The organism is Massilia horti (assembly GCF_004614195.1).
Taxonomy (GTDB): domain Bacteria; phylum Pseudomonadota; class Gammaproteobacteria; order Burkholderiales; family Burkholderiaceae_D; genus Telluria; species Telluria horti.
Genome location: NZ_SPUM01000148.1, coordinates 1 through 48,726, shown reverse-complemented (window position 1 = coordinate 48,726; position 48,726 = coordinate 1). Strand labels below are relative to the sequence as shown.

The following is a 48,726-nucleotide window of genomic DNA, read 5'->3' as shown; positions in this document are numbered from 1 at the left end:
CCGGCGCTCACGCCCGCGACAACGACCACCCCGGCGGCAGCGCCGGTGCCAGCTCCGGCCCCCACTCCGCTCCAGGCGCCAGCCCAGCCGCCCGCCCCGCAACCGCCCCCCGTCACCGCCAATCCGAATGCAGAATACTGAGCAGGGGTCGAATGTGCCCACCGTCCGGCGCCGAATCATCTCGATGGTCTACGAAGCGTTCCTGCTGCTGGCCGTCGACATGCTGGCCGTCGCGCTGTACCTGCTCGTGACCGGTAACCGGCAAGCGCCGGTGTACCAGCACGGTCTCAAGTTCGTGCTGTTCCTGGTCACTGCCGCCTACTTCGTGCATTTCTGGACCGACAGCGGACATACGCTGGCGATGAAGACCTGGCGTATGAAGCTCGTGATGGATGGGCAGCGACGGGTTCCGTTTGGTATTGCGGTCATCCGTTACCTGCTGGCGTGGGGATGGTTCCTGCCGGCGCTGGTGACGTGCTGGGCGTTCGGGATCAAGAGCAAGGGCGAAGTATGCGCGGCAATCGCCGTGGGCATCGTCGCCTGGGCGCTCACCGCCTTCCTCGACAAGGACCGGCAGTTCTTGCATGACAAGCTGGCCGGAACGCGGCTGGTGTCGGTGCCCAAAGCAAGCGCGAAGTAAGCGTAAACGCCCTACAACTTACTGGAGTGGAAGACTCGGCAAGGCCGCAAGGGTGCGCACCTGTGCGCACGCGTTACGGTTGAATGTCATTGGCTCTGGTGCGCATACGTACCGCGTGCGCACGGGTGCGCACCCTACGGTCCTGGCTGGGAACGCCGCTGCAGCCAGCGCCAGAACGGCCATTGGCTCGTATGATTTACGCTCTGTTTGAACGCGTGGGCGTTCGTAAAGTTGGCCACTGGCCAACTTTACCCCGCCCACCCTACTAAAAGCGTTCGAACGCCTGCAGGTAGCGCCACTGCCCTTGCGGCAGGCTCGCCATCGGCACGCGGCCGATGCGAATGCGCTTAATCGACGTCACTCCCAGACCCACTGCCCGGCACATGTGCTCGATCTGCCCGGGTCGGATCGCCTTGCCGGCAAAGCGCAACCGGTTTTCGCTCTGCCAGCTCGCCTTCAGCGGCGCCATCACCCGGCCTTGGAATGTGAGTCCCCGGTTGAGCAGCGCCAGCCCGCCTTCTGCGACCTGCCCCGACACCTCGACCACAAACTCCTGCTCGACGCTCGCACTGTCCTCGACCAGCCTGCGCACGACGCGAAAGTCCTGCGTGTAGACGACCAGCCCGCTGGCATTAGTCTCGAGTGGCGTAGCAAGCGTCAGGCGCGCCAGATGACGCTTCAGGAACTGCTGCTCCCCTGCGCCTGCGCGCACCAGCGTATCCGCGCGCACGCACGCGAGGGCGTCCTGCCCTTCAGCGCCACCGGCCTGAAAACCGGGCGGCTTGTGCAGCAAAATCGTCACCGGCGGCGGTTCGACCGCGGTTGCTCCCGGCAGCAGCGCGACTTCCTGCGCAGGCGTCACGCGGGTAGCCGGGTCTTCGACCACTTTGCCGTCAACGCTCACCCAGCCGCCGGCGATGTATCGTTCGGCCTCGGCACGCGAGCACGCCACCTGTGCCGCCACGCGCTTGGCTAGGCGGATTGCTTCATCGTCAGACATCAAGCGCGCCAGTCCTTGAAGAATGCCTTGAACGTCAGGATCGTGCGCTCGACGTCGGCGGCCGTAACGTTCAGGTGCGTCACCAGGCGCGTGTGCGGCCCGATCGAGGCGCGGATGCCCTCGCGCTCCAACGTCTGGCGCAGCGGCGCGCACGCCGCTTCGGGCATGTTCACGTAGAAGATGTTGGTCTGCGGCGTCGTCACTGCGAGCTGCTCGATTTCAGCGAGCCCGCGCGACAGTCTGGCCGCGTTCTCGTGGTCTTCGGCCAGGCGCTGCACGTTGTGTTCGAGCGCGTACAGCGCAGGCGCGGCGATGACGCCTGCCTGGCGCATGCCGCCGCCCAGCATTTTGCGCCAGCGCTTGCCCTGTTCGATGAACGCTTTCGGCCCGAGCAGGACCGAGCCGGCCGGCGCGCCCAGTCCTTTGGACAGGCACACCGACACGGTATCGAAGCCAGCCGCCGCGGCACGCAGGCTGATGCCCTGCTTGACCGCGGCATTGCAGATGCGCGCGCCGTCCAGGTGCGTGCGCAAGCCTTTTGCGTGCGCCAGCGCGGTAGCCGCCGCAACGTATTCCTGGCTCAGCACGCGGCCGCCGATCGTGTTTTCCAGCGCCAGCAGCCGGGTGCGCGCGAAGTGCATGTCGTCCGGTTTGATGTAGGCTTCGATGTCGGACAGCAGGATCGAACCGTCCGGCTGGTTGGCGATGGGCTGCGGCTGGATACTGCCCAGGACCGCGGCGCCGCCGCCTTCGTACTTGTAGGTGTGGGCTTCCTGCCCGACCAGGTATTCGTCTCCCCGGCCGCAATGGGTCATCAGCGCGATCAGGTTGGTCTGCGTGCCGGACGGCGCAAACAGGCCGGCTTCGAAGCCGAACAGGTCGGCCGCGTATTCCTGCAGGCGGTTGACGGTCGGGTCGTCGGAATAGACGTCGTCACCGACCGGGGCCGCGGCCATCGCCGCGCGCATGGCTTCGCACGGCTGGGTGACGGTGTCGCTGCGCAGGTCGATCCAGTGTTCGTTTTTGCTCATCTTGTTTCAATCGCTGGTGAAGTAGCTTCGGCCATTGCCGATTTGCCGGTGTAGAAACGCTGGGCCATCTCTTCCAGCCCCAGCGTCGACAGTACCTCGTGCAGGCGCTCGGCCGGGCGCCGGCGCGGCAGGTCCTTGTAGGTCGCGATGATCAACTCATTCTTCATCGAGTGCTCCCAGCCCACCAGCTCGGTCACGCTGACCTGGTAGCCATGCGCTTCCAGCTGCAGGCAGCGCAGCACGTTGGTGATCTGGCTGCCAAACTCGCGGGTGTGGATCGGGTGGCGCCAGATTTCGGTCAGCGCGCTGCGGCCGAGGTCCTTGCCCTTGTTCTTGCGCAGGACGGACGCGACTTCGGCCTGGCAGCACGGCACCAGCACGATGTGGCGCGCCTGCTTTTTGAGCGCGAAGTCGATCGCGTCGTCGGTCGCGGTGTTGCAGGCGTGCAGCGCGGTGACGATGTCGATCGTCGGCGGCAGCAGCATTGAAGTCGTCGATTCTGCAACCGACAGCGGCAGGAACGACATGCCGGCAAAGCCCAGGCGCTGCGCCAGCCCGGTCGATTTCTGGACGAGCTCCTCGCGCGTTTCGATGCCGTAGATGTGCGAACCGTCGTTCAGCTCTTTGAAGAACAGGTCGTACAGGATGAAGCCGAGGTAGGACTTGCCAGCCCCGTGGTCGACCAGCGAGACGCCAGGGTGCGCCTGCAGGGTTTCCTTGAGCAGCGGCTCGATGAACTGGAACAGGTGGTAGACCTGCTTGAGCTTGCGGCGGCTGTCCTGGTTCAGTTTTCCGTCGCGCGTGAGGATGTGCAGTTCCTTGAGCAGCTCGATCGACTGGCCCGGACGGATCTCTGGCGCCAGCTCCTGCGGCGCCGGTTTTGTCTTCTCAACGCGCTTCATCGATCCATGCCTGTTGAATCGCTTCCAGCACCTTTTCGCCGCCACGCGTACGGTCATCGTCGAAGCCGGGCAGGCCCACCACCCAGTTGTGCAGGTCGACGAAACGCACCGTCGTCGGATCGACGTCGGGATACTTGTCGTACAGGGTTTCGGCGATCGCCGAAATGTCGGTCCACTTCATGGCAGCAGATTCCTTCTCAATGGTTCTTTTCGGCCGCGTGGTTGATCGTGTACTTGGGGATCTCGACCACCAGGTCCTCGGCGCCGACGATTGCCTGGCACGAGAGGCGCGAGACCGCTTCGAGACCCCAGGCCTTGTCGAGCATGTCTTCTTCCTTCTCTTCCGGTTCGTTCAGCGAATCGAAGCCTTCGCGCACCAGCACGTGGCAGGTGGTGCAGGCGCACACGCGGTCGCAGGCGTGTTCGATTTCGATGTCGTTCTCGAGCATGACATCGCAGATCGACTTGCCGCTAGGTGCTTCGACCACGGCGCCCTCGGGGCAGAACACGGGATGGGGCAGGAATACGAGTTGTGGCACTTCTATACCTCTTTTAAGTGTTACCACCAACACGTCGTTCCCGCGCAGGCGGGAACCTATACTGAGCTGGCTAATTCGCCTCAGCATGGGTTCCCGCCTGCGCGGGCACGACGGGCCGGCAGCGTGTTATACCTGATCGAGCGATTTTCCGGCCAGCGCCTTGCGCACGCTCTTGTCCATGCGGCGCGCCGCGAACTCCTCGGTGCCCCTGGCCAGCGCCTGCACGGCATTATGCAGCACATCCTGGCGCGCGCCGGTGTCCTGCGACTGGTCGTTCGAGCGCGCCACGGCTTCGCGCACGTCATCCATCAGTTTGGCGATCGCTCCCTGCTCCTCGCCCGACAGCAGATCCTTGTCCTCGCCGAGCGCGGACTGGGTCGCCAGCAGAATACGCTCGGCTTCGACCTGCTCCTCGCGCAGCGCGCGCATCTGCATGTCGCCCTGGGCCGAGGTGTACGACTCCTGCAGCATGCGCGCGATCTCGTCATCGCCCAGGCCATACGACGGCTTGACGGTGATCGAAGCCTCCACGCCCGAGCGCGCCTCGCGCGCCGAGACCGACAGCAGACCGTCCGCGTCCACCTGGTAGGTCACGCGGATGCGGGCGGCGCCGGCGGCCATCGGTGGAATGCCGCGCAGTTCAAAGCGCGCCAGCGAACGCGAATCGGAAACAAGCTCGCGCTCGCCCTGCACCACGTGGATCGCCATCGCGGTCTGGCCGTCCTTGAAGGTCGTGAATTCCTGGGCGCGGGCGACCGGAATCGTCGAATTGCGCGGGATGATCTTTTCGACCAGGCCGCCCATCGTCTCGATGCCCAGCGACAGCGGGGTCACGTCCAGCAGCAGCCAGTCGTCACCCGGCGCGCGGTTACCGGCCAGCAGATTGGCCTGGATCGCGGCGCCCAGCGCGACCACCCGGTCCGGGTCGATATTCGCGTGCGGGATGGTCTTGAAGAATTCGGAGACGGCGCGGCGCACTTGCGGCATGCGGGTCGCGCCGCCCACCATCACCACACCGTCGACGTCCTCGACCGACACGTTCGCATCGCGCATCGCCTTGCGGATCGCGTTCATGGTCTTGACGACCAGGTGTTTGGTAATCTCGGTGAAGGTCTCTGCGCTGACCGTGACCTGCACGATTTCGCCGGACTTCAGGATCGCTTCGACCGTGGTCTCGTCGTTAGTCGACAACAGCTCCTTGGCCTGGCGCGCCTTGACCATGAGGGTTGCGGTGTCCTCTTCCGACAGCGGCGCCAGCTTGGCCTGTTCGGTGATGTAGCAGAACAGGCGCTGGTCGAAATCGTCGCCGCCCAGGGCCGAGTCGCCGCCGGTCGAGAGCACCTCGAACACGCCCTTGGAGAGCTTGAGGATCGAGATGTCGAACGTGCCGCCGCCCAGGTCGTAGACCGCATACACGCCTTCCTTGGCGTGATCGAGCCCGTAGGCGATCGCGGCGGCGGTCGGCTCGGACAGCAGGCGCAGCACGTTCAGGCCCGCGAGCTGGGCCGCGTCCTTGGTGGCCTGGCGCTGGGCGTCATCGAAATAGGCAGGCACGGTGATCACGGCGCCGACCAGTTCGTCGCCGAGCGAATCCTCGGCGCGCTGGCGCAGGGTGGCCAGGATCTGGGCCGACACTTCGACCGGGCTCTTGACTCCGGCGACAGTCCGGATCTGCACCATGCCGTGACCGCCTTCGCGGCCACCGTCGACGAAGTCGTACGGCAGGTTCTCGACGTGGGCGATGTCCTTCAGGCCGCGTCCCATGAAGCGCTTGACCGAGACGATCGTGTTCTTCGGGTCGGTGGTGCGGTGCGCGTGCGCCTTGTAGCCGATGTTGGCATGGCCGTTTGGCAGGTACCGTACGATCGATGGCAGCAATGAGCGGCCGTTCTCGTCGCTGAGCACTTCGGGGCTGCCGCTGCGCACCGTGGCGACCAGCGAGTTGGTGGTGCCCAGGTCGATACCCACCGCCAGCCGGTGCTGGTGCGGCGCGGTCGACATGCCGGGTTCTGAAATCTGCAAAAGTGCCATGATGGTGTTACCTGGTTTTGTTCTTTTGTTTGCGCTGAGAATGGCGTAGGGTGCGCACCTGTGCGCACGCGGTCAACGTCTGCGATTCGCCAGCGTACCGCGTGCGCACTGGTGCGCACCCTACGGATCAGCTCTCCAACGCCTCGAAGGCGTACTGCACCTCGTCGCCGAATTTGTCGAGGAACATGAGCGCGCGCACGCCCTGCGCCGCCGTTTCATAATCGCCCGCGTCGAGCTGCCGGCCAACCTGCGCCAGCATCTGCTTGCGCTCGTTCCTGACCTGCGCGTCCAGTTCGTCCAGCGCCTCGGCGTCCTTGCCCGAGCGCGCATCGTCCAGCGCTTCGCGCCATTCCATCTGCTGCATCAGGAATTCCATCGGCATCGCCGTATTCGATTCCGTCTTCAGGTCGACGCCGTTGATCTCGCATAGATACTGCGCGCGCTTCATCGGGTTACGCAGCGTCTGGTAGGCCTCGTTGGCGCGCGTCGCCCACTGCATCGCGACCCGCTTTTCAACGTCGGTCGCATTCACGAAGCGGTCAGGATGTACGCGCGCCTGCACCTCGCGGTAGGCCGCGTCCAATGCACCCTGGTCGACGTCAAAGCGCGCCGGCAGCTGGAACAGTTCGAAGTGGTTCTGCATTGGTACCGGGGATCAGATCCGGAAGCTTTCGCCGCAACCGCATTCGTCTTTCACGTTCGGGTTGTTGAAGCGGAAGCCCTCGTTCAAGCCTTCGCGCGCGAAGTCCAGTTCGGTGCCGTCGATGTACGGCAGGCTTTTCGGGTCGACGAAGATCTTCACGCCGTTCGACTCGAACACGTTGTCCTCGGGCGCGCCCTCGTCGACGTATTCCAGCTTGTAGGCCAGGCCGGAGCAGCCGGTGGTACGCACACCGAAACGCAAGCCGACCCCCTTGCCCCGGCGCTCGAGGTAGCGGTTGATGTGTTTCGCGGCTTTTTCAGTCAGGGTGATTGCCATTGCTTTCTCCAGCTTGGGTTGCTACTGCTTAGCTTTACTCCGCTTTCGCGGCGTGCTTGGTCTTGTAATCGGCCACGGCAGCCTTGATCGCGTCTTCGGCCAGGATCGAGCAGTGGATCTTCACCGGCGGCAGCGCCAGCTCTTGCGCGATCTCGGTGTTCTTGATGGACAGCGCTTCGTCCAGGGTCTTGCCCTTGACCCATTCGGTCACCAGCGAGCTCGAGGCGATCGCCGAGCCGCAGCCGTAGGTCTTGAACTTCGCGTCTTCGATCAGGCCCTGGTCGTTGACCTTGATCTGCAGCTTCATCACGTCGCCGCAGGCCGGGGCGCCGACCATGCCGGTGCCGACCTGGTCATCGCCCTTGTCGAACGAGCCGACGTTGCGCGGGTTTTCGTAGTGGTCCAACACTTTGTCCGAGTATGCCATTTTGATGCTCCTGATTTTGGTTGATTAGTGGGCGGCCCATTGGATCGAGTTCAGGTCGATCCCGTCCTTGTACATTTCCCACAGCGGCGACAGTTCGCGCAGCTTGCCCACCTTCGACTTGAGCAGGTTGACCGCGAAGTCGATGTCTTCCTCGGTGGTGAAGCGGCCGATCGTGAAACGGATCGAGCTGTGCGCCAGTTCGTCGCTGCGGCCCAGCGCGCGCAGCACGTAGGACGGCTCCAGGCTGGCCGAGGTGCAGGCCGAACCGGACGAGACCGCGATGTCCTTGATCGCCATGATCAGCGATTCGCCTTCGACGAAGTTGAACGACACGTTCAGGTTGTGCGGCACGCGGTGCTCCATGTCGCCGTTGATGTAGACCTCCTCGATCGCCAAGAGGCCCTTGGCCAGGCGGTCGCGCAAGGCCTTGACGCGCACGATCTCGGCATCCATCTCTTCCTTGGCGATGCGGAAGGCTTCGCCCATGCCCACGATCTGGTGGGTCGGCAGTGTGCCCGAACGCAGGCCGCGCTCGTGGCCGCCGCCGTGCATCTGTGCTTCCAGGCGCACGCGCGGCTTACGGCGCACGTACAGTGCGCCCACGCCTTTCGGGCCGTAGGTCTTGTGCGCGGTGAAGGTCATCAGGTCGACCTTCAGGCTTTCCAGGTCGATGTGGACCTTGCCGGTGGCCTGGGCCGCATCGCAGTGGAAGATGACGCCCTTCTTGCGGCACAGCTCACCGATCTCGGCGATCGGCTGCACCACGCCGATCTCGTTATTGACTAGCATGACGGATACCAGGATGGTGTCCGGGCGGATCGCCGCTTCCAGCTGTTCGACCGAGATCAGGCCGTTGTCCTGCGGCTCAAGGTAGGTCGCCTCGAACCCCTGGCGCTCCAGTTCGCGCACGGTGTCGAGCACCGCCTTGTGTTCGGTCTTGACCGTGATGATGTGCTTGCCCTTGGTCTTGTAGAAGTGGGCCGCGCCCTTGATCGCCAGGTTGTTCGATTCGGTGGCGCCAGACGTCCAGATGATCTCGCGCGGATCGGCGCCGACCAGCGCGGCCACGTGCGCACGCGCCTCCTCGACCGCGGCTTCCGCGCTCCAGCCATAGGCGTGGCTGCGCGAGGCCGGGTTGCCGAACTGCTCGCGCAGGTACGGGATCATCTTGTCCGCGACACGCGGATCAATCGGCGTGGTCGCCGAGTAGTCCATGTAGATCGGGAAATGCGGCGCAGTCACGAAGCTCTGCTCGATTTTTTTGTCCAAGGGCGCGTTCATCAGTTCACTCCAGTTTGCTTTGCTTCAGTTTGTCCGGCGGCGGCGTGGTTGCGGTGCACGACCACGACACTCTGTTCCTTCTGCTTTTGCTGGTCGACCAGGTCTTGCAGGGAGACCGAATCGAGGTAGTCGACCATTTTTTCGTTCAGCGTGCTCCACAGTTCGTGGGTCATGCAGCGGGTGCCGGTGGTGCTGTCGGCGCCGTGGCAATTTTCTTTGCCGCCACACTGGGTCGCATCCAGCGGCTCGTCGACGGCGATGATGATGTCGGCCACGGTGACCTTGTGGGCCGGACGGGCCAGGCTGTAGCCGCCGCCCGGGCCACGGATCGATTCGACGATTTCGTGGCGCCGCAGCTTGCCGAACAACTGCTCGAGGTAGGACAGCGAAATGGCCTGGCGCTGGCTGATGCCAGACAGCGTGACAGGACCATTGCCCTGGCGCAGGGCGAGATCGATCATCGCGGTAACAGCAAAACGGCCTTTGGTGGTCAGACGCATCACAACCCCGGTTAATGTTAAAATGTTCCGTTTATACAATCACAACGGGTGTCGCTGGAAGGCTTGAGAAAACCCGAGTAGTTGATTGATTTAGTCAAGTATAGCAAATCCATCAGGGTTTGTCTTGCGCGCCTCCGGTCCGGGTCTTGCCGCTTGTCATTGCCGTACGGCGAAAACAGGGGCTATCCCTTGATGCTCATCAGTGCGCCATCAAGTTCGCCGAACTTCCCGCGCGCCTCCCCCTAAGCTTGAGCTCGTAGATCTCACTACCTCTGGTCGCCGATGCACCGCAGGGTGCCTGCGCGCCACCAGGGTTCCACCACCATACGAGCAATAGCGGGAGTCCTAGATGAAAAACCTTGCGTTTGTTTCCCTGCCACTTGTAGCCCTGACGCTCGCGGCGGCAATGCCAGCCCGTGCGCAATCCGACATCGTCACCCTGGTCAACACCGATACCAAGGCCGTCGCCGAGTACTGGACCGCGGAACGCTTCAAGGCCGCCACCCCGCTGCCGATGCCACTGGCGACGGACAGCAATTCCAAGGTGGAACCCAGCGCACCGACGGGCAAGGTTGAAAGCGCCGACGGGCAGGCGCCCCTGCTTAACGTCCTCCCCGCCGAACAACAGCTGTTTACGCCGGACCCGCAGGTGCAACGGTCTGGCGGTGGCTTACTTGAGCCTGGCGCGGTCGGGACCTTGGGCGCGCATTTCACCAGCACCCGGGTGTTCCCGATGTTCACCGGCTCGGCCACGCCGTTTTCCGCCGACCGGGCCTATCCGCATACGACGGTGGGCAAATTGTTCTTTACCATCGGCAGGCAGGACTATGTCTGCTCGGCTTCCGTCATCCAGCGCCGCATCGTCGCCACCGCAGGCCACTGCGTGCACAGCGGCACCAAAGCCGGCTTCTACAGCAACTGGGTGTTCGTGCCGTCGTTCCGCGATGGCACCGCCCCCTTCCTGCGCTGGAATTGGCGTGCCGCCACGGTGACCAGCACCTGGGCCTCGGGCGGCGGGACCGTGCCCAATGCCGCCGACTATGCAATGATCGAATTCTCCGACCAGCCGATCTCGCCTGAAGGCCGGCCGGTCCGGCTGGGCGACATCACCGGCTGGCTCGGCTGGCAAACGCTCAGCCTGGCCGCCAACCACACCTCCAAGCTCGGCTATCCGTGCAACCTCGACAATTGCATGAAGATGCAGAACGTCATGAGCGGGGCGTTCCGCAGCGGTGGGTCCAACACCGTCCAGTATGGTTCAGACGCGGCGGGCGGCTCGAGCGGCGGACCATGGGTCCAAAACTTCCAGACGCTGCAAGTCGGCGGCGGCACGGGATCGAACACCGGCTCGAACCGGGTGGTGGGCGTGACCTCGTACGGCTACGTTTCGCCCGCTCCCAAGGTGCAAGGAGCCTCGATCCTGGACAGCCGCTGGGTGAGTCTGTTTAATTTCCTTTGCGGCCGGGTCGCGGGGAATTGCAACTAGCTTGACGCTCCGGGTTGCGGCGCGTCCGAGTAATCCCGGTCGCGCTGCAACAGCCGCATCGGTCCGAACAGCTGCTGCATCCCGGCGTGCTGAATGAAGGACAGGTTGTAAGGGTGCTCGGCGCACAGTTGGGGGAAGCCGGCGGTTTCCGGCAGGCGCTTGAGCTGCTCGGCAATTTTCCCCCATAGCACGAGTGTTGGCGGCTGCGGCTGGCGCGCCAGTGCCGCCAGCACCGTCTGCAGGAACGGCTGCCAAGCGCGCGCTTCGACTGCCGGTGCCACGTGCGGCCGAAACACGAGCGCGGCATTGAGCAGCAAGAAGCCGTGGCGGATCAGGTTTTCCTGCAGCTCGGCGAGGGTGCGGATCGAGCCATCGCCGCGCGCCTGGGCCGCGATCGGCGCCAGTGCCGCCCCCTTGGCGTCGTCGGCACGCAGCTTGCCGTCGGCCACCAGCAGCATCTTCATGAAATTGCGCAGCGAGGTGGCGCGGTTGACCGCTTTCGACAGGCCGCCGTCGCACCACAGTTCGCCCACCGCGCCGTCCATGAAGCACACGCCGGTCGCGCTTTCCGCACGCGGATACGGTCCCTCCCCTACGAGCACGTAGCGCACCTTGTCGAGCGGAAGCCCGAAAGCGGCGAACAAGCGCTGTTCCGTCGGAAGGTAATGGTCGTCCGCCAGCGCCGGCAAGTAGGCGGGATTGGCTTGTGCGACCGCCTCCAGGCCGGCCATCAGGTGCGGCCGCCAGGAGGCGTCGGCACGGTCCAGTGCGGAAACAATGGCGGGCGGGATCGGGACAATGGACATCGGGGGTCGGGTTGGCGGAAAGAACGGATTGTACCGTGCCGGCGCAGCGTGAAGCAGCGGCGCGAATCTTGAACGATCGTCGATGAGCCCGGTCCAAGCATGAACATACCGACCGGGCGCCGCGATGAACGACGACTATGACACCCCATGGAAAGACGCCTTGCGCCAGTATTTTCCGGAGTTTTTGTCGTTCTACTTTCCGCAGGCGTTTCGCGTTATCGACTGGTCTGTGCCGCACGTATTTCTGGAGCAAGAGCTTGCCCAGATAACACGCGATTCTGAGCTCAGCAGCAAGCGCGTCGACAAGCTGGTTCGGGTCGTCCGGAAGGATGGCGCGGAAAAGTGGGTGCTGGTTCACGTAGAACTGCAAGGGTACGTCGACCAAGGATTCGCCGAGAGAATTTACGTCTACAACTATCGCATCTACGATCGCTACCGCGCTCCGGTGGCCAGCCTGGCTGTCCTTGCCGATTCAAACTGCAACTGGAAGCCGCGGAAATTCACTTATCGCCTGTTTGGCTGCCGGGTGGCGCTGCACTTCCCGATCGTCAAACTCAGCGATTACGCACCGAGCCTGCAGCAACTGCTGGGTGGAACAAACCCGTTCGGGCTGGTCACCGCGGCGCACCTCCTGACGCAACAAACACGAGGCCGGGATGTCGAACGCTACGCAGCCAAATGGTACCTGACACGGCTGTTGCACCGGCGCGACTGGGACAAGCAGCGAATATGCGAGCTCTTCAACGTAATTGATTGGATGATGCAGATTCCACCTGCATTGCAATCGCAACTGATGACCAATATCGAGGCTTTTGAAAGGAGCCGAGCTATGCAACCTTACTTGTCGTCTTTTGAACGGCGCGGTCTGGAACGTGGCCTGGAACGCGGCCGCCAGGAAGCATTGTCAGCACTGCTCAGCCGGCAGTTGGCGCGGCGCTTTGGCTCCTTGCCGGAGCGGGTAAAGCAGCGGCTGCAAACAGCAACCGCTGCCGAGCTCGAAGGCTGGGGCGAAGCCGTCATCGACGCGCCTACGCTCGAGAGCGTGTTCGCGCAGCGCTAGTTCAGCGACTTCGAGCCAATGGTCAACTATGCGTCTGCCTTTTGCGAATCGGCGCATCATTTAGCAGCGGGCGACGAGCCCTGCACGCAAAAGCCGCCAACCCTAATCGCAAAGGAGACAAATATGCAAACCATTGGAGATGTAATGACGCGCGATGTGCGAACGATTACGCCGCAGGACACGGTCCAGCATGCGGCGCAGATGATGGACGAACTGAACGTGGGCGCGATCCCGGTGTGCGATGGCCAAAAGCTGGTCGGCATGATCACCGACCGCGACATCGCGGTTCGCTCGACCGCAGCCGGCCAGGCGCCGGGCAGCACCCATGTCAGCGATGTGATGAGCACCGAGGTGCGCACCTGCACCACTGGGCAGACCGTGGATGAAGTGCTCAACAAGATGGGCGACGTGCAGATCCGCCGCGTGCCAGTGCTGGACGAGCAGTCACACATGATGGTCGGCATCGTGTCGCTTGGCGACATGGCGACCAAGCACTCGGCCGGGGTTGATCACGCCCTTGACGAGATTTCCACGCCGTCCGAGCCGGACCGTTCCCCGACCAGGCACTGATTAACCGCGCAGGCTGCCCCGCCGGCGACGCCGGTTTTTCGGTCGATTCACGTGTCGGCCGAAAGGGCCACGGTTGCATGCAATTCCAGCGCCTTTCGCTTGCCGGTCCTGTTCATCCAGCGCAAGGAAGCATGTGGATACGTCCGACCTCGCCAAGCTGTCAATCGACCGCGGCGTGCCGCCGCCGATTGGACCACGAGGTGCGCGCCGGACCCTGGCATGGATTGCGCTCCTGCTGGTGGCTAGCGCGGCTGCCCTGCTTGCCTGGCACTGGCTGGCCAGCAGCGCCAGCGTCGAAACGGCAAGCGTCACCCTGGCCTACCCGTCGCAACAGGTGACCGTGCTCAGCGCCACCGGCTACGTGGCGCCGCAGCGCAAGGCGTCGATCTCGTCCAAGGCCACCGGCCGTCTCGAATGGCTGGGGGTGTTGGAGGGCAGCCATGTCAGGCAGGGCGAAGTCATCGCACGGCTGGAAAACCGCGACGTGAGCGCTGCGCTCGGCCAGGCGCAGGCCAATGTGCGCGTGGCGCGCGCCAACCTGGTGCAAGCCCAGGCCGAACTGGATGACGCGCGCAACGCCTACCAGCGCTCATCGGATTTGCTCGCCCGGCACTTCATCTCGCAGGCCGCCAATGACACAGCGCTGGCGCGCTACAACAAGGCGCGCGCCACCGTGGTCGGGATGGAAGCAGCGATCACCGCCGCTCAGGCGAACGCGCGCGCGGCCCAGGTGGCACTGGACCAGACCCTGATCCGCGCTCCCTTCGATGGCGTGATCCTGACCAAGAACGCCAACGTGGGCGACAACATCACCCCATTTTCGGCCGCGGCCGACACCAAGGGGGCGGTCGTGACGATGGCCGACATGGACACGCTCGAGGTGGAAGCCGACGTGTCGGAATCGAGCCTGTCCCACATTTACGTCGGCCAGAGCGCCGAGATCCAGCTCGACGCGTTTCCCGCGCTGCGCCTTTCGGGCGTGGTGGCGCGCATGGTGCCGACGGTGGACCGCAGCAAGGCCACGCTCACGGCCAAGCTGCGCTTTATCGAGCGCGACCCGCGCGTGCTGCCCGACATGAGCGCGCGCGTGGGCTTCCTGTCGCGCGCGCTAAGGCCTGACGAACGCCGGCCCTTCCTGGCGATGCCGGCGGCGGCGCTCGCCAGCCGCGGCGCCCGCCAGGTCGCGTACGTGGTCAGCAACGGCCGCGTGCACGAGGCGCCGGTGCGCACCGGACGCCGGCTCGGCGAACTGCTGGAGGTCGCGGGCCTCGCGCCCGGCGACAAGGTCGTGCTCAACCCCAACGGGCGACTGGCGGACGGCATGGCGGTCGAGAATGTGAGCAAGTAAATCATGGCGGCGCTGGTCGAGATCGAACACCTGGCCAAATCCTACCGGCGCGGCAGCCAGGTGGTGCCGGTCCTGACCGACATCACGCTCTCGATCCAGACCGGCGACTTCACCGCGTTGATGGGGCCATCCGGGTCCGGCAAAAGCACCCTGCTCAACCTCATTGCGGGCATCGACAAGCCGGACCGTGGCGGGTTGCGCGTCGCCGGACAGGACATCACTACGCTGGGCGAAGCCGGGTTGGCAGCCTGGCGTGCGGCGCACGTCGGCTTCATCTTCCAGTTCTATAACCTGATGCCGGTCCTGTCCGCATTGGAGAACGTCGAGCTGCCGCTGCTGCTCACAAACCTCACCCGGCGCGAGCGGCGCGAACGGGCGGCGCTGACCTTACATATGGTCGGGCTTGGCGAACGCCTGGACCACCGGCCCGGCGAGTTGTCGGGCGGCCAGCAGCAACGGGTGGCGATCGCACGCGCGGTCGTCACCGACCCGACCCTGATCGCCGCCGACGAGCCGACCGGCGACCTGGATCGCGCGTCCGCGAGCGAAATCCTCGACCTGATGCAGCGCCTGAACCGTGAACTGGGCAAGACCATCATCATGGTCACCCACGACGCGCAGGCCGCGGCTTGCGCGCGCACCGTCATCCACCTCGAAAAGGGCGAGCTGCACATGCCGCGCTAGCCCATGCAGACCTCCAGGCTCATCGTACGCAATGCGCTGCGCCACAAGCTGCGCACCATCCTGACGGTGGCCGGCCTGGTGGTCGCCACCCTCGCCTTCGGCCTGCTGCAGACCGTGGTAAAGGCGTGGTACGCGGGCGCCGACGCGGCGTCGAACACCACCCTCGTCACGCGCAACGCCATTTCGCTGGTGTTCGCGCTGCCGATCTCCTATGCGGCCAAGATCCGCGCCGTCGATGGCGTCACGCGCGTCGCCTATGCCAACTGGTTCGGCGGCATCTACCAGGAACCGAAGAACTTCTTCCCCCAGCTGGCGATTTCCGGCGCCAACTACCTCGACATCTATCCGGATTTTGTGCTGCCGGAGGATCAGCGCAAGGCGTTTCTACGCGACCGCAAGGGCGCGCTGGTCGGGCGCAAGCTGGCCGACGAATATCACTTTAAGATCGGCGACGTGATCCCGTTGCGTGGCACGATCTTCCCCGGCCAGTGGGAGTTCGTGGTGCGCGGGATTTACGACGGCCGCCAGAGCAGCACCGTGACCACCCAGATGTTCTTCCACTGGGACTACCTGAACGAGTCTTTGCTCAAGACCGCGCCGCGACGCGCGAACCAGGTCGGCGTGTACGTGGTGCAGATCCGCAGCCCCGAGCACGCGGCGGCGGTCAGCGCCGCAATCGACGCCTCCTTCAGCAACTCGCTGGCCGAAACACTGACCGAAACCGAAAAAGCATTCCAGCTCTCGTTCGTCTCGATGTCGGACGCGATCGTGGTGGCGATCCGGCTGGTGTCGTTCGTCGTCATCCTGATCATCATGGCGGTGATGGCCAATACGATGGCGATGAGCGCGCGCGAACGGCTGTCGGAATACGCCACGCTTAAGGCGCTCGGCTTCGGGCCCGGCTTTCTGGCACGGCTGATCGTCGGCGAATCGCTGCTGCTGTCCCTGTTCGGGGCAGCGCTCGGGGCCGCACTGCTGTTCCCGGTGACGGCCGCGTTCGCGGCGCGCATGGGCACGATCTTTCCGGTGTTCGAGGTCGCGCCGGGCACGCTGCTGATGCAGTTCGGCGCCGCGCTCGCGGTCGGCCTGGTGGCGGCGGCCGCGCCGGCGCTGCGCGCGGCGCGCGTGAACATCGCCGAAGGCCTGCGGAGCGTCGCATGAAGATTCCGCCAAGTTACATCGCACGCACCCTGTGGGCGCGGCGCCTGACCACCGCGCTTACCGCAGCGGGCATGGCGCTGGTGGTGTTCGTGTTTGCCGCGGTGCTGATGCTGGACGCCGGCCTGAAGGCGACCATGGTCACCACCGGCGAGTTCGACAACGTGGTGCTGATCCGCAGTTCGGCCGAAACCGAGGTGCAAAGCGCTGTCCCGCGCGAGCAGGCAAGCGTGGTCGAAAGCCAGCCGCAGGTCGCGCTCGCGCGCGACGGCCTGCCTTTCGCCTCGCGCGAGACGGTGGTGCTGATCTCGCTCGACCGGCGCGCGCCGGACCAGGGCGCGGCCCCGCGCCGTTCCAATGTGCTGATCCGCGGCGTCGGCCCACACGCACGCGCGCTGCGGCCGCAAGTGCGTCTGGTTGCGGGCCGCATGTTCCGCCCCGGCTCGTCCGAAATTATCGCCGGCGCCGGCATCGCGCACCGCTTCGTCGGGACGGGCCTGGGCGAACAAATACGCTTCGGCCAGCGCGATTGGACCGTGGTCGGCCTGTTCGACGCCGGCAACAGCGGCTTCGATTCCGAGATCTGGGGCGATTGCGACCAGCTGATGCAGGCGTTCCGGCGGCCGGTGTATTCGTCGCTGGTGCTCAAGCTGGCCGCCAGCGGAGAGTATGACGCATTCAAGAAGACGGTCGAATCCGACCCGCGCCTGACCCTCGAAGCCAAGCGCGAACAGGCGTTCTACTCGGACCAGACGCGCGCGCTGTCGACCTTCATCGACGTCCTCGGGCTGGCGCTCTCGGTGATCTTTTCGATCGGCGCGGTGATCGGCGCGTCGGTTACGATGCACGCCTCGGTGGCCAACCGCGTGACGGAAATCGGCACCCTGCGCGCGCTCGGTTACCAAAGACGCAGCATCCTGGCCGCCTTCCTTGTCGAGTCGCTGATGCTCGGGCTGGCCGGGGGCGTCGCCGGCCTGGCCTGCGCCTCGCTGATGCAGTTCCTCTCCTTTTCGACCACCAACTTCCAGTCGTTCTCCGAGCTGGCGTTCGGCTTCCGGCTGAACCTTGCGATCATCGCCGAGTCGCTGCTGTTCGCGCTGGCGATGGGCTTTGTCGGCGGCTTCCTGCCGGCGCTGCGCGCGGCCCGCATGGAGATCGTGGATGCCCTGCGGGCCGACTGAGCGGCGGACTATTCGGCGTCGGGCTGCTGGGATGGGTGGGCGTGCTGAAACGCCGGCAGGACCACGCAGTTGGCGTTGATGCGGGCGATATTCGGGTAGGCGGAAACGTCGATCCCGAAGCGCTCGGCATTGAACACCTGCGGCACCAGGAAGCAGTCGGCCAGGCTAGGCGTCTCGCCGTGGCAGAAGTGCCCCGTGCCGCGGTCGCGATCCAGGTGCGCTTCCAGCGCCGCCAGGCCTTCCCTGACCCAGTGGCGATACCATTCGTCCTTCGTTTCCTCGGACACGCCCACGGTATGCTTCAGGTAGCGCAGCACGCGCAAATTGTTCAGCGGGTGGATATCGCAGGCGACGATCTGGGACAGCTCGCGCACCCGTGCGCGCCCGAGCGGATCAGGCGGCAGCAGCGGCACGTCCGGGTGGGTCTCTTCGAGATACTCCAGGATCGCCATCGACTGGGTCACCGTGCCACGCTCGTCCTGTAGCGCAGGCACGGAGGCACTCGGGTTGATATTGCGGTAGTCGTCCTGGAGCTGCTCGCCGCCGTTTCTTAACAGGTGAACCGGAATCGCCTCGTAGGACAGGCCCTTGAGGTTAAGAGCGATGCGCACCCGGTATGCCGCCGAGCTGCGAAAGTACGTGTAGAGCTTCATTCCTTCCTCCCGTGGTAGTGCGCAACCTCCTGCTCGATGGTCCCGAAGATGGACGCGCCGCTTGCGTCAAGCATCTCGATACGGACGGTATCGCCATGGCGCAGGTACGGCGTTTGCGGCGCGCCCTGCTCGATCGTTTCGTAAGTGCGCAGCTCGGCCAGGCAGCAGTAACCGACGCCGCCGTTCGCGATGCTCGAGCCGTGCAGGCTGCCCTGCTTGTTCGACACGGTGCCCGAGCCGATGATGCTGCCCGCGCCCAGCTCGCGTGTGCGCGCGGCGTGTGCGATCAGCTGGGCGAAGTTGAAGGTCATGTCGGTGCCGGCGTCCGGTTTGCCGAACAGGCGCCCGTTCAATGTCACCTGCAGCGGCAGATGCAGCTTGCAGTCGCGCCAGGCGCTGCCCAGTTCGTCAGGCGTGACGGCGACCGGCGAGAACGCACTGGCCGGCTTGGACTGGAAAAAGCCGAAACCCTTGGCAAGCTCGCCCGGAATCAGGTTGCGCAGCGAGACGTCGTTGACCAGCATGACGAGGCGGATCGCATCTTGCGCCTGGTCGGCGCTGGCGCCCATCGGCACGTCGCCGGTGACCACCGCGACCTCGGCCTCGAAGTCGATGCCCCACTCTTGCTCCAGCACGGCGATCGGATCACGCGGGCCGACGAACGAATCGGAACCGCCCTGGTACATCAGCGGGTCGGCGTAGAACGATTCCGGCACTTGCGCACCGCGCGCGCGGCGCACCAGCTCGACGTGGTTGATGTAGGCTGAACCGTCCGCCCACTGATACGCGCGCGGCAGGGGCGAATGACAGGCGTCCTGATGGAACGATACGGCCCCCTCGGCGTTGCCGGCATTAAGCCGTTCGTATACCTGCTGCAGGCGGGGCGCGACCATGTGCCAGTCGTCCAGCGCATGCTGCAGCGTGCGCGCGACCCCGGGCACCTCTTGCGCGGTCAGCAGGTCGCGGCTGACGACGACCAGTGTGCCGTCGCGGCCACCAGCCTTCAGGGTTGCGAGTTTCATGGCGTCTCCTTCACGTTGCAAATAGTTCCCGCCATTTAAGGGTAAAACGAACTATCATACAAACAATATTTCCCGCCTGACTTATCGGATTACCTTATGAATCCTACGCTGCGCCAGATGCGTGCCTTCGTAGCACTGGCCAAGACTGGTAACTTTACGCTTGCTGCCCAGTCAATGCACGTCACCCAATCAGCTTTATCGGGTTTAATCAAAGAATTGGAACAAACATTGGGCGCGCGTGTGGTTGATCGCAACACACGCCGAATCGCCCTCACCGAAATCGGGACCGAGCTCTACCCCCTATTTGGCCAGATGCTGGACGATCTCGACGGTGCGTTGGCGAACATTGCCCAGCAAACCCGCCTGAAGACCGGGATCGTGCGGATCGCGGCGCCGCAACTGATGGCCTGCACGATGGCGCCGGGCGCGATTGCCGCCTACAAGGCCGAGCACCCCGCGATCCAGGTGCGCCTGGCCGACTGTGAAGTCGAGAGCGTGATCACGCGCGTCCTGTCGGGGGAAGTCGACCTGGGCATCGGGCCCGAGCGCGATCCGGCGCCCCAATTGCAGGCGCGCGAACTGTTCGACATGCCGTTCGCCCTGGTGTGCCCGCAAGACCATCCGCTCGCGACTCGTGCGCGCGTGACCTGGCAGGACCTGACGCAGCATCCGTTTATCTCGCTCAAGGGCCAGTTCACCGAGCGGCTGCACGCGGACATGCGGGACCTGGCGCTGCAGCCGGCCAACGAGGTGACTTTCATGACCACCGCGCTGGCGATGGTCAGCAGCGGACTGGGCGTGACGGTATGCCTGCCCTATGCCGAACCGCTGGTGAACCTGTATCGCCTCTCCATGCGGCCCCTGGAGGAACCAGTGCTCACCCGCCGCTTCTACGTCTACACCCGTGCCGGCCGCTCGCTGTCGCCGGCGGCGGAAAGCTTCATCGACTTCCTGCTGCGCTTCGTGTCGGAACAACGGCCCGCCACGCAAGACATTCAGACTTGAGGCAGCTTCCAGCACCTGACCACCGCGCGCGCTACAATTAGCGGAACGGTTTCCCCAGGAAATTTTAGTAGGAAATACAAGGATGTCCCCCAACACCATTGCGATCAACCAGCGCATGGACAAATTCGACAGTCACGCAAGCGTCTGGCTGTTCGGCTACGGCTCGCTGATCTTCAAGGCCGACTTTCCCTTCCTCGAGCGGCGGCCGGCCAGCATCGCCAACTGGGCGCGTCGCTTCTGGCAGGGTTCACACGACCATCGCGGCACCGAAACCGCGCCAGGAAGGGTGGTCACGCTGGTGCCGGAGCCCGGCGCCGTCTGCCACGGCATGGCCTACCTCGTCACCCCTGAGGAATTCGCCCACCTCGACCATCGCGAAAAGAACGGCTACCTGCGCCTGGCGATCGACATGCGTTTTGAAGATGGCACCAGTGTCGAAGGCCTGGTCTACATTGCCACCCACGAAAACGCTGCCTACCTCGGGCCGGCCACCGAACGCGAGATCGCCCGCCATATCGCAGGCGCGGCCGGACCCAGCGGTCCAAATAGCGAATACCTGCTTGAGCTGGCCCAGGCGCTGCGTGATTTGGGCAAGACGGATCCGCACGTGTTCGAGATCGAGCGGCATCTGGCGGAGTTGACGGGCGCTTTGCCACCCGTGACAGCCTGCTGAAAACGGCTCAGGCAGCCTTGAGCACGCGCCGTACCTGTTCCGCGCGCTCCTCGACCGTTCCGCGCACGATCGTGTACGCAATGCCGCGCGCTTGAAGGTCTTCCAGCACCAGCTTGTGGATGCGCCCGCGCCAGTCTTCATTTTGGCGCACGCCATCCTGCACGAACGGGATGTCGTCGGCACACACGAAATGGTGGGCGTAGCGCTGCTTGCAGTCGTCGGCATAGTTCAGCAGTTCGGCTGGCGCCTGGTCGATGTGGCCAAACTCGTAACCGAGCAGCAGCGTGGTGAGCGCGCTGGTGTCCACGAACAGGTAACGGCGCGCGCGCGCCTGCGCCTCGACCTCGGCCTGTCGATGCTTGACCGCGATGTCGACATAGTCGTCCACGTTCAGCTTGCCCTGCTTTTCTTCCCAGACCAAGCGGCCAATTTCGGGGACATATGCGGTGTCGAATTGCCGTGCCAGATACTCCACCAGCGTCGACTTGCCGGTCGACTCGGCGCCGACAAACACGATCTTCTCGACCACATCCATTTCCACGTCCTGCTCTGCCATGACTTGCCCTTCAATTACCGAGCAGCAATCGTAATGGAATCGAGAGAACGCTACAACCTTTACTCGCCGGAGGAGGCGGATTCGGTTTCAGCCTCCACGCGTACGGTCAACGTTTCGAAATAATCGATATTTTGGGTCAGGGTATAGCCTTCGGGGTCGGAACGCCCTTTGAACACTGCCTTGTCATTGCGATGCAGCGTATAAGCACGTCCGGCCAGCGGTTCCATCGTCTGTCGATTCAACAGGCGTATCGCCCATGGCAGCTTGCTCTCCTCTCCGGCGGGGGCAAAAGGCTGGCGCGGCGGCTTGGCCTGTAGCGGCAGTGGCCTGACCTCGAACAGGAAAGGCTTGTCATGCTTTCCTTCCTGTGCAGCTCGCACCAGGGAGTTGGCCGCGCTGAAGTCGCCGCGGCGTTCCGGCCAGATGTGCAGTACGACGCGCTCCGGAGGACCGTGCCGGGCGGCCGGCTCCGGCGCACCTTCCCACTCATAGACAGGAAACTGCGACTCGTCCTGCCGCTCGACGTAGAGCAGGCGCTCACCCGGATACCCTTGCGCAACGGGTACCGCCGAACGCACGGTTGTATTGCCCGCGCCGGCCGCCTGCAACATCGCCTGCCGCCGGTCTTCCAGGTCATTCGAATCCATTTCCCCGCCCGGCGCCGCGCGAATGCTTAACAGGAAGCCATAAGCGAATCCGTGCAGGTTGAACGTTCCACCAAGCTGCACCGACTCATACCAGCCACGTTGGCGCGCCAGCGTGAGCACCCCGTCGCCGACGCAAAAGGCGTCCTCTGTCGGGCTTTCACTTTCCTGGTATCCATGTGCGGCCGCAAGGATCTCCTGGGCGCGCTCCTTCGCCAATCCACGCAGCCGGTTAACAGTGCGCTTCTTGTACTCGAAGGTCACGCCGTCGATATGGGTGAGCCCCACGACCTCCGAGGCGTTTGGATCGTATGGCGCACCCAGTTCCTCTTGCCTGACGAAGAGAGTACCGCTGCCGGGACCGATGAGCTTGGGTTCCTCGATCAGCCCGCCGTCTTGCCGCGCCCGCGCCAGTGCCTCACGCAACCGGGCCTCGTATGCCACGGCACTTTCACGATAAGTTTGGACGTCGCCCCAATAGAACTGGAAGGCGCGATCAATCAGATGCACCGGCACTTGTGCCGTGACCGCGTATCGGCCGAAGCATCCGGCCGGCCGGACGGACGCTCCGTCAAGCTTTCCCCAGGCCGCGACCGCGCCCCAGACGCAGGCCAAGGCTACAACGACCGTCGCCGAACCTTTTAACCATCTTCTTTGAAGGTGACGTTTCATGGCATTGCCTTAGCCTTAACGATCACGTCGCGTCAGTAAGAGCCACCTGATGGCAGTTTTTTGGGTGCGCAAGTCAAAATGCTCGCATGAAAGAAATCTCATCAATTGCGATCACGCAACAACCCGCTGTGGGGTCGGTTAGCCAAGCGCAAAGGCAGCGAAACGCCGCGTTGGCCGCGACCTTCAACATGGCGTTTAGTTCAATAATATTCTTCTGACAACCGGACTACGGCCGAGCTTGCCACTAATCGAATTGATGAAATCGGCACTTGCGTAACTTTTTTCAGTCGGCAGGCTTCATTGTGGCTAGAACAGATCGAGCTGCCCGGTCGCGTTGCCGCACTGCTTGCCCGGCGGCGCCGGCACCACCTGCGGGCGCTTGAACTGCGACACGTCGAGCCGCTCGAAACGCCCGCGAAATCCGCTCATGCCCAGCCGCTCGACGGTCTTGGTGAACCTTTGGCGGATCAGGTCGGCCCAGACGCCCTCCCCGTGCATGCGCTGGGAAAAATCGCTGTCGTAGTCCTTGCCGCCGCGCATTTCGCGCACGCGGTTCATCACGCGCTGCGCACGCTCGGGAAAATGTGCCTGCAGCCATTCGTGGAACAGCGGATTGACTTCCCACGGCAGCCGCAGCACCACATAGTGCGCCCCGACCGCGCCGGCATCGCGCGCGGCCTCAAGTATCTTTTCGATTTCCGGCTCGGTAATGAACGGGATGATGGGTGCGACGCTGACGCTGACCGGGATGCCGGCCTCGGTCAGTGTGCGGATCGCGCGCAGGCGACGCGCTGGCGCAGCCGCGCGTGGCTCGAGCGTGCGCGAGATGTCCGGCTCCAGGGTGGTGAGCGTGATCGCGGCGCAGACCAGGCCCTTGGCCGCCATCGGCGCCAACAGGTCGATATCGCGTTCGATCAATGACGACTTGGTGATCAGGCCAGCCGGGTGATTGCACTCGTGCAGCACCTCGATCACCTGGCGCGTGATGCCGCGCTCGCGCTCGCACGGCTGGTAGGCATCGGTGTTCACGCCGATGGCGATGTGCTCGGGCACGTATCCAGGCCGCGCCAGTTCGCGCCGCAGCAGGTCGGCGGCGTTGACCTTGGCGAACAGGCGGCTTTCGAAATCGAGTCCGGGCGACAGCCCAAGATAGCTGTGCGTCGGCCGCGCGAAGCAGTAGATGCAACCGTGCTCGCACCCACGGTACGGATTCAGCGAGACGTTGAAGGGTATGTCCGGTGAAGCATTGCGGGTGAGGATGGTCTTGGCGTACTCGTCCGTAACCTGGGTCTTGAACGGCGCCGGCTCGCCCTCCTCGTCGTCCCGCGACCAGCCATCGTCAAAGCGCTCGCGCACGTCGACTTCATAACGGCCCTGGATGTTGGACACCGCGCCACGCCCCTTGCGCGCTGCTGGCGGGCGCTGGTGAAACACCACCGGCTCTTCGCTGGAGTCGCCACCCTTGCGTTGTTCGCGTTCGGCCACAGGTCACCTGTACTGTACGTTTATACAGTATCTTACTGCGCTCCGTTGGTGAATTCAAGCGTGTGCGTAGCGGGCCTGTTGCGCCACAAAACCGTCGAATGCGGTGAGCAGCGGCCAAAACCGTTCCGTGTCGTCGTGCAACTGCATCAGGGCATGCGCGGACGCTTCCAATGTCGAGAGCTGGTCCGGGGCGTGCGCCTTGCGGATCCGATAATTTGACGCGGGCATGTCGCGCAAGGCCAGCCGGGGCAGGCGCTGCAGCAGCGGATTGGTGTAGAGCATCTTGCGGCTCTTGCGCCAGGTGGCGTCGATCACCACCAGCCGCAAGCGCGCCGGCTCGCCCAGCAGGTTTGCATTCAGGGCCGGCGGCGGCGCGATGCCGAGCGACGCATCGCCCGGGGTCTCCGGATACAGCAGGACGGGCACACGTGCGTCTCCGTACAGCCATTCGAGCAGTTGCGCCTCTGCAAACGTCTCGCCGACCAGCAACCGGCTGCCGCCCACACACAAGTGCAGCAGGCGCGCGCTGTTCTTGGCATTGCCCACCTCGAGCGGGTGCTGCAGGATCAGCAGTTCCACGCGCGAGTCGCAGTGCGCGATCCAGCCGCAGATGCATGCCGCCTGCGCACGCAGGCAGGTGGCGCAGGTCGGGCGTTTGGGTTTGGTGGCATCAATCATTGGCCGCGGATTGTAGCAGTCACGGCGCCCTGTTGCCTTCAGAGTCCTTGGCGCGCCCGGGAGTCCAGCCGCCTCCCAGCGCCCGATACAGGTTGACATGGGCCGCGAGCAGGTTCTGGCGCAGCTGCAGGACGTTGATCTGTGCGCTGAACAGGTTGCGCTGCGCGTCCAGCTCCTCCAGGTACGAGGCATAGCCATTCGCATAGCGCTTGTGCGCCACGCGCAGCACCTCGGCCTGGACCAGCTGCCGCGCCTGGGCTTCGCGCAGCTGGTCGCCAAGGCGCTCGATCGCGTCCAGGCTGTTCTCGGTTTCGGCAAAGGCATTGCGCACCACGCTCTCGTATGCAAACACCGCCCGGTCGCGCAGCGAGGCGGCAATGTCGGCCTGAGCGCGCAGGCGGCCGCCATTAAAGAGCGGTGCCAGCACGCTGGCGCCAATGCTCCACAACTGGAACGGCTCTTGCACCAGCTGCTTCAGGCTGTACGCATACATCCCGTACGATGCGTTCAGGCTGAGCGAAGGCAGCAACTTGTCACGCGCCGCCGCCAGGTTGGCATCTGCCGCCGCCACCGCTTGCTCGGCCTGGGCGATGTCGGGGCGCCGGCGCAGGAGCTCGGACGGCAGCCCGGGGGCGATCGATGGGGCATTGAGCTCGCTGAGCGTACGGCCGCGCGCAACCGGTCCCGGATTGTCGCCGACGAGCACGGACAGCGCGTTCTCCTGCTCTCCGATCGCCTGTTCAAGCTGCGGCACCACGCCGGCGGCCGTATGCAGCTCCGCCTCGGCCTGCGCCAGCTCGAGCCGCGAGCTGTAGCCGACTTCGAACTGGCGCCGTGCCAGGTCGAACGAACGCTGGCGCGAGATGAGCGTGTCGTGCGCCACCACCAGTTGGGCGTCGAGCCCGCGCAGGTTCAAGTAGCCTGACGCCACGGTAGCCGCGACCGACAACGCCGCCGCGTCGGCTGCGGCCTGCTGCGTCTGGTAATCGAAGCGCGCCGCCGCGGTCGTCGCGGCCAGGGCTCCGGACAGGTCGACCTCATAGCTGGCCGTTACGCCGCCAGTAATCGCCGCGATCTGGATCGGCGTACCGAACGGCCCGATGAGGCGCGACTTGCTCGGGCTAAGGTTCGCATTCAGTTCCGGCCGTTGTGCGCTTTGCGCCACGATCACGCGCGCCCGGTACTCCTGCAGCCGGGAGCGCGCCGTGCGCAGGTCTGCATTGTGCTCCAGTGCCTTGCGCACCAGCGCGTCGAGCGCCGGGTCGTCGAACGCGCGCCACCAGTCGCGCTCGACTTTTGATTCCGGCCCGACGACCGGCGTTCGCCACGCAGGCGGCATGACCAGGGTCGATGCGGGGGGCTTTTGCGGCGCCATGCCGCAACCCGCGAGCACGAGCGCAAGCAGCAGGGCCGCACCAACGCGCGCCTTGCCGGCGGCACGCCTCATTGCCGGCGTCCCTGTGGCCCCGACGCGGTATCGATGCTGACCACGACCGACATGCCGGGCCGCAGCCGCCGCGCCAGCGGCTGATCGGTGTCGATACTGATGCGCACCGGGATGCGCTGGGCGATCTTGACGAAGTTGCCGGTCGCGTTGTCGGGCGGGAGCACGGCGAATTCGGAACCGGTGGCCGGCGAGATGCGTTCAACAATCCCGCGCAGCCTGGCGTTGTTAAGCGCATCGACCGTGAAAGTGGCGCGCTGGCCCACGTGCACGTTGGCCATCTGCGTCTCCTTCATGTTGGCGATTACCCAGGTCACCGGCGGCACCAGCGCCGTCAGCTGTGCGCCCGAGTTGACCCAGGCGCCCAGGCGCACCGTCACCTGTCCCAGCTGGCCATCGCGTGGCGCCACGATGCGCGTGTTCGACAGGTCGATTTCGGCCAGCCGGATCGCTGCCTGCGCGGTTTCCACCGCCGCCTTGAGCGAGTTGAGGTTGACGCTTACCGAACGCAGGTTCTGGCGCCCGATCTCGAGCGTGGCGCGGGCCTGTTCGGTCGCCGCCGATGTCTGCGCATACGTGGCGCGCGCGGCGTCGAGCTCGCGTGTGGACAGCGAACCGTCGGCCGCCAGCTCCTCGACCCGCCGCAGGTCGGCCTGCGCCTTGCGCTGTTGCGCCTGGGCGTTGACCAGCGCCGCCTGGTTCTGGGCCACCGTCGCTTGCGCGCTGCGGTTGGCCTGCGGGTAGTTGGCCAGCGCGGCGAGCGCGGTGTGCAACTGGGCGTGCGCCTGGTCCAGGTGCTGACGATAGATGCGGTCGTCGATCTGCATCAGGAGTTCGCCCTGGCGCACGTACTGGAAGTCCTGCACGTGAACCTCGACCACGTAACCGGACAGCTGGGGACTGATGATCGTCACCTGGCCGTTCACCATCGCGTTTTCGGTGCTCTGGATCGCGCTGCGAAACGGCGGCAGCTCCCAGGCGTACAGGACGATCAGCACGCCGGCCAGCGCCAGCACGGCAAAGACGAGCGCGCTCAGCCAGACTTTGCGCTTCGGCTTCTGGGGCGCAGCGCTGGTGGGCGTGGAAGCTGGTGTCGCGGTGGCTTCGGCCATGTCAGTCGGTCAGTTGAGGAGGAACGGCCGGCGGGCCAGGCGGCGCGGGCGGCGCCAGCCTGGCCTGGCGCCGGAGATACAGCGCGCGGCCGATCACCCACATCGCGTGCAGCGTGGCCAACAAGGCGATCAGCATGAACACGTCGTTGTAGGCGAGGACGTTGGCCTCGCGGTTGGCACTGGCGGACAGGGTGGCGAGCGCCTGTCTGGTGCGCGCGGCCGGGTCGGCGATCGCGCGCCCGAATGCACCGGCGGTGCGTTGGACTCTGTCCGCGACCAGCGGATCGAGCGCAGTCAGGTTACCGACGAGCTGCGATGAGTGGAACTTTTCGCGCGCCACCTGGAACGTGCCGATCAGTGACGTGCCGATCAACCCGCCGAGGTTTTGATTAAGACTGAACATCACCGAAAAACTGACCAGGTTGGACGGGTTGGCGACCACCTGGCTTATCAGCGATATGACCAGCGGACCGAGGAACAGCGCGCCGCCGAACCCCAGCAGGCTCTGGCTCAAGTACATCTGTGGGGGCCGCGTCACATTGGTCGTGTGCGAATCGATCCAGGCGCCCAGCGCCATGATCAAGAGGGCGACCGCCTGTGGCGCCAGCAGGTGGTCGATATTGACGGTGACCGCCGCCACCACGGTGCCGAGAATGGTGGCCAGCACCACGATGCCGAACAGCGTCGTCATTTCGTTGTTGTTCAGGCCCATCAGGCGCAGGAACGCGACCGCGCCCACGCTCTGCTCCGATTGCACGACGCGCACCAGGATCATCGCCAGCCCCAGCCGGACGATGTTGCCGTTGGTGAGCCAGCGGATATTGAGCAGCGGGTTGGTGCGGTTGTGCTCGACCGCGATCGCGGCCACGATCAGCACGATCGAGGTGGCCAGCGCGATGCCGACCCACGGCGTATCGAACCACCACAGCAGGCGCCCGAAGGTCACTGCCACCGACAGCAACGCCACGCCCGGCGCGAACAGGGCAAAGGTGAGGAAATCGGTCCGCCGGAACACCTTGTAGTGGTCGCCCGGCGGCAGCTTGAGCGCCACCGTGCAGGCCAGTGCCAGCAGCGCCAAGCCCAGCTCGAACATGTATAGCCCGCGCCACTCGCCAAACTGCAGCAGGTCGTTCGAGAAGATGTATGCCAGCGGCACCGGCAGTTGGGAAATACCGAGCGACAGCGCGGTGCCGCGCAGGCGCGTCTCGCGTCGCGGAAAGGCCTGCAGCGTGTAGTACAGGCCGAGCGTCGACAGTGCGCCTCCCACCAGCCCGTGCGCGCCACGCACCATGATGGCCGAGGCAAGGTCGTTGACGAACAGGTGCGCGAACGTCACCACCGCATACAGCACCAGGAACAACTCGGTGAACAGGCGCAGGCCGAACTGCTGGCGGAATTTCACCAGCAGCAGGTTCATCGAGGCATTTGTCATCACATAGGCGACCGGCAGCCAGTTGGTCTCGGTCGAATAGGCGCCCAGCACGCCTTGCAGGTTGACCAGGTTGGCCGATACCAGTGCGTTGCCCAGGCCACCGGTCAAGGTGACGATCGTGCCCACGGCCAAATAGGCAATCCGCATCGAGAACGGCCGCCCCTGTGGAAACGAGGGCGAGCCGGGCAGGCTTGGCCGCTCTTCCGGATGCCATTCGCGCGGGCGGTACCTGCTCATGCCCCCTCCCCGGCCGTCAAGCGCGCGCCGGCGCCGCCACGCATGCCAAGCGCGGCGGCGCAGGGTAGCTGGGCGCGGCGGTCGTCACCTGTGTTCATGCGCGAAATCCTTCGCACCCGATTATCGGCCGGTTGTGGCAATAGTGGCCACACGCGTAGATTTATCTCTGGGAATTGCCTAAACGGATATTGCTCTCGAAAATCTGGCTGCTTAGAATCAATTATTCCCCTGAGCAATCAGTCCCCAACCGCCAGCGATATCGCTCCAACGGCGGGCCGCACTCGAGAGTTTCCATGTTTAGAGTACGACCATCTGTTCGCAAACTTACCACCGCACTTCTTGCCAGCCTCGCGCTGCTGCCAGGCTTGGCAATCGAACAAGAACTTCAGCTCGACTACCGCCTCAACGAACACATCGAGCTGGTGCCCGCCGGCCGGAACCATCAGGCGATGCTTGAAACGACCGTGTTCCAGCCCAACGGGCCGGGGCCGTTTCCGCTCCTGATCCTGAACCACGGCAAGGATCCCGGCCGCCCCAACCTGCAGCCGCGCGATCGTTTCTACCACATGGCCATGGCGTTCGTGAAACGCGGCTATGCGGTGATGGTGCCGATGCGCCAGGGCTTTGCCAACTCGACCGGACGCTACCACGACCACGGCTGCGACATGACGGCCAACGGCTACGCCCAGGCCGAGGATATCCTGTCCACGCTCGAGTATGCGCGCGCCCAGCCGTGGGTCGACCGCGACCGTATCGTGATCGCCGGCCAGTCGTACGGCGGCCTGGCGACGATCGCGCTGGGCACGCGCGATCTGCCCGGCGTGCGCGGCCTGATCAATTTCGCCGGCGGCCTGCGCGACGATTCGAACAACTGCGGCTGGCGCTCGGCGCTGGTGTCGGCGTTTGGCGAATACGGCAGCAAGGCCAGGCTGCCGAGCCTGTGGATGTATGGCGAGAACGACTCGCTGTTCGGGCCGGACCTGGCCGCGCGCATGCACGACGCCTATGTCCAGAATGGCGGCAGGGGCCGCCTGGTCGAATACCCGGCGTTCAAGCGCGATTCGCATGGCATGGTTGCCAGCCGCGACGGCGAAAAGGTATGGCTGGCCGATACCGAGCAGTTCCTGCAGCAGGTCGGCATGCCGACCAAGGTGCTGTACGACATTCCGGAAGCGCCGAGCCCGGCCGAGACCAACTTCGCCAAGATCGACGATGTCGACTCGGTGCCCTTCCTGTCCCAATCCGGGCGCGGCGCTTACCGCGAATACCTGACCAAGATGACGCCGCGCGCTTTCGCGATCTCGCCCAGCGGCGCCTGGTGCTGGGCCGAGGAAGGCGAAGACCCGGACGCGCGCGCGCTGGCGACCTGCTCGGCCAAGAGCAGCCAGCCGTGCAAGCTGTACTCGGTGGACGAGAAGGTGGTCTGGAACGGCGACAGGATCGACGCTGCCGAGAAGGCTGCCGTGACGGCATCGCTCACGCCGGACAATGGCGCCGCGACCGCCAACGGCGCCGTGGGGGGTACCGCTTTGGCGAAGGGTAACTGACGATAGTACGGCCGTAGGGTGCGCACCCGTGCGCACGCGGTACGGTCGAATATCGTTGGCTCCGGTATCACGCGTCGCAATACGGTTGGCCGGTACATGCACGCACCACGTGCGTGTGCAGACGCCAACTATCGGCCACCGTACCGCGTGCGCACAGGTCCTCGGCGGCCCCGCGCCCCCTACGCATCTGTCACCGCCGCTGACTGCGATTTCGCTTCGCTACACTGCATTTGTCATACCGCGCGCCCCCCTACTTTCCCCTTCTTTACGCAGTTTCGTGCTTCTGCGACATCGCGCGAGGCAAAACTGACGCTGTCAAGCAACTTTCGCACCAACCGCGCGCACGGCCGGGATCGTTTTTCGGCTTTACCGATTTAGCACAAATCCCGCGCACTGCTCAGCTCCGACAATGAGAGTCCTGCTGCATTCGATGGAGAGAGCAACATGTCGCGTTTTTCCGCAGGCCTGGCCGCCGCCCTGCTCGTGCTCGCCGCGCTGTGCCCGGCGCAATCGGCCCTGGCCACGAACAATGATCCGGTCGTGCTGGTGCACGGATTTCTCGGCTTCGGCCCCGACCAGTTCAAGGCTTCCGGTTTCAAGTACTGGGGCGGCTACGGCGACATCGCGGCCCACATGCAGGTCTACAAGGGTCCGCACGCCGTCTATGCCGCCGGCGTCGGCGCGATCAGTTCCAACTGGGATCGCGCGGCCGAGCTGTACGCGCAGATCAAGGGCGGCTGTGTCGATTACGGCGCCACCCACGTGGCGCACCAGGGCCTGCCCGGACAGGTCCAGAAACCGGCGGGCAAGTGCTGGGCCGCCGATCCTGACCACAACCCGCACCACTACCCGCTCGCGTTCTACCCTGCCTGGGACGCCAGTCACCCGATCCACATGATCGGCCACAGCCAGGGCGGCACCACGATCCGCGCGCTTATTCAATTGCTGGAACACGGCTCACCGGACGGCGACGAAGGCGGCGGCGAGTTGTACAAGGGAGGCAAGATCGGCTGGATCAAGAGCGTGACCACGATCTCGTCCCCCCACAATGGCACCACGCTGCCCGACGCGGTGCTCGACTTCCTGCCGAACCTGCACTCGCCGCTGCGCGACTGGCTCGACACCAGCATGACCCGGTGGGAGATGGCACCGGACGGCGCACGCGACTTCAATCTGTGGGCCCAGACCTCGCCGTACGTCTACTACTTCTCGATCGGCACGCAGGCAACCGAAGCCGGGGCGTGGTGCTGCAACGGAACCGACCGCGTGCTGGCCCCCATCCAGAACAGCGCCTACCAGTATCCGCGCGCCGACATGATCCCCTACTTCAAGCTGTTCGCCGGTGAATGGATCGTCGGCGCAGTGAACCAGCACGGCATGGGCGGCTACACGCAGCACGCGGCCGGGCGGGTTCGGGTAGACAGCGACTGGTTTGTCAACGACGGCGTGGTCAACACCAACAGCATGCGCGCGCCCAGCGGCCATCCGGTGCGCGACTACGACGGCAGTTCGATACGGGGTGTGTGGAACTTCCTGGGCAACTATCCGGGATACGACCACTTCGACATCCTGAACTGGCCTAATCCGGGGCCGTCAGCCGATCCGGTTTACGACCGGATCAGCGACATCATTTTTGGCCTGTAGACCGCGCCGCGCTAATTAGGCACAAAACGCGAGCCGGACCGTACGGCTAACCGGGTGCGTAGGGGGCGCGGGGCCTTTGATGCCCTGTGCGCACGCGGGCACCGTGTCCTGGCTTGCGGCTACCTTGCGAACCGGCTGCGTTCGCAAACCGCGTGCGCAGCAAAGCTGCACACCCTACGGGATGCGTTGCGGGTCAATCCGTATTGCGTGGACGCGGAGCGGGTCAATCCGTATTGCGCACGGCGACCAAGATCAGCACGCCCACGCCATCAGGCCGCGGTGCGCAGCGCGCGCGCCAGGTCGGCCAGCCGGTAAGGTTTGTTCACGAAAGCGAAATCGTGCAGGTCCGCGTGTTTCATCTTCAGCGCCGGCAGCGGATAGCCGGAGGCGAGAATGACCTTGACCGCCGGGTAATGCTCGCGCGTGAAGGCCGCAAGCTCGATCCCGTTCATTTCGTCCGGCATGATGACGTCCGTGAACAGGATGTCGATCTGCTGGTTCGCCAGGGTCTTGATCGCATCCTGCGCGCTGGCGGCAGTCGTGACCTCATACCCCATGTTGATGAACAGTGAAGCGGCCACGTCTATGAGGTCCGGCTCGTCCTCGACGATCAGCACCCGCTCGTTCACGTTCACGGGTGCCGCAGTGCCGCCCTGCTCCACCGCCGGCAGATAGATCGACATGGCCGTGCCTTCACCCAGCACCGAGTCGATCACGATCTCGCCGCCGGACTGCTTGATGAACCCGTACACCTGCGACAGGCCCAGGCCGGTGCCTTTGCCGACCTCCTTGGTCGTAAAGAATGGCTCGAACGCACGCGACGCCACGTCGGCCGGCATGCCGGTGCCGGTGTCGCTCACCGTGACCTTGGCGTACGTGCCGGCCGCGAGCGTGCCGACTTCGCGCTCGGCCAGCGTGACGTTGCGGGTCGAGACGGTCAGGCGCCCGCCGAGCGGCATCGCGTCGCGCGCGTTGACCACCAGGTTCAGGAGCGCGGACTCGAAGCGGGCGCTGTCGAGCACCGCGCTGTGCAGGTGCGGGTCGAGGTCGAGCGCGAACTCGATCGACGCGTTGCCGGCGCGGCGCAGCACCGATTCGAAGCCCGAGATCAGGCGGTTGATGTTGCGCGCCTCGGCGCGCAGCGGCTGCTGGCGCGCGAACGCCAGCAGTTGCTGGGTCAGGGTGGCGCCGCGGTCGATCGCGCGGCGCATGCTCTCGAAGGTCTTGGCATCGCCGCTGTCCTTGCGGCGCAGGGTCAGCACCTCCAGGCCGCTGGCCAGCACCGACAGCAGGTTGTTGATGTCGTGCGCGATGCCGCCGGTAAGCTGGCCGATCGATTCCATCTTCTGCGACTGGAACAGCGCGCGGTTGGCCTCCGCCAGCGCCTCCTCGGCCGCTTTCTTCTCAGTCAGGTCGCGCGTGATCTTGGCAAAGCCGACCAGCTCGCCCGCTTCGCTGCGCACCGCGTCCACCACCACATGCGCCCAGAACCGGGTGCCGTCCTTGCGCACGCGCCAGCCTTCGGACTCGTAGCGGCCAACCCTGGCCGCAGTCTGCAGCGCATGCTCCGGTGTCCCAACGGCGCGGTCCTCGTCTGTATAGAAACGGGAGAAGTGCTGGCCGATGATCTCGTCGTAGCTGTAGCCCTTGATGCGCTCGGCGCCCACATTCCAGTTCGTGATCAGGCCCTCGGGCGAGAGCATGTAGATCGCATAGTCGGTCACCCCCTGCACCAGCAGGCGGAAGCGCTGCTCGCTGTCGCGCAGCGCGTCGAGCGCCTTCTTGCTTTCGGTCACGTCGCGCGTCACCTTGGCAAAGCCGACCAGCTCGCCTCTGTTGTCGTAGATCGGGTCGATCACCACGTTGGCCCAGAAGCGCGTGCCATCCTTGCGGACACGCCAGCCCTCGGCCTCGTATTTGCCTTCGGCCTGGGCGATCGACAGCGCGCGCGCCGGCTCGCCGGCCGCCCGTTCTTCCTCAGTGTAAAAACGCGAGAAATGCTGGCCGACGATTTCCTCGGCCGTGTAGCCTTTGAAGCGTTGGGCGCCGGCGTTCCAGCTGCTCACATACCCGTTCGGATCGAGCATGTAGATCGCATAGTCCCGAATCCCGGCGATCAGGTACGCGAACCTTTGTTCGTCAGTCATGTGTGGTCGGGTGGCTAGGCGATTATTCATGGGGCCTTCTCATGGGGCCTTCTGGCCTTCCTTTGGCTGAATACTTCCTATCATATTCGCCAAGCGGCAACAGTGGCCACACCCTTGGGCGGCAGGCTGCCTGGCAGCGGCACAAGTACGACAAAACTATTCGACACCACAACGTCGTCGCCGACATTACGGCCGTGAAAGGTAGGGAAGACTGTTTCACGGAAAAAAGATTATCTCACAATTTGCCGTTCCACCCTGTCAACCATGTGCGCAGCAACCGCTCTGTCCAGTTCAACCTGGCTTCGCGCCGCGCTGGCGCAGCAAGTGACGGATACGGTTGCAGAGCGTATCGGAGTGATAGGGCTTTTGCAACAGATGCACGCCTGGTTCCAGCTTGCCCTCGTGCGCGAGCACGCCCTCCGCACACCCCGAGGTGTACAGGATCTGCGCGTCGGGCAGCTTTTCGCGCAGCACCTTGGCCAGCTGCAGACTGCTGACCGAGCCTGGCATGATCACATCCGTGAACACCAGGTCGATCCGGCGACCGCTGTCGATGATTTCGAGCGCCCCGGCGGCATCGACGGCCTCCAGCACCTGGTAGCCGAGGCCGGACAGGATGCCGCAGGTCGGGCTGCGCACGCCCGGCTCGTCTTCCACCACCAGGATGGTCTCGCCGCCGCCGGACAGCGGCTGGTTCGCCTGGTCATCGTGCGCGCACGGCCCGACAGCGCTCCGGGGCAGGTAGATCTTGACGCTGGTGCCGGCGCCCACGCTGCTCGTGAGGACGATCTCGCCGCCCGATTGCTTGACGAAACCATAGACCATCGACAGGCCCAGGCCAGTCCCCTGCCCGGTTGGCTTGGTGGTGAAAAACGGCTCGAAGGCGCGCTGCAGTACTTCGGGCGCCATGCCGCGGCCGGTGTCGGACATTTCGATCAGCACATATTCGCGCGCCGGCATCTCAGGCGGCAAGGCACTGCCCGGGCCGGCATTGGCGGCACGGATCGTGAGCGTGCCGCCGCCATCCATCGCGTCGCGCGCATTGATCGCCAGGTTCAGCAGCACGTTGTTGAACTGGTTGGGATCGACCATGACGTTCCACAGGCCGGCCTCGATCTCGGCTGCCACGCGCGCACGCGCGCCCAGCACGCGGCGTATGATCTCGTCCATCTCGCCCAGCAGCTCACCGGGATCGATCACCACCGCCTGCAGCGGATGGCGGCGTGCGAACGCGAGCAGGTGCGACGCCAGCTTGGCGCCGCGCTCGACGCCGGCCAGCGCCATTTCCACCCGCGCGCGTGCGGCCTCGTTCAGGCCCCCGGTCAGCTGGAGCAGCTGCAGGTTGCCGGAGATAATCTGCAAGACGTTGTTAAAGTCGTGCGCCACGCCGCCCGTCAGCTTGCCGATCGCCTCCATCTTCTGCACCTGGTACAAGGCCGTCTGGCTGGCCGCCAGCTGTTCCTGGCTGTGGCGCAGCGAGACGAAGGCGGCGTCGCGCTGGCGCCGCGCGAGGCTGGCATCGCTGTGGTAGCGCACGCGCGCCACCAGTTCGCGCCGGTCGGGCCACTTGACCAGGTAATCGTTGGCGCCGGCCGCAAAGCCCTTGGCCTTGATCTCAGGATCGTCTTCGGAGGACAACAGCATGACGGGGATGTGCTCGGTGTCACGGTCGGCGCGCAGACGGCGCGTGACCTCGAAACCGTCCAGGTCCGGCATGCGCAGGTCGACCAGCACCACCGTCGCCCCGGCTTGCTTTGCCACCTGGACGGCCCGCGCCGGATTCGCTTCGTAGTGCAGCGCGTAGGGGGCGCACTCCTGCAAACTGTGCTCGATCATGTTCTGCGCGAACGGTTCGTCGTCGATCAGCAAAACGGAGCAGTGGCTAAAATCGTGTTCGATCATTTTTTCCAGCGCAATGTTTATGTCCGGAGAACCATTGTAAAACGGTAAGTTTGATTCTAGACCACAATTTAACAAAGCGATGTCGGCAATCGTGCGCGTGCATACGCAACGCATAAGGACTGATGCGGGCCCACCTTGCAATGCGCGCCAACCAGCGCCACCATTGAACGGGCTTGCCGATATTTGAGAGGTCTACGTGTCCGAACAAAACTGTCCGCTGTGCGGCCGGGAGCTGGGGACGGTGAACATCGACCGCCACCACCTGATCCCGAAAACGTTCAAGGGAAAAGACCAGTTCCCCATCCATAAAATCTGCCACCGCAAGATCCACTCGGTGTTCACTGAGCGTGAACTGCTGCGTGAATATCACACTTGGGAGGCGCTGCGCGAACACGAGGTCATCCGCAACTTCATCAACTGGGTAGCGAAAAAGCCTTCGGGGTTTTATTCGCGTACCCAGACCGCCGGCAGGAAAAGGACAGCGTGACGGACCTGCGCATCGGGCAGATCGCTGCGTTCCCCGGATAGAGGATGGGGTGGGGACTATGCGGGCCGTGGCCGGCCCATCAGGAATCGAGCAGTCCGGCCTGCGCCAGTGAACGCGCCGCCACCTGCAGGTATGCAGGCTCGCCGTATTGGCGCCACTCGGACAATGCCGCATAGCACAGCCTCGTCACGTGGTCGTCCTCGGCCCGCATCGCCAGCGCCGCGATGTCCCGCTCCGTGAGTTCTGCGTCTGGCAAAAGGTCTTGCTCACCTGGCTGGGCCGGCGGCACGACGGTGAGATAGGCGACCAGCGCACCCTGCCACATGTAGCGCAGCGCAAGCGCCTTGTCGCTCGCGTAGGGCAGCGCCAGCCGGAAGGCATGGCAGGCAATGAGCACGTGCAGCAGCGTAAAGTCCGCGTGCTTGCGGTAGGCCTCGAGCGCAAAGCGCGCAATCTGCTCCAGCCCCGGCGGCTCTTTTGGCTGCAGCACCGGCCCCGCCAGCGCGGGATGCCAGGAGATTTCCAGCAACTTGTCGGTGATGATCCCTGGCTCCAGCGTATAGCTGGCCACCCTGGAACGCAGCCGCACCGCGATCTCCTCGAGCGTGCCCTGTGCCGGATCGAGCGACAAAGGCAGGCAGACGTATTCGCTGGCCCAAAATGCCAACGCATGCGCGATCTCACCCTCGATCGCCGTGTCGACCGCATAGCCAAACCGGATCAGCGCATGAAAGGCCGCACCGGCAAGGCCCGGCATCAACACTGGCATCCAGTCGCGCAACACCGCGTCAAGCCCGGACTCACTGATGCGCTGCTCAAAAAACGCCGCAAAGCGGGCGAAGTCGTCGGCGCTGCCCAGATATTCATGCGGATCGAGCGCGGCACGCGCCGCAGGCCTGAGCCGCAGCCGCCGCACGTAGCGCTCCGCGAATCCGCTCAAGGTGGGAGGATCCGCGCCGAGCCGGTCCAGCGCGACCAATGCCATCGGCAGGTGATTGGCCTGCCGGTGGCCGTACATCGGCGCGTAATGCCGCGTGTCAGCGAGGAGTTTACTGCACGCCTGCGAAATGCTGCTGCCCATAACGCTCCCCCTTCAAGACCAAAGTCTTTTAACTCAATGTAGCACTGCGAATGCGGTCAGTCCAAGTTTCTTGGGTAAGTTCCCTACCCTAACTTGCGCGATCCTAGCGGCCGCCACCGCATGCGACCTGTTTGCCGTCGTCGGAGCGTTGGCAATGGGCGGCCAACCCACCACAGGCGACCGATTTTCCATTCGAAGACTTTTGGCAATAAGTGGCCAATCCGCCACAAGCGACCATATTGCCGTCCGACGATTGCTGGCAATAGGTCGCCTTGCCGCCGCACGCGACCATCCTGCCGTCATCCGACTGCTGGCAGTAGGTGGCGCCAGACGTCTCGGTGCCGCCACGATTGGTCGGCTGGGCATCCTTGCCGCCGGCGGCGATCACGCATCCGGCAGTCGACAATGCCAGCAGCAGCGGCAGGACGAGTCGGCGTAGTTCTTGATTGAAATTTTTCACGGGCCGGGTATTCAAGTTGGATTAACAGAAGATTAATCCGACTTGATCGTATTGACAACCAAATCCTTGAGTTAGGTCAATACGGTGCAGTTACTTTTGGTACCGCGTCGCATGAATGTCGGAAATTTGTAGACTTTTTTCGGACATGCTGTGCTTGCCTTGCGCCACGGCCAGAAACGACAAAGGGAGCGGCGATTGCTCGACGCTCCCTTCAATATTTTGGCTCCCCGACCTGGACTCGAACCTGGAACCTGCGTTCGAGCCTCACGCCACCAGTGAGTATGTAGTTCAGGCCAGCGCTTCCTTTGCCGCTTCTTCCGGCGTCAGGCCGTCATAGAACAGGTCCGTGAACCACTCCACCTGCTCTTCGATATGGTCCTGGGCCTCTTTTTCCGTAGCGCCGCCCTTGACCAGCCAGCCTTCCACTTCGATGCACCACTGGATCAGTTCCAAGGTTTCCGGATCAAGTTCTTCATTCTTCTTTGGCACGTCTATTCCCCCTGCGCATACAAAGCAAAAAGCCCAACCGGTGAGGGCTGGGCTCTCTGCTTGAAAAATTCTGGCTCCCCGACCTGGACTCGAACCAGGGACCTGCGGATTAACAGTCCGTCGCTCTACCGACTGAGCTATCAGGGAAAGGAGGCTGTATTATAGCCGGTCAATTCCGGTTTTACCAGCCTGTCCAGCATCAATCTTTGTAGATCGGCCCCTGGGTCACGAACGGACCGCCCTGGTAGATCGTCGACGCGTCGTCCTTGGCCGGATACTCGGCGCTCAAAGGGAACAGGTGATCGAACGCGGCCGAGCTGTCCTTCGGACGATAGCCCAGGTGCGCGGCCTTGGTATTGTCGTACCACTGCTCGCGGTTGTTCGACACGCCGTACACGATCGTGTGGCCCACGCGCGGCTGGAACAGCGAGCAGCGCAGCAGCTCGGTCAGGTCGTCGTAGGACAGGTAGGTCACCATCATGCGGCGGGTCTTCGGCTCCGGGAACGACGAACCGATGCGGATGCAGACGGTCTCAAGGCCGGTGCGGTCGAAGTAGTAGCGCGACAGGTTCTCGCCGAAGCACTTGGAGATGCCGTACATGCCGTCCGGACGTACCGGCGTATCGGCGTCGATCACCTCGGTCTGGCGGTGGAAGCCCATCGCATGGTTCGAGCTGGCGAACACGATGCGCTTGACGCCGCACTTGTGCGCGGCTTCATACAGGTTGTAGGTGCCGATGATGTTGGCCTGGACGATGTCCTCGAAAGCGTGTTCGGTCGAGACGCCGCCGAAATGCAGCACCGCGTCCACGCCTTCCATCAGCTTCAGCACAGCCGCCTTGTCGGACAGGTCGCACTTGACCACCTCTTCGCCAGCGCGCGCCGGATCCATTTCGCCGATGTCCGACAGGCGCACCACGTCGGCCCAGCCGCCAATACGCTCGCGCAGGACACGTCCCAGGCCGCCCGCGGCGCCGGTGAGCAGGATTCGTTTGAACGGCTTGCTGATTGTCTCGTTAGTCATGTTGTCTTTAATGCGAAGTACACAAAAAAATGGCGATTGCGGCGAATCAGGTCACCGGCGCCGGGTTGAACAGCACCAGCGAATTGTGCAGCTTCCACTGCTCGGCCCAGGTCTTGCGGCCGCTGGCCACGTCGAGCAGCAGCTGGAACAGCTCCCAGCCGACGTCGGCGATGCTTGCCCCCTCGGTCGTGATCCGGCCGGCGTTCACGTCCATCAGGTCGTGCCAGCGCTGCGCCAGCGCGGTGCGCGTCGCCACCTTCACCACCGGCACCTCGGCCAGGCCGTACGGCGTGCCGCGGCCAGTGGTGAACACGTGCAGGTTCATGCCGGCGGCCAGCTGCAGCGTGCCGCAGATGAAGTCGCTGGCCGGCGTCGCCGCGTAGATCAGGCCCTTTTGGGTCAGCTTCTCGCCCGGCGCCAGTACGCCCGAGATCGGCATACTACCCGATTTGACGATCGAACCCATCGCCTTTTCGACAATGTTCGACAAGCCGCCCTTCTTGTTGCCCGGCGTGGTGTTGGCGCTACGGTCGACGCCGCCGCGCTTGAGGTAATTGTCGTACCACGCCATCTGGTCGATCATCTTCTGCGCGACCTCGTCGTTGATGGCGCGCGAAGTGAGCTGGTCGATACCATCGCGCACCTCGGTCACTTCCGAGAACATCACGGTCGCGCCGGCGCGCACCAGCAGGTCGGTGGCAAAGCCCACCGCCGGATTCGCGGTCACCCCCGAGAACGCGTCGCTGCCGCCGCACTGCACGCCGACCACCAGTTCCGATGCCGGGCAGGTCTCGCGCTGGCGCTTGTTCAGTTCCGCCAGGTTCTCCTCGGCGGTTTTCATGATCGAGTCGATCATCGACATGAAGCCGACATGGCCCTCGTCCTGCAGGCACACGTGGTCCGGCTCTTTCGCCTCGCCGTCGCTCTTGATCGGGATCGTCCCCTTCGGGAACAGGCGTGCCGGCTGCAGCTTTTCGCAGCCGAGCGAAACGACCATCGCGCGGCCGCCGAAATTGGGGTTCAGGCTGATGTTGCGCACGGTGCGGATCGGGATCGCCGCGTCAGGCGCATCGATCGCCACGCCGCAGCCGTAGGTGTGCTCCAGGCCCACCACATCGTCCACGTTCGGGTACTTCGGCAGCAGCTCGGCCTTGATGCGCTTGACCGCGTAGTCGACCACGCCCGCCACGCACTGCACGGTGGTGGTGATGGCCAGGATATTGCGCGTGCCGACCGAACCATCCGGGTTACGGAAGCCCTGGAAGGTGTATCCTTCAAGTGGTTCGACCACTTTTTCGACACGGGTGGCGATCGGGAGGTTGTCCAGTTCGCGCGCCGGCGGCAGCTTGACCTGCGGCTCGGCGATCCACGTGCCCGCAGGCAGATCGTAGGCAGCATAGCCGATCGTCACGTTGTAGCGGGTGACAGGAGCGCCCTCGGGGATATCGACCAGGGCCACCTTGTGGCCTTGCGGTACGCCGTCGCGCAAGGTCAGACCACATGGGAAAACCGAGCCGGCGGGCAGGCCGCCGTCGTTAACGACAATGGCGACGTTGTCGTTGTCGTGCATCTTGATGTAGCGCGGGGCTTTAGCGGTCACGGAGGAGGACGCTGAACTCATCTATACTCTCATTTGATAGAACTTGCTGGCCGCGCGCAAGCCGAGCGGCTTAAGGCTTCAAGTATGCCAGCAAAAAATATCGCTGGCTAGTCCACCTGCTAGAATTGGTCTAACCACTTTTCGATCGGCCGACCAAAATGCAACACGGGATAAAATGACTACAAAACATACCGCATTGCTAGACACTACCAGCAACGAACCGAGGCTATACCGGGTCGTTGCCGACCGCATCCAGCAGATCATCCGCGACGAACGCATCCACCCCGGCGGGCGATTGCCGTCCGAACGCGACCTGGCCACGCGGCTGGACGTGAGCCGCGCCTCGCTGCGCGAAGCCCTGATCGCGCTCGAGGTCAGCGGCACGATCGAAGTGCGCGGCGGCTCCGGCATCTACGTCAGCTCCGTGCCCGAACCGGACGAAGCGCTGTCCGAAGCCGGGCCGGGCCCGTTCGAGGTGCTGTCGGCGCGGCGCCTGATCGAACCGGAGATCGCCGCGATCGCCGCGCGCGTGGCGACCGACAGCGCGATCGACGCCATCTTCCAGGCGGCGCAGGACATGGAACTGCGCCATGCCGACAAATCGAGCAACGAACAGGCCGACCGCGCCTTCCACAGCGCCATCGCGCGCGCCACCGGCAACAGCGCGCTGGTGGGCGTGATGGACTACCTGTGGGACCAGCGCGGGCGGCTGTGGCACCGGCTCAAGGAGCACTTCCAGACCGAGGAACTGCGGCAGGAGACGCTGGCCGACCACCGGCGCGTGGTGCAGGCGATCGCCGAGCGCGACCCGGCCGCCGCGCGCAAGGCGATGCGGGCGCACCTGGAGCGCGTGACGCGCACGTTCTCGCGCGGGTGACGAAGCACAAAGCCCGAGTCAGGCCGCACGGCTTAACAATGGCGGAGGGGGCGCGGGGCCGCCGAGGACCTGTGCGCACGCGGTTCGCGAACGATGCGTCGTAGCGCCGCCGCCGCGAGCCGACAACCGGTGACTGGAGGCGTAGGGTGCGCACCTGTGCGCACGCGGTACGGCAGCGTCAAGTTTGCGTCCGCGTGCGACCGACACCTCTACGCACCGTTCGCGAACCGCGTGCGCACAGGTGCGCACCCTACGTCGCACGGCGCTGACCACGTTGCACGGGCGTCCGCCAACTCGTTGACACCCAAATAGTTGTACGACATCATACGATAAATCCCGGCGTATAATTACCAGTTTGTCGACCCATTACACCCATAAGAGACAGATGAGCACACCCGCCCCTCACCCCGCCGCCGTTCCGCGCAAAAAACCCCGCAGCCTGGCCCAGGCCGTCGTTGACGAGGTCAGCCACGGCATCGCCGAGGGCCGGCTCAAGCCGGGCGACAAGCTGCCCACCGAGTCCGCCATCATGGGTCTGCACGGGGTCAGCCGCACCGTAGTGCGCGAGGCGATCTCACGCCTGCAGGCGGCCGGCCTGGTCGAAACCCGGCACGGCATCGGCACCTTCGTGCTCGAGCGTCCGCAGCCGGGCCTGGCGCTGGGCACCGACAGCATCGTCACCGTGCGCGACGTGCTCGCGATCCTCGAACTGCGCATCAGCATGGAGACCGAAGCGGCCTGGCTGGCCGCCTCGCGCCGCACCGACGAGCAGGTGACCCAGATGCAGGCGGCGCTGGCGGAAATGAAGGCCAGCATGAGCAGCGGCAGCATCGCGGTCGAGGCCGACAGGCGCTTCCACCTCCTGATCGCGCAGGCCACCGGCAACCGCTATTTCGTCGAGATCATGGGCCAGCTGGGCCGCGCCATCATCCCGCGCGCCCGCGTCAACACGCCCGGCATGGCGCAAGACCAGCCGCTCGACTACCTGCAGCGCATCCACCACGAACACGAAGACATCTACAACGCCATCGCGCGCCGCGACCAGGAGGCCGCGCGCGCCGCGATGCGCACCCACCTGTCCAACAGCCGCGAACGGCTGCGCCAGGCCCAGCAACGCATCGAATCGGCCACAAGCTAAGCGAGGCCGGCAGTTTTCGCTTGCTTATCGGCACGCATAGTTGTACGATGACGTATCTCTTAACCTGAACACCCCCTCATCCACTGGAGACATACGATGATGAACCCGCAAGAACTCAAACAAGTCCTCTCGCACGGCCTGCTGTCCTTCCCGGTCACCGACTTTGACGCCAACGGCGACTTCAACCAGCGCGGCTACGCCGAGCGCCTGGAATGGCTGGCACCGTTCGGCGCGAGCGCGCTGTTTGCCGCCGGCGGCACCGGCGAATTCTTCTCGCTGACCCACGGCGAGTACTCGTCGATCATCAAGACCGCGGTTGACACCTGCCGTGGCAAGGTCCCCATCCTGGCCGGCGCCGGCGGCCCGACCCGCAGCGCCATCCAGTTCGCGCAGGAAGCCGAGCGCCAGGGCGCGGCCGGCCTGCTGCTGCTGCCGCACTACCTGACCGAAGCGAGCCAGGATGGCCTGGTCCGCCACGTGGAAGAGGTCTGCAAATCGACCAACCTCGGTGTGGTCGTCTACAACCGCGCCAACTGCCGCCTGGACGCCGATTCGCTCGAGATCCTGGCTGACCGCTGCCCGAACCTGATCGGCTTCAAGGACGGCATCGGCGACATCGAACTGATGGTCTCGATCTGGCGCCGTATCGGCCACCGCTTCTCGTACCTGGGCGGCCTGCCGACCGCGGAAGTGTTTGCTGCCGCCTACAAGGCCATCGGCACTCCGGTATACTCCTCGGCGGTGTTCAATTTCGTCCCGAAGCTGGCAATGGACTTCTACCACGCCACCGCGGCCGGCGACATCGCCACCACTGACCGCCTGCTCGACCAGTTCTTCCTGCCGCTGCTGAAGATCCGTAACCGCAAGGGCGGCTACGCCGTCAGCATGGTCAAGGCCGGCTGCCGCCTGGTGGGTCACAGCGCCGGTCCGGTGCGCGCACCGCTGACCGAACTGACCCAGGAAGAAGAAGACATGCTGCACAAACTGATCCTGGCACAGGGCGCGTAATCTCCGTCAACCCAACAAGGAGCAAAGATGCAAATTACGGGCGAAATGCTCATCGGCCAGCGCGCGGTGCGCGGCAGCGCAGGCAGCCTGCGCGCCGTGAACCCGGCGCTCGAGGCCGAGATGGAGCCGGCGTTTGGCCTGGCTACCACGGCGGACGTGGAGCTGGCCTGCACGTTGGCCGAACAAGCCTTTGACGTGTACCGCAACATCGATCTCGAGAAGCGCGCAGTGTTCCTCGAGACCATCGCCGATCGCATCATGGCGATCGGCCCGGCGCTGATCGAGCGCGCCACCCAGGAATCGGGCCTGCCGGTGGCACGCCTGGAAGGCGAGCGCGGTCGCACCTGCAACCAGCTGCGCCTGTTCGCCAAGGTCGTGCGCGACGGTTACTTCCTGGACGCGACCCTGGACTCGGCCCTGCCCGAGCGCACCCCGCCGCGTCCCGACCTGCGCCTGCAGAAAATCGGCCTCGGTCCGGTGGTCGTGTTCGGCGCATCGAACTTCCCGCTGGCGTTCTCGGTTGCCGGTGGCGACACCGCATCGAGCCTGGCAGCAGGCTGCCCGGTGATCGTCAAGGCGCACAGCGCCCACCCCGGCACGTCCGAACTGGTGGGCCGCGCGGTGCAGCAGGCCGCGCGTGACTGCGGCATGCCGGAAGGCGTGTTCTCGATGATCTTCGGCGACGGCCGCAACGTCGGCCAGGCGCTGGTATCGAACCCGGCGATCAAGGCAGTCGGCTTCACCGGTTCGCGCCAGGGCGGCGTCGCGCTGATGAAGACCGCGGCCAGCCGTCACGAGCCGATCCCGGTCTACGCCGAGATGAGCAGCGTGAACCCGGTCTTCATGCTGCCGGGCGCGCTGCAGCAAGGCGGCGCCGGCCTGGCGCAGGCCTTCGTCGATTCGCTGACCCTGGGCGTCGGCCAATTCTGCACCAACCCGGGCCTGGTACTGGGTCTGGCGGGCGGAGAGTTCGACCAGTTCGTAGGCGACGCCGTGGCCGCGCTGGCTGGCAAGGGTGCAGGCACCATGCTGACCCCGGGCATCCACAAGGCCTACACCGGCGGTATCGAGCGCCTGGACGGCATCGATGGCGTGACCCTGCTGGGTCGTGGCAAGGCCGAAGGTGCGGGCTGCGCTGCGCAGGCTGCGATCTACCTGTGCGAAGCGCAGGCCTACCTGGCCAACGCGGCGCTGGGCGACGAAATCTTCGGACCGGCATCGCTGTTCGTGCGCTGCCGCGACGAAGCCGAGTTGCTGCAGGTGGCGCGTCACGTCGAAGGCCAGCTGACCGCAACCGTGCATGCGACCTCCAGCGACCGTGAACTGGCTGCGAACCTGCTGCCGGTCCTCGAGCGCAAGGCAGGCCGTATCCTGTTCAACGGTTTCCCGACCGGTGTCGAAGTGGCGCATGCGATGGTGCACGGCGGCCCGTTCCCGGCGACGTCCGACAGCCGCACCACTTCGGTGGGCGCGAGCGCGATCGATCGTTTCCTGCGTCCGGTGTGCTACCAGAACGTCCCCGCAGACCTGCTCCCGCCGGCCCTGCAGGACGCTAATCCGCTGCATCTGGCACGCCTGGTTGATGGCGAGTTGCGAGTCTCTAAGTAACACCGCAAGCCATTAAAGCGGCACGGCTGGTGCGGAGACGCCAGCCGTTAAAGCAACAACCATAACCAAAAGAGGCCTGGCCATGAATCAGCAAGCCCTGGGCAAGTACAGGTGGACTGTCTGTGCCCTGTTGTTTTTTGCAACCACCGTCAACTATCTCGACCGGCAAGTCCTGAGCTTGCTTTCGCCAGCCTTGACAAAGGAATTCGGCTGGTCAAACTCCGATTACGCCAACATCACCGCCGCCTTCCAGTTCGTCTACGCGATCTCGATGCTGTTTGCCGGCCGCGTGATCGACAAAATCGGCACCAAGCGCGCCTACATGGTCGCGATTTTCATCTGGTCGATCGGCGCCGTCGCCCACGCCTATTCCGAGGCGGTCGGCCATGGCGTGAACAACCTGCTGGCCACCCTGGGCCTGGCCGCCGTGCCGGTCTCGGTCGCTGGCTTCATCATCGGGCGTGCCGTACTGGCGCTGGGCGAAGCTGGTAACTTCCCGGCAGCGATCAAGGCCACCGCCGAGTACTTCCCGAAGAAAGAGCGCTCGTTCGCGACCGGCATCTTCAACTCGGGCGCCAACATCGGCGCGGTGCTGGCACCGCTGACGGTGCCGCTGATCGCGCAAGCGTGGGGCTGGCAAACCGCCTTCATCCTGATCGGCGCGATCGGCTTCGTCTGGATGATCGCCTGGCAGCTCTACTACGACGACCCGGCGATTCAAAAGCGCCTGTCCAAGGCCGAGCTGGACTACATCAACAGCGACCGCGCCGCCGAGCCGGAGCCGGTGGTGGGCGCCGCAACGCCCAAGACCTCGTGGTTCAAGCTCCTCTCCTATCGCCAGACCTGGGCCTTCACCATCGGCAAATTCATGACCGACGGCGTCTGGTGGTTCTTCCTGTTCTGGCTGCCGAAATACCTGTCCTCGACCTACGGCATGAGCACCCCTGACCTGACGCTCCCGCTGTTCGTCCTGTACAGCATGACGATGGTAGGCAGCATCGGCGGCGGCTGGCTCCCGACCTGGTTCATCAACCGTGGCGACAGCGTCTACAAAGGCCGCATGAAAGCGATGCTGACGATCGCCGTGTTCCCGCTGGTGGTCCTGCTGGCCCAGCCGTTCGGCTCGATCAGCTTCTGGGTACCGGTGCTGCTGATCGGCGTGGGCGCCTCGGCGCACCAGGCGTGGTCGGCCAACCTGTTCACCACCGTCTCGGACATGTTCCCGAAACACTGCGTGGGTTCGGTGGTCGGCATCGGCGGCATGGCCGGCGGCATCGGCGGTGTGCTGATCACCAAGCTGGGCGGCTGGCTGTTCGACTACTACGGCGCCAAGGGCCACCTCGAAACCGGCTACATGATCATGTTCACGATCTGCGCGCTGGCCTACCTGGTCGCGTGGACCATCATGAAGCTGCTGGTGCCAGTGCACAAGGAAATCACGCTGACGAGCAAGGAGCCTGAGTGGACCGCGTAACCAAAGTCGAAGGCGTCGCGTGCGCCACGGGCGAAAGCCCGATCTGGAGCGCACGCGAAGGCGCCTGGTACTGGGTCGACATCCCGGCCAAGCGCATCTGGAGCCTGGATGGCGCGGGCCGCCTGCGCCACTGGGACGCGCCCGAGATGGTCGCCTGCATCAGCTTGAAGGAAAGCGGCGGCCTGATCGCCGGCATGGAAACCGGCATCTTCAGCCTGCAGCTGGGCGACGATGGGCAGGTAGCCGCCGAGCGCCTGGCCACCCCGCCCGAGCTCGGCCCCGGCATGCGCTTTAACGACGGCCGTTGCGACCGCCAGGGACGCTTCTGGAGCGGCACGATGGTGATGACCGACGTGCGCGCCGACGGGCGCCTGTACCGCTACACGAGCGCCGACGGCATCTCCGCGCCGGTGGTATCCGGCCTGGTGACGCAGAACGGCCTGGCGTGGTCGCCCGACGGGCGCACCATGTACCTGTCCGACTCGCACGCGTCGCGCCAGCTGATCTGGCGTTTCGACTACGACGTGGACGCCGGCATGCCGCACAACCAGCAACTGTTCGTCGACATGAACCAGCACCGCGGCCGTCCCGACGGCGCGGCGGTCGATGCCGACGGCTGCTACTGGATCTGCGGCAACGACGGTGCCTGCCTGCTGCGCTTCACCCCTGAAGGCAAGCTGGATCGCACCATCGAACTGCCGATGACCAAGCCGACCATGTGCACCTTCGGCGGCCCGGACCTGGAGACGCTGCTGGTGGCGTCCATCAGCCCGGGCGTGCGTCCGGACGATGCCGAGGCCGGCTCTGTCGTACTGGTCAGGCCAGGCGTCAAGGGCGTGCCCGAAACGCCGTTCCGCGGCTGATTTCCCCTCCCCCTCACGGCGTGGGTGCATCTTGCCCACGCCGTTCCTCCCTTCCCCATCTAGTTTTACGCCTGGTCGAACCTACGCGTAGGGTGCGCACCTGTGCGCACGCGGTACGGTTGATCAGAGGCAGCGCGTAAT

General features: G+C 64.7%; 47 protein-coding genes and 1 tRNA gene. 19 read left to right on the top strand and 29 right to left on the bottom strand.

The genetic code is table 11. The annotated features are described in order from the left end of the window. Positions 1 to 127 precede the first annotated feature (127 nt). A complete protein-coding gene (locus E4O92_RS23700; RefSeq protein ID WP_135192102.1) occupies positions 128 to 640 on the top strand; it encodes an RDD family protein in 513 nt (170 codons plus the stop codon). A gap of 265 nt (positions 641 to 905) precedes the next feature. Here the strand turns inward: E4O92_RS23700 and E4O92_RS23695 are convergent, their stop codons facing one another. The 11 genes from E4O92_RS23695 to iscR all read right to left on the bottom strand — a co-directional run bounded on the left by E4O92_RS23695 (position 906) and on the right by iscR (position 9,330). Further along, positions 906 to 1,640: an RNA pseudouridine synthase gene (locus E4O92_RS23695; RefSeq protein ID WP_135192101.1), complete on the bottom strand. Its 735-nt coding sequence runs from the start codon at positions 1,638 to 1,640 to the stop codon at positions 906 to 908. Then, positions 1,640 to 2,671: a low-specificity L-threonine aldolase gene (ltaE, locus tag E4O92_RS23690; RefSeq protein WP_135192100.1), complete on the bottom strand. Its 1,032-nt coding sequence runs from the start codon at positions 2,669 to 2,671 to the stop codon at positions 1,640 to 1,642. Before ltaE ends, E4O92_RS23695 begins: the two co-directional genes overlap by 1 nt. Beyond that, on the bottom strand, positions 2,668 to 3,573 hold the full coding sequence (locus E4O92_RS23685) for a class I SAM-dependent methyltransferase (protein ID WP_135192099.1): 906 nt from the start codon (positions 3,571 to 3,573) through the stop codon (positions 2,668 to 2,670). The genes ltaE and E4O92_RS23685 overlap by 4 nt, the downstream gene beginning before the upstream one ends. Next, positions 3,560 to 3,754, bottom strand: a complete 195-nt coding sequence (gene iscX / locus E4O92_RS23680; RefSeq protein ID WP_135192098.1) for a Fe-S cluster assembly protein IscX — start codon at positions 3,752 to 3,754, stop codon at positions 3,560 to 3,562. Before iscX ends, E4O92_RS23685 begins: the two co-directional genes overlap by 14 nt. A gap of 16 nt (positions 3,755 to 3,770) precedes the next feature. Beyond that, positions 3,771 to 4,112 carry an ISC system 2Fe-2S type ferredoxin gene (fdx, locus tag E4O92_RS23675; protein ID WP_135192097.1) on the bottom strand — a complete coding sequence of 114 codons (342 nt, stop codon included), beginning with the start codon at positions 4,110 to 4,112 and terminating at the stop codon, positions 3,771 to 3,773. Between the two features lie 126 nt (positions 4,113 to 4,238). Beyond that, positions 4,239 to 6,143 (bottom strand): Fe-S protein assembly chaperone HscA, encoded by a 1,905-nt coding sequence (hscA, locus tag E4O92_RS23670; protein ID WP_135192096.1) that lies wholly within the window; start codon positions 6,141 to 6,143, stop codon positions 4,239 to 4,241. Between the two features lie 127 nt (positions 6,144 to 6,270). Beyond that, complete coding sequence (hscB, locus tag E4O92_RS23665; RefSeq protein ID WP_135192095.1) at positions 6,271 to 6,786, bottom strand: Fe-S protein assembly co-chaperone HscB; 516 nt, start codon at positions 6,784 to 6,786, stop codon at positions 6,271 to 6,273. A 12-nt stretch (positions 6,787 to 6,798) separates the two neighbouring features. After that, positions 6,799 to 7,122 (bottom strand): iron-sulfur cluster assembly protein IscA, encoded by a 324-nt coding sequence (gene iscA, locus E4O92_RS23660; RefSeq protein WP_135192094.1) that lies wholly within the window; start codon positions 7,120 to 7,122, stop codon positions 6,799 to 6,801. Positions 7,123 to 7,156: 34 nt separating this feature from the next. Next, positions 7,157 to 7,549, bottom strand: coding sequence for a Fe-S cluster assembly scaffold IscU (iscU, locus tag E4O92_RS23655; protein WP_135192093.1), 393 nt, complete (start codon positions 7,547 to 7,549; stop codon positions 7,157 to 7,159). A 24-nt stretch (positions 7,550 to 7,573) separates the two neighbouring features. Continuing rightward, positions 7,574 to 8,830, bottom strand: coding sequence for an IscS subfamily cysteine desulfurase (locus E4O92_RS23650; RefSeq protein WP_135192092.1), 1,257 nt, complete (start codon positions 8,828 to 8,830; stop codon positions 7,574 to 7,576). Further along, on the bottom strand, positions 8,830 to 9,330 hold the full coding sequence (iscR, locus tag E4O92_RS23645) for a Fe-S cluster assembly transcriptional regulator IscR (RefSeq protein WP_135192091.1): 501 nt from the start codon (positions 9,328 to 9,330) through the stop codon (positions 8,830 to 8,832). The genes E4O92_RS23650 and iscR overlap by 1 nt, the downstream gene beginning before the upstream one ends. Positions 9,331 to 9,679: 349 nt before the next feature. On the opposite strand from iscR, the gene E4O92_RS23640 reads away from it, so the two are divergent. Beyond that, positions 9,680 to 10,816: a trypsin-like serine peptidase gene (locus E4O92_RS23640; protein ID WP_135192090.1), complete on the top strand. Its 1,137-nt coding sequence runs from the start codon at positions 9,680 to 9,682 to the stop codon at positions 10,814 to 10,816. Here the strand turns inward: E4O92_RS23640 and E4O92_RS23635 are convergent. Then, complete coding sequence (locus E4O92_RS23635; RefSeq protein WP_135192089.1) at positions 10,813 to 11,622, bottom strand: uracil-DNA glycosylase family protein; 810 nt, start codon at positions 11,620 to 11,622, stop codon at positions 10,813 to 10,815. The genes E4O92_RS23640 and E4O92_RS23635 overlap by 4 nt on opposite strands. A gap of 124 nt (positions 11,623 to 11,746) precedes the next feature. Here E4O92_RS23635 and E4O92_RS23630 point away from each other — a divergent pair, with 124 nt between their 5' ends. The 6 genes from E4O92_RS23630 to E4O92_RS23605 all read left to right on the top strand — a co-directional run bounded on the left by E4O92_RS23630 (position 11,747) and on the right by E4O92_RS23605 (position 17,623). Further along, positions 11,747 to 12,682 carry a DUF4351 domain-containing protein gene (locus E4O92_RS23630; protein ID WP_135192088.1) on the top strand — a complete coding sequence of 312 codons (936 nt, stop codon included), beginning with the start codon at positions 11,747 to 11,749 and terminating at the stop codon, positions 12,680 to 12,682. A gap of 123 nt (positions 12,683 to 12,805) precedes the next feature. Beyond that, positions 12,806 to 13,252: a CBS domain-containing protein gene (locus tag E4O92_RS23625; protein ID WP_167759869.1), complete on the top strand. Its 447-nt coding sequence runs from the start codon at positions 12,806 to 12,808 to the stop codon at positions 13,250 to 13,252. Between the two features lie 133 nt (positions 13,253 to 13,385). Continuing rightward, complete coding sequence (locus E4O92_RS23620; protein WP_135192087.1) at positions 13,386 to 14,600, top strand: efflux RND transporter periplasmic adaptor subunit; 1,215 nt, start codon at positions 13,386 to 13,388, stop codon at positions 14,598 to 14,600. 3 nt (positions 14,601 to 14,603) lie between these two features. Further along, positions 14,604 to 15,284: an ABC transporter ATP-binding protein gene (locus E4O92_RS23615; RefSeq protein ID WP_135192086.1), complete on the top strand. Its 681-nt coding sequence runs from the start codon at positions 14,604 to 14,606 to the stop codon at positions 15,282 to 15,284. A gap of 3 nt (positions 15,285 to 15,287) precedes the next feature. Continuing rightward, positions 15,288 to 16,445 carry an ABC transporter permease gene (locus tag E4O92_RS23610; RefSeq protein WP_135192085.1) on the top strand — a complete coding sequence of 386 codons (1,158 nt, stop codon included), beginning with the start codon at positions 15,288 to 15,290 and terminating at the stop codon, positions 16,443 to 16,445. After that, a complete protein-coding gene (locus E4O92_RS23605; protein ID WP_135192084.1) occupies positions 16,442 to 17,623 on the top strand; it encodes an ABC transporter permease in 1,182 nt (393 codons plus the stop codon). The genes E4O92_RS23610 and E4O92_RS23605 overlap by 4 nt, the downstream gene beginning before the upstream one ends. Positions 17,624 to 17,631: 8 nt before the next feature. Here the strand turns inward: E4O92_RS23605 and maiA are convergent, their stop codons facing one another. Both maiA and E4O92_RS23595 read right to left on the bottom strand, forming a co-directional pair. Continuing rightward, on the bottom strand, positions 17,632 to 18,276 hold the full coding sequence (gene maiA / locus E4O92_RS23600) for a maleylacetoacetate isomerase (protein ID WP_135192083.1): 645 nt from the start codon (positions 18,274 to 18,276) through the stop codon (positions 17,632 to 17,634). Beyond that, positions 18,273 to 19,298 carry a fumarylacetoacetate hydrolase family protein gene (locus tag E4O92_RS23595; protein ID WP_135192082.1) on the bottom strand — a complete coding sequence of 342 codons (1,026 nt, stop codon included), beginning with the start codon at positions 19,296 to 19,298 and terminating at the stop codon, positions 18,273 to 18,275. Before E4O92_RS23595 ends, maiA begins: the two co-directional genes overlap by 4 nt. Positions 19,299 to 19,394: 96 nt before the next feature. Between E4O92_RS23595 and E4O92_RS23590 the strand changes: the two genes are divergently transcribed. Beyond that, positions 19,395 to 20,303, top strand: a complete 909-nt coding sequence (locus E4O92_RS23590; RefSeq protein WP_135192081.1) for a LysR family transcriptional regulator — start codon at positions 19,395 to 19,397, stop codon at positions 20,301 to 20,303. Between the two features lie 82 nt (positions 20,304 to 20,385). Next, complete coding sequence (locus E4O92_RS23585; protein WP_135192080.1) at positions 20,386 to 20,976, top strand: gamma-glutamylcyclotransferase; 591 nt, start codon at positions 20,386 to 20,388, stop codon at positions 20,974 to 20,976. Positions 20,977 to 20,983: 7 nt separating this feature from the next. Here E4O92_RS23585 and E4O92_RS23580 read toward each other — a convergent pair whose 3' ends face one another. The 7 genes from E4O92_RS23580 to E4O92_RS23550 all read right to left on the bottom strand — a co-directional run bounded on the left by E4O92_RS23580 (position 20,984) and on the right by E4O92_RS23550 (position 29,236). Then, complete coding sequence (locus E4O92_RS23580; RefSeq protein ID WP_229483712.1) at positions 20,984 to 21,532, bottom strand: AAA family ATPase; 549 nt, start codon at positions 21,530 to 21,532, stop codon at positions 20,984 to 20,986. Positions 21,533 to 21,591: 59 nt separating this feature from the next. After that, positions 21,592 to 22,848, bottom strand: a complete 1,257-nt coding sequence (locus E4O92_RS23575) for a hypothetical protein (protein WP_135192079.1) — start codon at positions 22,846 to 22,848, stop codon at positions 21,592 to 21,594. A gap of 306 nt (positions 22,849 to 23,154) precedes the next feature. After that, positions 23,155 to 24,285: a PA0069 family radical SAM protein gene (locus tag E4O92_RS23570; RefSeq protein ID WP_370660024.1), complete on the bottom strand. Its 1,131-nt coding sequence runs from the start codon at positions 24,283 to 24,285 to the stop codon at positions 23,155 to 23,157. Positions 24,286 to 24,387: 102 nt separating this feature from the next. Continuing rightward, complete coding sequence (locus E4O92_RS23565; RefSeq protein ID WP_135192078.1) at positions 24,388 to 25,011, bottom strand: tRNA-uridine aminocarboxypropyltransferase; 624 nt, start codon at positions 25,009 to 25,011, stop codon at positions 24,388 to 24,390. 19 nt (positions 25,012 to 25,030) lie between these two features. Continuing rightward, positions 25,031 to 26,458: an efflux transporter outer membrane subunit gene (locus tag E4O92_RS23560; RefSeq protein ID WP_135192077.1), complete on the bottom strand. Its 1,428-nt coding sequence runs from the start codon at positions 26,456 to 26,458 to the stop codon at positions 25,031 to 25,033. Continuing rightward, positions 26,455 to 27,567 (bottom strand): HlyD family secretion protein, encoded by a 1,113-nt coding sequence (locus E4O92_RS23555; protein ID WP_135192076.1) that lies wholly within the window; start codon positions 27,565 to 27,567, stop codon positions 26,455 to 26,457. Before E4O92_RS23555 ends, E4O92_RS23560 begins: the two co-directional genes overlap by 4 nt. A 1-nt stretch (position 27,568) precedes the next feature. Next, positions 27,569 to 29,236, bottom strand: coding sequence for an MFS transporter (locus E4O92_RS23550; protein ID WP_135192075.1), 1,668 nt, complete (start codon positions 29,234 to 29,236; stop codon positions 27,569 to 27,571). Positions 29,237 to 29,601: 365 nt separating this feature from the next. Between E4O92_RS23550 and E4O92_RS23545 the strand changes: the two genes are divergently transcribed. Next, positions 29,602 to 30,783 (top strand): dienelactone hydrolase family protein, encoded by a 1,182-nt coding sequence (locus E4O92_RS23545; RefSeq protein WP_229483710.1) that lies wholly within the window; start codon positions 29,602 to 29,604, stop codon positions 30,781 to 30,783. 444 nt (positions 30,784 to 31,227) lie between these two features. Continuing rightward, positions 31,228 to 32,427 carry an esterase/lipase family protein gene (locus E4O92_RS23540; protein WP_135192073.1) on the top strand — a complete coding sequence of 400 codons (1,200 nt, stop codon included), beginning with the start codon at positions 31,228 to 31,230 and terminating at the stop codon, positions 32,425 to 32,427. Positions 32,428 to 32,696: 269 nt separating this feature from the next. Here E4O92_RS23540 and E4O92_RS23535 read toward each other — a convergent pair whose 3' ends face one another. Further along, positions 32,697 to 34,574, bottom strand: coding sequence for a hybrid sensor histidine kinase/response regulator (locus tag E4O92_RS23535; RefSeq protein ID WP_229483700.1), 1,878 nt, complete (start codon positions 34,572 to 34,574; stop codon positions 32,697 to 32,699). Positions 34,575 to 34,865: 291 nt separating this feature from the next. After that, positions 34,866 to 36,476 carry a response regulator gene (locus E4O92_RS23530; RefSeq protein WP_135192071.1) on the bottom strand — a complete coding sequence of 537 codons (1,611 nt, stop codon included), beginning with the start codon at positions 36,474 to 36,476 and terminating at the stop codon, positions 34,866 to 34,868. Positions 36,477 to 36,672: 196 nt separating this feature from the next. Between E4O92_RS23530 and E4O92_RS23525 the strand changes: the two genes are divergently transcribed. Further along, positions 36,673 to 36,963 carry an HNH endonuclease signature motif containing protein gene (locus E4O92_RS23525; RefSeq protein WP_229483698.1) on the top strand — a complete coding sequence of 97 codons (291 nt, stop codon included), beginning with the start codon at positions 36,673 to 36,675 and terminating at the stop codon, positions 36,961 to 36,963. A 79-nt stretch (positions 36,964 to 37,042) separates the two neighbouring features. Here E4O92_RS23525 and E4O92_RS23520 read toward each other — a convergent pair whose 3' ends face one another. From E4O92_RS23520 to garD, 6 genes are all read right to left on the bottom strand, one after another. Further along, positions 37,043 to 38,044, bottom strand: coding sequence for a questin oxidase family protein (locus E4O92_RS23520; protein WP_135192070.1), 1,002 nt, complete (start codon positions 38,042 to 38,044; stop codon positions 37,043 to 37,045). A gap of 103 nt (positions 38,045 to 38,147) precedes the next feature. Further along, on the bottom strand, positions 38,148 to 38,504 hold the full coding sequence (locus tag E4O92_RS23515; RefSeq protein ID WP_135192069.1) for a hypothetical protein: 357 nt from the start codon (positions 38,502 to 38,504) through the stop codon (positions 38,148 to 38,150). A gap of 288 nt (positions 38,505 to 38,792) precedes the next feature. Beyond that, on the bottom strand, positions 38,793 to 38,993 hold the full coding sequence (locus E4O92_RS23510) for a hypothetical protein (RefSeq protein WP_135192068.1): 201 nt from the start codon (positions 38,991 to 38,993) through the stop codon (positions 38,793 to 38,795). 71 nt (positions 38,994 to 39,064) lie between these two features. Then, a tRNA-Asn gene (locus tag E4O92_RS23505) sits at positions 39,065 to 39,140 on the bottom strand. 52 nt (positions 39,141 to 39,192) lie between these two features. Further along, positions 39,193 to 40,017, bottom strand: a complete 825-nt coding sequence (locus E4O92_RS23500; RefSeq protein WP_135192067.1) for an NAD-dependent epimerase/dehydratase family protein — start codon at positions 40,015 to 40,017, stop codon at positions 39,193 to 39,195. A 46-nt stretch (positions 40,018 to 40,063) separates the two neighbouring features. Further along, a complete protein-coding gene (gene garD, locus E4O92_RS23495) occupies positions 40,064 to 41,638 on the bottom strand; it encodes a galactarate dehydratase (RefSeq protein WP_135192066.1) in 1,575 nt (524 codons plus the stop codon). 154 nt (positions 41,639 to 41,792) lie between these two features. On the opposite strand from garD, the gene E4O92_RS23490 reads away from it, so the two are divergent. The 6 genes from E4O92_RS23490 to E4O92_RS23465 all read left to right on the top strand — a co-directional run bounded on the left by E4O92_RS23490 (position 41,793) and on the right by E4O92_RS23465 (position 48,585). Further along, entirely contained in the window at positions 41,793 to 42,494 is a 702-nt protein-coding gene (locus E4O92_RS23490; RefSeq protein ID WP_135192065.1) for a FadR/GntR family transcriptional regulator, read from the top strand. Between the two features lie 385 nt (positions 42,495 to 42,879). Beyond that, positions 42,880 to 43,632 carry a FadR/GntR family transcriptional regulator gene (locus E4O92_RS23485; RefSeq protein WP_135192064.1) on the top strand — a complete coding sequence of 251 codons (753 nt, stop codon included), beginning with the start codon at positions 42,880 to 42,882 and terminating at the stop codon, positions 43,630 to 43,632. Between the two features lie 99 nt (positions 43,633 to 43,731). Further along, the gene (gene kdgD, locus E4O92_RS23480) at positions 43,732 to 44,640 is read left to right on the top strand and encodes a 5-dehydro-4-deoxyglucarate dehydratase (RefSeq protein WP_135192103.1); all 909 of its coding nucleotides are present in this window, start codon (positions 43,732 to 43,734) and stop codon (positions 44,638 to 44,640) included. A 27-nt stretch (positions 44,641 to 44,667) separates the two neighbouring features. Beyond that, on the top strand, positions 44,668 to 46,248 hold the full coding sequence (locus E4O92_RS23475) for an aldehyde dehydrogenase (NADP(+)) (protein WP_135192063.1): 1,581 nt from the start codon (positions 44,668 to 44,670) through the stop codon (positions 46,246 to 46,248). 82 nt (positions 46,249 to 46,330) lie between these two features. Further along, positions 46,331 to 47,722, top strand: coding sequence for an MFS transporter (locus tag E4O92_RS23470; RefSeq protein ID WP_135192062.1), 1,392 nt, complete (start codon positions 46,331 to 46,333; stop codon positions 47,720 to 47,722). Beyond that, positions 47,710 to 48,585, top strand: coding sequence for an SMP-30/gluconolactonase/LRE family protein (locus E4O92_RS23465; RefSeq protein WP_135192061.1), 876 nt, complete (start codon positions 47,710 to 47,712; stop codon positions 48,583 to 48,585). Before E4O92_RS23470 ends, E4O92_RS23465 begins: the two co-directional genes overlap by 13 nt. Positions 48,586 to 48,726: the final 141 nt, after the last annotated feature.

Bases quoted from the DNA above. Each gene is read 5' to 3' on its own strand.
- E4O92_RS23700 (WP_135192102.1), top strand. From the start codon at position 128: ATGCAGAATACTGAGCAGGGGTCGAATGTGCCCACCGTCCGGCGCCGA.
- E4O92_RS23695 (WP_135192101.1), bottom strand. From the start codon at position 1,640: ATGTCTGACGATGAAGCAATCCGCCTAGCCAAGCGCGTGGCGGCACAG.
- ltaE (WP_135192100.1), bottom strand. From the start codon at position 2,671: ATGAGCAAAAACGAACACTGGATCGACCTGCGCAGCGACACCGTCACC.
- E4O92_RS23685 (WP_135192099.1), bottom strand. From the start codon at position 3,573: ATGAAGCGCGTTGAGAAGACAAAACCGGCGCCGCAGGAGCTGGCGCCA.
- iscX (WP_135192098.1), bottom strand. From the start codon at position 3,754: ATGAAGTGGACCGACATTTCGGCGATCGCCGAAACCCTGTACGACAAG.
- hscA (WP_135192096.1), bottom strand. From the start codon at position 6,143: ATGGCACTTTTGCAGATTTCAGAACCCGGCATGTCGACCGCGCCGCAC.
- hscB (WP_135192095.1), bottom strand. From the start codon at position 6,786: ATGCAGAACCACTTCGAACTGTTCCAGCTGCCGGCGCGCTTTGACGTC.
- iscA (WP_135192094.1), bottom strand. From the start codon at position 7,122: ATGGCAATCACCCTGACTGAAAAAGCCGCGAAACACATCAACCGCTAC.
- iscU (WP_135192093.1), bottom strand. From the start codon at position 7,549: ATGGCATACTCGGACAAAGTGTTGGACCACTACGAAAACCCGCGCAAC.
- E4O92_RS23650 (WP_135192092.1), bottom strand. From the start codon at position 8,830: ATGAACGCGCCCTTGGACAAAAAAATCGAGCAGAGCTTCGTGACTGCG.
- iscR (WP_135192091.1), bottom strand. From the start codon at position 9,330: ATGCGTCTGACCACCAAAGGCCGTTTTGCTGTTACCGCGATGATCGAT.
- E4O92_RS23640 (WP_135192090.1), top strand. From the start codon at position 9,680: ATGAAAAACCTTGCGTTTGTTTCCCTGCCACTTGTAGCCCTGACGCTC.
- E4O92_RS23635 (WP_135192089.1), bottom strand. From the start codon at position 11,622: ATGTCCATTGTCCCGATCCCGCCCGCCATTGTTTCCGCACTGGACCGT.
- E4O92_RS23630 (WP_135192088.1), top strand. From the start codon at position 11,747: ATGAACGACGACTATGACACCCCATGGAAAGACGCCTTGCGCCAGTAT.
- E4O92_RS23625 (WP_167759869.1), top strand. From the start codon at position 12,806: ATGCAAACCATTGGAGATGTAATGACGCGCGATGTGCGAACGATTACG.
- E4O92_RS23615 (WP_135192086.1), top strand. From the start codon at position 14,604: ATGGCGGCGCTGGTCGAGATCGAACACCTGGCCAAATCCTACCGGCGC.
- E4O92_RS23610 (WP_135192085.1), top strand. From the start codon at position 15,288: ATGCAGACCTCCAGGCTCATCGTACGCAATGCGCTGCGCCACAAGCTG.
- E4O92_RS23605 (WP_135192084.1), top strand. From the start codon at position 16,442: ATGAAGATTCCGCCAAGTTACATCGCACGCACCCTGTGGGCGCGGCGC.
- maiA (WP_135192083.1), bottom strand. From the start codon at position 18,276: ATGAAGCTCTACACGTACTTTCGCAGCTCGGCGGCATACCGGGTGCGC.
- E4O92_RS23595 (WP_135192082.1), bottom strand. From the start codon at position 19,298: ATGAAACTCGCAACCCTGAAGGCTGGTGGCCGCGACGGCACACTGGTC.
- E4O92_RS23590 (WP_135192081.1), top strand. From the start codon at position 19,395: ATGAATCCTACGCTGCGCCAGATGCGTGCCTTCGTAGCACTGGCCAAG.
- E4O92_RS23585 (WP_135192080.1), top strand. From the start codon at position 20,386: ATGTCCCCCAACACCATTGCGATCAACCAGCGCATGGACAAATTCGAC.
- E4O92_RS23580 (WP_229483712.1), bottom strand. From the start codon at position 21,532: ATGGCAGAGCAGGACGTGGAAATGGATGTGGTCGAGAAGATCGTGTTT.
- E4O92_RS23575 (WP_135192079.1), bottom strand. From the start codon at position 22,848: ATGAAACGTCACCTTCAAAGAAGATGGTTAAAAGGTTCGGCGACGGTC.
- E4O92_RS23565 (WP_135192078.1), bottom strand. From the start codon at position 25,011: ATGATTGATGCCACCAAACCCAAACGCCCGACCTGCGCCACCTGCCTG.
- E4O92_RS23560 (WP_135192077.1), bottom strand. From the start codon at position 26,458: ATGAGGCGTGCCGCCGGCAAGGCGCGCGTTGGTGCGGCCCTGCTGCTT.
- E4O92_RS23555 (WP_135192076.1), bottom strand. From the start codon at position 27,567: ATGGCCGAAGCCACCGCGACACCAGCTTCCACGCCCACCAGCGCTGCG.
- E4O92_RS23550 (WP_135192075.1), bottom strand. From the start codon at position 29,236: ATGAGCAGGTACCGCCCGCGCGAATGGCATCCGGAAGAGCGGCCAAGC.
- E4O92_RS23540 (WP_135192073.1), top strand. From the start codon at position 31,228: ATGTCGCGTTTTTCCGCAGGCCTGGCCGCCGCCCTGCTCGTGCTCGCC.
- E4O92_RS23535 (WP_229483700.1), bottom strand. From the start codon at position 34,574: ATGACTGACGAACAAAGGTTCGCGTACCTGATCGCCGGGATTCGGGAC.
- E4O92_RS23530 (WP_135192071.1), bottom strand. From the start codon at position 36,476: ATGATCGAACACGATTTTAGCCACTGCTCCGTTTTGCTGATCGACGAC.
- E4O92_RS23520 (WP_135192070.1), bottom strand. From the start codon at position 38,044: ATGGGCAGCAGCATTTCGCAGGCGTGCAGTAAACTCCTCGCTGACACG.
- E4O92_RS23500 (WP_135192067.1), bottom strand. From the start codon at position 40,017: ATGACTAACGAGACAATCAGCAAGCCGTTCAAACGAATCCTGCTCACC.
- garD (WP_135192066.1), bottom strand. From the start codon at position 41,638: ATGAGTTCAGCGTCCTCCTCCGTGACCGCTAAAGCCCCGCGCTACATC.
- E4O92_RS23490 (WP_135192065.1), top strand. From the start codon at position 41,793: ATGACTACAAAACATACCGCATTGCTAGACACTACCAGCAACGAACCG.
- E4O92_RS23485 (WP_135192064.1), top strand. From the start codon at position 42,880: ATGAGCACACCCGCCCCTCACCCCGCCGCCGTTCCGCGCAAAAAACCC.
- kdgD (WP_135192103.1), top strand. From the start codon at position 43,732: ATGAACCCGCAAGAACTCAAACAAGTCCTCTCGCACGGCCTGCTGTCC.
- E4O92_RS23475 (WP_135192063.1), top strand. From the start codon at position 44,668: ATGCAAATTACGGGCGAAATGCTCATCGGCCAGCGCGCGGTGCGCGGC.
- E4O92_RS23470 (WP_135192062.1), top strand. From the start codon at position 46,331: ATGAATCAGCAAGCCCTGGGCAAGTACAGGTGGACTGTCTGTGCCCTG.